We start from the raw sequence: 54,023 nt of genomic DNA on the forward strand, positions 1-54,023 counted from the left end.
CACGTTGCGGCAGATGATCGGCTGGCGGAAGATCACCCCGCCCAGGATGTTGCGGATCGTCCCGTTCGGGCTGCGCCACATCTGCTTGAGGCCGAACTCCTCGACGCGCCCCTCGTCGGGCGTGATCGTCGCGCATTTGACCGCCACGCCGACCTCCTTCGTCTTCTCGGCCGCCTCGACCGTGATCCGGTCGTCGGTCTCGTCCCGCTTCTGGATCGAGAGGTCGTAGTACAGAAGGTCGACGTCAAGGTAGGGCAGGATCAGCTTCGTCTTGATGAACTCCCAGATGATGCGGGTCATCTCGTCGCCGTCCATCTCGACGATCGGGTTGTCGACTTTGATCTTCGTCATGCGGGAAGGCTCCAGAAGAGTGGCATGGGGCCGGACCTACGCGTGTCGGACCGGAATTTGAAGTGTGCGAGCGGCACCGTCCGAAAATGTACCTCAATCGCCCGAAGTGCGCCCCGTTCTCGTCCAACTTTAAGGTTAAAGAGGCGTTCACGCTTGTTGTGTGTAACCAGGACCTACATTCATGAAGTACGATTTCGACATATTTTCTGTTGTTTCCGCCGATATGCGCAAACGATACGCCTCGCTTGCCGCAATGTTCGGCATCCAGGACCTTCTCGACCGGGAACTGGCGATCTTCCGCGATCCTGCGGCGACCAACGCACTTCTTGGCGCGTCCCAGTGCGTCCGCGACTGCTTCGTGGCGGCCGGTTTTGCGCTGAATGCCTTCGATACGGGTGTGGAAGCCGGGCTCTACTTCCCCGACAGTGCGCCGCGCCGCAACATGGTCCTGTCGCGGCTGAAGGGGATCGTCGCCGCGCTTCCGGACGATGCAGACTGGAACGGCTTCGACATGGACGCCTTCTTCGCGGCCGCCGAGACGGCACGGCCCACGTCCGGCAATGCGCGCATCTTCGCGAGGATGACGGTCTCGACCCCGGTGCGGAGCGAGGAGATCGTCGTCGCTGCCCCGCCGATGTCGGACTTCGTCTTCGGGGGAGCCCGCAACGCCGCCTGAGCCTGACCTCACTCATCGAGATGGCGGCGGGCCCGACGGGGTCCGCCGCTTTCATTCCGATGCGCCGAGTTCTGCCGTGCCGTAGCGAGGCCCGACCGTCAGGCCAGCGTCACACCGGCGCCGGCCATCTGGGACTTCATGGCGTCGAGTGACCCCTCGAGGTCGATCGCGCGGCACAGGGTTTCGACGACCGTCACCCTGAACCCCAGCCGTGCCGCGTCCAGCGCCGAGTAGGCGACACAGTAGTCGGTCGCGAGACCCACCAGCGCCACGGCGCCGACGCCGCGTGCCCTGAGATAACCTTCGAGACCCGTCGGCGTTGTCCGGTCGTTCTCGAAGAAGGCCGAATAGCTGTCGATCTCGCGCCGGAAGCCCTTGCGAAGGATCATGTCGGCGCTGCGGGTGTCGAGCTTCGGATGAAAGGCCGCGCCGTCGCTGCCGATCAGGCAATGGTCCGGCCACAGCACCTGCGTGCCGTAGGGCATCTCGGTCGTCGAGAACGGGGCGGCGCCGTCATGTTGGCTTGCGAACGAAAGGTGGTCGGCGGGATGCCAGTCCTGGGTGAAGACGCGGACCTGAAACTCGGGGACAAGCGCGTTGATCGGTGCGACGATCTCGTCCCCGCCCCCGACGGCAAGCGCCCCGCCGGGACAGAAGTCGTTCTGCACGTCGATGACGAGGATCGCTTCGTTCGCCTTCCTCATTGTCCGGTCTCCGTTGGTCCTGCCCAGACTACGGGTTGTACGGCGCTTCGCAACGGCGTATCTGCCGCGCCCATGCTGACTGTTGCCGCCTTCTATCGCTTCACGCCCTTCGAGGATCCGGGGTCGATGCGTGCGCCCCTATTGGCGGCGGCGCGGGACGGAGGGGTGCGAGGCACGATCCTCCTCGCGGCTGAAGGCGTCAACGGCACGATCGCCGGACCGCGCGAGGGCGTGGATGCGGTGCTGGCGCATCTGAAGGCGTTTCCGGGGTGCGCCGACCTGTCGTGGAAGGAAAGCCACGCGTCCCAGATGCCATTCGGCCGCATGAAGGTGCGCGTGAAACGCGAGATCGTCAGCCTGGGCCGTCCCGAGGCCAATCCGTCGCACGCTGTGGGAACCCATGTTCCGGCGCGGGAGTGGAACGACCTCATCGCGCGCGACGATGTGGTCGTGATCGACACCCGCAACGACTACGAGGTCGCGATCGGCACGTTCCGTGGCGCGGTCGATCCGGGCACCCGCAGCTTCGGAGAGTTTCCGGACTGGTGGGTGAAGAACGGCGACAGGATGCGCGACCGGAAGATCGCCATGTTCTGCACCGGGGGCATCCGCTGCGAGAAGGCGTCGAGCTATCTTCTGTCGCAAGGCGTGGAAGAGGTCTTTCACCTCGACGGCGGCATCCTGAAATACCTGGAAGAGGTCCAGGAGTCCGACAGCCTGTGGGATGGCGCCTGCTTCGTCTTCGACGGTCGCGTCTCGGTCGCACATGGTCTGGTCGAGGGCGATCACAGCCTCTGTCATGCCTGCGGCGTCCCGCTGACACCGGCCGAGACGCTCCATCCCCATTTCGAGGCGGGCGTGAGCTGTCACAGGTGCATGGACAGCTATGACGACGATGACCGTGCGCGGTTCAGGGAACGGCAACGGCAGGTCACGCTGGCAGAGACGCGCGGGCTTCGGCACATGGGATCCGACGGGCCTTAGCGGTTGCCCTTCGAGCAGGGCTCGTCCATCTTCCGACCATCGTACAAGACTTCATTTCGATGGCAGAGCCGGCGACACATCATTGCGGAAATTGCGGCGCCGAGCTTCCTCGTCGGCTTCGTCATGCGAAGATGTTCACCTGCACGCCTTGCGGCACGACCAGCGTCCTGCGCGACGAGGCGTGGGAGCTGGCGGGCACCGGCGGCGTCATGCAGGACGCGCCTTCGCTCGTGCGGATCGGGGAACAGGTCGAGGTCGAGGGGTTGACGCTGATGCCGGTCGGTCACGCCCGGTTCGGCTATGGCCGTGGCTGGTGGGACGAGTTCTGGTGTCTCGACGGCGAGGGGGAGGGTCACTGGCTGTCCGCAGACGAGGGCGACTATGCGCTCGAACGGCCTCTTGCGCCCGGCGACTGGCCCTCGGGTTTTCGCCCTTCGCTTGGCGCGACGGTCACGATCCGGGGCGAGACATTCCGCGTGACCGAGGCGGAAACGGCAGTCTGCCTCGCGGTTCGCGGCGAATTTCCCGAAGAGCTGGAGATCGACGAGGCGCATCTCTATTTCGATCTCGCCGGACCGGGCGGCCAGATCGCGACCTTCGAAAAATGGGAGGGTGGCGAGGCCTGGACCTTCGGCGTCTGGCTCGATCCCTGGGACCTGCGGGCGGCATGACGAGCACGCTCCAGAAGCTGAACTGCACGCAATGCGGCGCCGGGTTGGACGTTCTCGGCGGAGGGCGTGTGTTGACGCACGTCTGTTCCTATTGTGGCGCCGAGCTGGATGCTCAGGACGACTACAAGGTCGTCGCGCAGTTCCGCGACATGCCAAGGCCCCGGACGCCCTTCGATCTGGGAATGAACGGGACGCTCTGGGGCGTCGACTTCACTGTCATCGGGACCATTGCCTGGCAGGAATACCACGCCGGTCGCACATGGTCCTGGGTCGATCACCAAGTCTACTCGCCCACGCACGGTTACGCCTGGCTGTCGGTCGAGGACGGGCACGTCACCTTCACGCGAAAGACGCGCGATATCCCCCGGCCCGCCCTCGTGTCGGCCCGGCAGATCGAGACGTCCGAGACGCGCCCCTCGGTCCGGCTGGGAGGCGAACGTTTCCTCTACTATGCCTCGGGCCGTGCCAAACCGACCTTCATCGAAGGCGAGTTCAACTTCCGTCCGTCACTGGACGACACCGCCGACTACGTCACGCTTCTGGGCGAGACGCAGATGCTCGATATCCTCGCCTCGGGCTCGGAGGTCGAGTATGAGCTGACGCACCTGCCCGACCAGACCGACTTGCTGACAAGCTTCGGCGTCGATGCGGCACGCATGCCGAAGCCAGGGCGTCGGCACCCCCTCGATGTCCGCGAGCGGCCGCCGATCCAGCTCTTCCTGCGCAACCTGGCCATTGGCGCGGCAGCGGTGTCGATTGCGCTGGCGTTCCTGGTGTCGCTGCGCGGCGAAACCGTCGCCGTCAGCGGCAAGGTGCCCGTGTCGGTCGAAGTGGAACTGCCGTTCACCGTCACCTCCGCCGAGGCCCTCACCGAGATCACCATCTGGTCCAACGCAAACAACAGCTGGGCCTGGTTCGAGGCCGAGCTTGTCGACGACGCAGAGGCACCCGTGGCGGCTTTCGAGCGCGGCGTGGAATACTACAGCGGAAGCGACTGGTCCGAAGGCTCACAGAAGGCCCGGACCCGCCTGAGGCTCGAGGAAGGCAACTACACCCTTTCGCTCGCCATGTCCGAGGCTGACGTGGACTGGACGGGCGGCGTCGAGGCCTCGCAGATGGAGGCTTCCGTCCGGACCGGAGTAGCCAACCCCTGGTGGCTGGTGGCGGCCGGCGTCCTCTTCGGAGCGATCGGCGCGGGATTCCTGGCGCAGAGCAAACTGTCGCAGTCCGGCAGGTGGGCCGGCAGCGACTGGGATGACGACTGATGCTTGTCAGGATCGTCCTTGTCGTTCTGGTCGTCGGGATCATCGGCGCTGCGGGGGTCATGGCCCTCGGCGGGGTCTGGGGAGAATCCAACAATGTCATCTCGACCCGCACCGGCTCGCCCGGCGGCGGATACTACGTGGGCAGCGGCGGCGTGAAATAAGGAGACTGAGATGCTAGATGCAATCAACCCGGCGGAGGTGGTGGCGACCATCTTCTACGTCATCCTCGGGCTTGTCCTTCTGGGCCTGAGCTGGAAGGCGATAGAATTCTTCACGCCCTTCTCTCTGAGAAAAGAGATCGAGGACGACCAGAACATGGCCATTGCGGTCCTTATCGGGTCGCTGTTCATCTCGGTCTCGATCCTGATCGGAGCGGTGATCCTCTCCTGATGGCCGAGCCTTCGTCCCGCGACGGCCAGGCCTTGTGGCTTCTGGCCGCGACCTTCGCGGTCGCGGTGGCAGGGCTTGTCTACGAGCTGATCGCGGGTGCGGTGTCGTCGTATCTTCTGGGCGACAGCGTCACGCAGTTCTCGCTGGTCATCGGGATCTTCATGTCCTCGATGGGGCTTGGCGCCTGGGCGTCGCGCTTCGTGACCAATGCCGAGGCAGGCTTCACCCTGAGCCAGGTTCTTCTGGGTCTGGTCGGCGGCTTCTCGGCTCCGATCCTGTTCCTGTCCTATGGATGGCTCGAAGGGCTTCAGGGCATCCTCTTCGCCATCGTCATCGCTATCGGAGCGCTGTCGGGGCTGGAGATTCCGCTCATCACGCGCATCCTCCAGGCCCGCCGGGCGATGGACCATACGCTGTCGAGCGTGCTGACGGCGGACTATGCGGGCGCCCTGGTCGCGGCCGTGCTCTTCCCGCTCGTGATCGTGCCGCAACTCGGGTTGATGGCGGCGAGCCTGACCTTCGGGATGCTGAACCTCCTCGTGGCGGGCGTGTCGGTCTGGCTTTTCCGCGACCGGATCGGCTGGGGCCTGCGCGGGCTTTGGGCGGCGGGTCTCGTCGCCTGTGTCGCGGGGCTGGTGCAGACGGACAGGCTCGTGTCGCTGTCCGACGCGGCCTTCTTCGAGGACGACGTGATCCTCGCCGAGGAAACGCCTTATCAGCGCATCGTCGTCACCCGCTGGCAGGACCGCTACCGTCTGTTCCTGAACGGGTCGATCCAGTTCGATACCCGCGACGAGTACCGCTACCACGAGGCGCTGATCCATCCTGCCATGAGCCGGGTCGGGCGGCCCTCCGAGGTCCTGATCCTTGGCGGCGGAGACGGAATGGCCGCGCGCGAGATCCTGCGCTGGCCGGGCGTGGAGCGGGTGACGCTCGTCGATCTCGACCCCCGCGTGACGCAGTTGTTTCGCGATAGTCCCGAGTTGGGGTCGCTGAACGGGCGGTCCCTGTCCGACCCGCGTGTGACGGTAGTGAACGAGGATGCCTGGACCTTCGTGCGCGCGACGGATCGAAGCTGGGATGTGATCGTACTGGACCTGCCGGATCCGCGCGACTTCGCGGTGTCAAAGCTCTACAGCCGCGAGTTCTACGCGCCCTTGACGCGGCGGCTGAACGCCGGCGGGCTGGTGGTGACGCAGGCGGGATCGCCGCTTTTCGCGCGTGAGGCGTTCTGGTCGGTGGCGCGCACGCTGGCCGAGACGCCGAACCCGGACATTCCGGGCGAAGGGCTGCACGTCACGCCCTTCCATGTCTACGTGCCAAGCTTCGGCGACTGGGGCTTCCTGCTGGCGTCGACGGGCCGCCTGCCTGCGGAGACGGCGGAGTTGCCGGAGGGGCTGCGGTTCTATGACACTGCCGAGTGGCCGGCCATGACGCAGTTCGGAAAGGACAGCGGCCCGGTCGAAGCGCTTCCGAACAGCATCCTGTCGCACCCTCTCGTCGGCTACTACGAGGACGGCTGGCGCACCTGGATGAACTGAGCGTGGATCAGCCCGTGCGGCGGGGGATGGGCTCGACGGCGCCGAGGCCGCCGACGGTTCCGGCGGCGACCTTCACCGCTTCGCGCGCAGCCCGTTCGGGGTCGGAGGTCTCGACGAGCCAAGCCAGGAAGGCCCCGGCAAAACTGTCTCCGGCCCCGGCGGAGTCGATGGGCGTCGAGGGGGCGGCGTCGATGTGGAGGGACTTGCTCGGCTCTGCGAGATAGACGCCCTTCGCGCCCTGCTTCACCGCGACGATTTCCGCGCCGAGGTCGATGAAGCGGTCGGCGATGTCCCGTGGCTCTGTCAGACCCCAGAGGAGGCCCATCTCGTCGTCCGACGGAAAGATGATGGCGGCCCGCTGGGCCACGCGCAGGATCGCTTCGGACGCCGCCTCCCGTGGCCAGAGCGCGGGACGGAAGTTCACATCGAGCGACACGCGAACTCCAGCCTCCCGCGCCACGTCGACCGCGCGGAAGACGGCGGCGCGCATCGTCGCGCTGATCGCCATCGAGATACCCGAGACGTGGAGGATCCTTGCCGCCCGGATAAGGGTCTCGGGCAGGTCTTCAGGCGTGAACAGGCTCGCCGCCGAGCCACGGCGGGCGTAGGTGAAGCGTCGCCCGGCCGGATCGGGGTCGATGAAGCACACGCCGGTCGGATCGCCCGACCGCACACGGACGCCAGAGCGGTCCACGCCCTCGCGGTCCCAGAGCGCCAGCATGGCCTGCCCGAACATGTCATCGCCGACGGCCGAGATGTACCCGGTCCGCGCCTTCTGTCGCGCGGCGGCGATCATGGCGGTCGACGTGTCGCCGCCGAAGCCCTGAACGAAAGCGGGCCGTGCGTCGATCGGCTGCGGCAGGCGCACCATCTCGATCAGCGGCTCGCCGATTGCGAGGATGTCCGGGACCGCATCGGTCATGCGCGTGTCCTTCAGAGCCGCTTCAGGTGTCCAGGTTCTCGACCGACAGCGCGTTCTGCTGGATGAACTCGCGCCGGGGTTCCACCACGTCGCCCATCAGCTTGGTGAACAGATCGTCGGCCTCGGCGAGGTCGTCGACCTTGACCTGAAGCAGCGTCCGGGCCTCGGGGTCCAGCGTCGTTTCCCACAACTGGCTCGGGTTCATCTCGCCCAGGCCCTTGTACCGCTGAAGGGTCAGGCCCTTCTCCCCTTCCTCGAGAATCGTATCGAGCAGGGACAGGGGACCGTGGACCAGGTTTTCGCGGTCGCGCCGGACAAGTTTGGCGGGCAAGGCATAGGTCTCGGTAAGCGCTTTCGTGAAGCTCCCGAGCCTCCGGGCCTCGCCGGACCGGAGGATGGGTCCGTCCAGCGTCCGCACCTCTTCGACCCCACGAAGCGAGCGGGCAAGGCGGATGCCGTGATCCTGGGTGATCCGGCCTTGCCAGCCGCGCTCGTACTCGACCGCGACCAGGTCGAGACGAGTGGCGATCGCTTGTGCCGTCCCTTGAAGGTCGCTGTCGACCTGCCCGCTGCGGAACGCCCCGGCGATGGCCGACTGCTCCAGGATCGACGCCGGGTAATGCGTCGGGAAGGACTGGATCACGCGCTTCACCTGCCGCGCCTCCTCGACCACACGCAGAAGGTCCTGACCCGAGATCTCCTCGCCGGAGCCCAGTTTCAGGATCGCGCCGTCAACGCCCATCTCGATCAGGTAGTCGTCGAGAGCGGCCTGGTCCTTGAGATAGACCTCGGACTTGCCGCGGCTGACCTTGTAGAGCGGCGGCTGCGCGATGTAGAGGAAGCCCCCGTCGATGACCTGTGGCATCTGACGGAAGAAGAAGGTCAGCAGCAGGGTGCGGATGTGCGCCCCGTCGACGTCGGCATCCGTCATGATGACGATCTTGTGGTACCGCAGCTTCGAGATGTCGAACTCGTCGCGGCCGATGCCGGTGCCGAGCGCGGTGATCAGCGTGCCGATCTCCTGAGAGGACAGCATCCGGTCGAAGCGCGCGCGTTCGACGTTCAGGATCTTGCCGCGCAGTGGAAGAACGGCCTGGTTGAGACGAGCGCGACCCTGCTTCGCGGATCCCCCGGCGCTGTCGCCCTCGACGAGGAAGATCTCGCGCTTCTCGGGCTCCTTCTCCTGGCAGTCGGCCAGCTTTCCGGGCAGCGACGCGATATCCAGTGCGGACTTCTTGCGGGTCATCTCGCGCGCCTTGCGGGCTGCCTCGCGGGCCAGCGCAGCCTCGATGATCTTCGAGACGATTACCTTGGCGGGTCCGGGGTTCTCTTCGAACCACTCCGACAGCTTCTCGTTCATCAGACCCTCGACCGCGGGCCGGACTTCCGAGGAGACAAGCTTGTCCTTGGTCTGGGAACTGAACTTGGGATCCGGGACCTTCACCGACAGAACGCAGGTCAGACCTTCGCGCGCGTCGTCGCCGGTGAAGCTGATCTTCTCGCGCCGTGCCGCTCCGGACTGGCCGGCATAGTGGTTGAGCGTGCGGGTCAGAGCCCCGCGGAATCCGGCGAGGTGCGTACCGCCATCGCGCTGAGGAATGTTGTTCGTGAACGGAAGGACGTTCTCGTGATATCCGTCGTTCCACCACATCGCGACTTCGACGGTGATCCCGTCGCGTTCGCCGATGATGAAGATCGGCTCCTCGATCAGCGGCGACTTCGAGCGGTCGAGGTAGCGGACGAACTCGCGCACACCCCCGTCATAGAAGAACTCGCTCTCCATCGGCTCGCCGTGACGCTCGTCGCGAAGCTTGATGCGGACGCCCGAGTTGAGGAAGGCAAGCTCACGCAGGCGGTTTTCCAGCGTCTTGTAGACGTAGTCGAGGTTCGAGAAGGTCTTCGTCGAGGCGAGGAAGCGGACCTCGGTGCCCTTGCGGCCGTTGGCATCGCCGACGACGCGCAGATGCTCGACGGTGAAGCCACCCTCGAAGCGGGCATAGTGTTCCTTGCCGTTCCGCCAGATCCGCAGCTCCAGCCATTCCGACAATGCGTTCACGACCGAAACGCCGACGCCGTGCAGGCCGCCCGACACCTTGTAGCTGTTCTGGTCGAACTTCCCGCCCGCGTGGAGCTGGGTCATGATGACCTCGGCCGCCGAGACGCCTTCCTCGGCGTGCACATCGACCGGAATGCCGCGACCGTTGTCCGAGACGGAAACGCTGTCGTCGGCGTGGACCGTGACGGTTACATGGTCTGCGTGACCCGCCAGCGCCTCGTCGATACCGTTGTCGACGCACTCGTAGACCATATGGTGGAGGCCCGAGCCGTCGTCGGTGTCGCCGATATACATGCCGGGGCGCTTCCGAACCGCCTCCAACCCTCTGAGAACCTTGATGGAATCGGCGCCATATTCTTCCCGCGCCGGTGCGGCCTCTGCCATGCCGTTCGTTCCTTGTGTTTTTCCTTGTAAATATAGTCGTTTTGACCGGCATTGTCACGCGCGGGCCACAAGATTTGGTAGGGATGGCCGAGAGTCACGCAGGCGTGTCCGCAGCGCCTCGTCGGGCCTGCTAGGGTGATGCGATGAGACGCCTCCTTCCCCTTGCATTCCTGCCCGCAGCGGCCTTCGCCGACGACGCTGTGATCGAGGGCGCGACGGCGGCAAGGACCGGCGGAACGTGGACCTTCGAGGTGACTCTGTCCCACGGCGACACGGGGTGGGACGACTATGCGGACGGCTGGCGCATCGTGACCGGGGACGGCATCGAACTGGGAACGAGGGTGCTTCTGCACCCGCACGTCGACGAGCAGCCATTCACCCGGTCGCTTTCCGGTGTCACGATTCCGGACGGGCTCGCGACGGTCTATGTCGAGGCGCGTACGACGCGGGAAGGCTGGGGTGAGGCCCGGCATCCCGTCGCGCTGAAGTGACACCCGTATGCCTTTTCGTCATGTCCTCCCTGTGCAGGGCGCAGGGCCTGCGCTAAGCCTCGGCCATGAGCAAGACGATCTTCATCCTGAACGGTCCCAACCTGAACCTTCTGGGCAAGCGCCAGCCCGAGATCTACGGGTCCGACACGCTGGACGACGTGCGGCGACTTTGCGCGGCCGCCGCCGAGCCACATGGGCTCTCGGTCGATCTGCGGCAGTCGAACCACGAGGGCGGGATCGTCGACTTCATCCACGAGGCGCGCGAGGCGGCGGTCGGGATCGTCATAAATCCGGGCGCCTATACGCATACCTCCGTCGCGATACTGGACGCGCTGCACACCTTCGAAGGTCCGGTGATCGAGGTTCACATCTCGAACGTCCACAAGCGCGAAAGCTTCCGTCACCATTCCTACGTCTCGCTGCGCGCCGACGCCGTAATCGCGGGCTGCGGCATCCAGGGATACATCTTCGGAGTGGAGCGGATCGCGCGGCTTCTGGCCTGATCGGCGCAGGGCGTCTCAGCCCTGGTTCACCCGTTCGACATAAGCGCGCAGATCCTCGGCCTCGTGGCGCGCATCGCGCAGACCTTCCATCGCCGCCCGCAGCTCGGCTTCGGTCTGGCTCAGCTTGTTGGTCAGCTCGGCCTCGCGCTGTTGGAAATACGAGATGGTCTGGTCGCGCTCTTCCTCGGCCTGGTGAAGTTCCTGCGCCATGCGGTCGAGGTCGTCCATGTCCGAGCGAGTGACGCGCGTGATCCGAGAGATCACCCAATGGGTGAACCATCCGGCAAGGAAGGCCATGAAAAGAATCCCGGCCGTCGCCGCGATGAACTCGGGACCATTCATTCCGTCGTCTCCTCTGCCTCGTCCGTCGTTTCCGCTTCGTCCGCCCCCGCGCTGTCTTCGGCGGGGATCTCTGGCTCGTCCGGCTCGTTAGGGTCGATCAGCCGGAACTCGATCCGGCGGTTGGCTTCGCGTCCGGCCTCGGTATCGTTGTCGGCGATCGGCTGGTCTTCCCCGTAGCCTCGCGCGCGCAGGTTCGACGTCAGGACCCGCCGCGCCATGATGGCGTTCAGCACAGCGTCGGCGCGAGCCTGGCTGAGTTGCTGGTTCATCGTCTCGCGGCCCTGGCTGTCGGTAAACCCCCCGATCTCGATCGGCGTGTCCCGGCAATCGCGGAGGATGTCTGCGATGGCGTCGACGGTTGCGACGGCATCGCGGTCGATTTCGGACGATGACGGCTCGAAGGTGATCTTCCGCTTGTTCCCCGCCGCTTGGATCATCTGGATGCACTCTTCGGGGGTCGGCAGGGCAGCAAGCGGGTCAAGCTCTTCGGAATAGGCCACGTCAAGGCTGTAGGTCGCCCCCTCGGGCAGCCGGTCCGACAGGATCCGCGCCATGTCCGCCTGCGCGTTCGTCCGTCCCGTCTTGCCCGAGATCCGCAGCGTCTTCTCGGTCACGGTCAGGGTGCCGTTGTGGAGGTAGCGGAACGCGTCGAGCGCGGCGAGGACGCGGTTCGGCCAGCCAGCTGGCACGTCGTCATCGATGCGGGTCGCAAGCTGGACCTTCGACGCGCCAAAGCGCGCCGCGGCGAAGTTCTGGACCGAGGCCCGGCTCTGGTCGTCGGCGAGCCGCCCGCGCATCTGAAGCTGGCCTTCCGGCGAGAGGGTCGCCGAGAACTCGGCAGGGGCGGAGGCGCCTTCGGCCTGCTGCTCGGGCGGTTCGGGAAGGAAGGCCGACAGCGAGAAGACCGGGGGAAGGGCGGCGTCAAGGTCCGCCGCCGCATCGTCGAATTCGCTCTGCGGCGTGCCTTGCGTTCCGACCAGCGAGACATCGGCGTTCGAGATCGTCAACGTTCCAGACCCAAGCGTCTGCACCGCGCGAATGCCCGCGACGGCGGCTTCGCTCCACCGCGTGGACGGCGTTCCCAGTCCCAGGACGCAGTCGACGGTGCCGGTCAGACCCGCCTCGGCGGCAGCGGCGAGGATGGCGTTCCGGCCTTCCTCCGAATTCGCGGTACAGGCATCGAAACGGGCGCCCGCCTCGTCGATCAGGAACCGCAGCGTATAGGGCGCGACGACGGGGCGCGGCGCCGAAATGTGCAGGACGAGGTCCAGCCCGGCGGGCGCCTCGCGGTTGAGCTGCCGTTCCAGGTTGGTCTTGTCTTCGGGCGTCCGCGCAACGGCGGTGATCGCGACGCTTGCTGGCGTGATCGACACCTTCGACCGCGGCAGATTGTCCAGCGCCTCGATTCCGAAGGACAGGGCTTCCTCCCATCCCGGCGGCGGTGCGAAATCGGCGCTTTCCAGAAGGTCGGCCACATTTGCCCCGCCCCCCATGGCGCGCACCCGCTCGACGATCGTCTCCGGGCTCGATTCAAGCGGGACGAGACCGATCAGGGAAATGCCATCGTCGTTCTTCAAGACCTCGATCGAGAAGTCGGGCGGCCGGATCGCGGCAGCAGCGGCGACCTGCATCCGGTCGATCAGTCGGGACGCGTCGACCACGCTGCCGGCCGAGGAAAGCGCCGCGAACCGCGTCGCCTCGTCCGGGGCAATGCCGGCCAAGGTGACCTGAAGACCATCGACGTCCACCTCGGTCCAGTCGTGCCCTGATTGCGACAGCACAAGGCTGACATCCGTCAGGGCCTCGGCCTCGATCAGGCTTCGGGCCCAAAACGCGACGCCGACGCAGCCCGCCGCAGCGATGCAGATCGCCACCATGTGGGGGATCGCACGCGTGCGCAGTTTGGGCCGTTTGTCAGTCATGGCGCCTAGTTAAGCCTCTCGAGACAGGGGCGCAATCAAAGCGCTAACGCTGCGGCGAGAAACAGCACGGGGATCAGCCCGGCGTCTCGGTTGGCGCGGAACAGCCTCAGGCATCGCGCCGGATCGTCGATGTTCAGGCGGCCGAGCTGCCAGGCGAGGTGCCAGCCGAAAGCCCAGACGCCGCAGAGAGCGACCGTCAGGGTAAGCACGTCGGTCGCGGGGGCGAGGGCGAGGATCACGCCTGCGGCCATCAGGCTCACGGCAGCCACCAGAAAGCGGCGCAGCCAGCGCGGCGAATCCTCTCCGAAGAGACGCGCGGTCGATTTCACTCCGATCAGGGCGTCGTCCTCCTTGTCCTGGTGCGCGTAGATCGTGTCGTAGAACAGCGTCCAGGCGATGCCAGCGAGGTAGAGGGCGAGGGCGGGCCACTGAAGGTCGCCCGTCACCGCCGCCCAGGCCAAAAGCGCGCCCCAGTTGAACGCGAGCCCGAGGAAGACTTGCGGCCACCAGGTGAATCTCTTGGCGAAGGGATAGACACAGACGATGGCGAGCGACGCGATGCCGAGGAGGATCGCCGTGCCGTTGAAGGTGAGTAGGATCGCGAAGGCGAGAAGCGCCTGGATAACCATCCACGCCAGCGCCTGCCGCACCGTGACCTGCCCGGAGGGGATCGGCCGGGACCGCGTCCGCTCGACCCGCCCATCGAAGTCGCGGTCGGTGATGTCGTTCCAGGTGCAGCCCGCGCCCCGCATCAGCCACGCCCCCAGACCGCAACCGATCCCGATCCAGAGGTCGCCCGTCGTCAAGCGGTCGAGCATGACGCAGGCCAGCGCCAGCGACCACCAGCAGGGCAAAAGGAGAAGCCACGTCCCGATCGGGCGATCCGCGCGCGACAGCCGCAGGTACGGCCGCGACCAAGCCGGAGCAAGTCGGTCGACCCAGTTGCCCACGACGGCATCCGCGACCTGTCCGATCTCTGGCGTCTCTCGGGTGCCGGTCATATGGTCCCTTCATGGCGGGCAGCGCGAAAATCCGGCTCTATGTAGAGCACCCATTGGGAGAGGGGCAATCGGTTCCGCTGTCGCGGGACCAGGCGCACTATCTCTTCGGCGTGATGCGGCTGGCGACGGGCGACGCCGTCGCTCTCTTCAACGGGCGGGACGGCGAATGGGCGGCGCAGGTCGTGGACGCGGGCAAGAAAGGCGGGACGCTGGAGTGTTCCGCGTCGGTGCGTCCGCAGGGCGCGCCTCCGGACGTCTGGCTTCTGTTCGCCCCGATCAAGAAGGCCAGGACCGACTTCATCGTCGAGAAGGCCGTCGAGATGGGCGTCGCGCGGATCTGTCCCGTGCAGACGGAGTTCACCAACTCCGAGAGGGTGCGACGCGACCGGCTTCAGGCCCACGCCACCGAGGCGGCGGAACAATGCGGCGCGACCTGGGTGCCCGAGGTGTCCGAGATCGACCGGCTCGACAGGGTCTTGGCGTCCTGGCAGCCGGGTCGGAACCTGATGTTCTGCGACGAGGGGCTGGCGGGATCGGGCGCTGCACTTTCAGGGGCGGGTGGAGCCTGGGCCGTGCTCATCGGGCCAGAGGGCGGGTTCTCGGACTCGGAAAGATCGAGGCTGAATGGGCTCGATTTTGCCCACGCCGTCTCTCTCGGGCCCCGCATCCTGAGGGCGGACACCGCGGCGGTCGCGGCTTTGACCCTCTGGCAAACGACCCTCGGCGACTGGTGATCTAGGGCCGGGGGTTCCGCTGCTTCTGGCGCGTGTCCCTCAGTGTCTCGACCATGATGGCGGTCAGAAGTCCGAACATCAGAAGTCCGTTCGCCGCCGCCATGCCGCCCAGCAGACGCCACTCAACCGGCAGGAGGATGTCGCCGAAGCCGAGTGTCGTGAAGGCGACGAGCGAGAAATAGATCGACTCCTCGAATGAGGTGAAAACGTGCAGCGCGTGGAGCGCCAGCGCCCAGACCCACACCGAAAGGGTCATCATCCCGAGCGTCCAGATCAGCGCCAGCGTCAGCACGACGATCAGCTTCGGCCCGTGCGGTGGCCGCACTGCCCAGGGGTGAAGCCGGAGCAACACCTGTTCCAGCCCCCACCACGACACCGCGGCAAGCACGACCGTGAGAAAGATGATGAGGCTTCCAAGGACCAGTTGCGTCAGCATGGGCGGCATCTTCGCAGGGCCGCGGCCCGCGTCAACCGACTGGACAGCCGGGGCAGCGGACCTTATCTCGACCCGACCATGTCAAAGCCCAAGGACAACCCCAACTTCAAGGTCGTCGCCGACAATCGTCGCGCGCGCTACGACTATGCCATCGACGACGACCTGGAATGCGGCATCATTCTCATGGGGTCCGAGGTGAAGTCCTTGCGCACCGGGCAGTCGAACATCGCGGAAAGCTATGCTGCGGTCGAAAGTGGCGAGCTTTGGCTGATCAATAGCTACATTGCGCCATACGACCAGGCGATGTTCGGCCACGAGGATCGGCGGCGGCGCAAGCTGCTGGTATCCCGAAAGCAGCTTGCGACCCTATGGAACGCGACGCAGCGGAAGGGGATGACGCTTGTGCCTCTTCTCCTTTATTTCAACGACCGCGGTATGGCCAAGCTGAAGCTGGGCATCGCCAAGGGCAAGAAGACGCACGACAAGCGCGAGACCGAGGCAAAGCGGGACTGGAACCGCCAGAAGCAACGTCTGCTGAAAGATCACGGCTGAATCCGATAACGAATTGTTCCGTTGTTTCCTGTCGAACCCTCGACTAATGGAAATTACCGCTCTGCGGAGGCAGGCTGAGAGGTTGGTATGACGTACAGTGCCGGCAATCTTAAGTGGGGCGAACCCACCCTTGGTCAACCGAGCGGCCAGATCACCTGGTCCGCCGACGTGTTCGACGATCTGTTGATCGCAAACGGGACATCCGAGCCTCAATTCAGTGACGCGCTCCAAGCCGCCTTCGATGCTTGGGAAAGCGTCGCCTCGGTCGACTTCCAGATGGTATCGACGGGCGCTGACGTGAACCTCTTCGTCAACGACATCGGCGGGGCTGCAGGCGAGGCCTATTATACCTACGTGGATCGCGGAACGATCGACGTCATCCAGGGCGGGACGATCAGCTTCAGTTCGGATCTGGTGTGGTCGCCCTATGGCGACGACGACGGAGTCGACTTCTATGCCGTGGCGCTGCACGAAATCGGACACATGATCGGTCTCAATCATGTCAGCGACCGGACCGAGATCATGAACCCCGTGATCTATGCCGACGACCTTGGCGACGGCGATATCGCGGGTGCGCAGTTCCTGTATGGGCGTGACCCCGGAGATTCAGCCTCTGAAGCCCCGAACGATGGCAGTGGCGGCGGCGGGATCAGTGCCGAGACGGGTGGCGGTGACGGCGGCGGTGGCGGCGGCATGCTCGGCATGCTTGCCGCTCTTCTCGCGCTCGTCTTCGGCATCTTCTCGGGCGGCGGCGCTATCGCGGCTGCGGGTCAGCTTCCCGACGAGGACGACGACGGCGATGATGACGACCGGGGGACGGGCGAGGTGTTCACAAGCGAGCCTGAACTCTTGTTCCTTCCCCTGATCTTCGTCGAAGAAGGCAATATGGCCCAACTCGACGCTGAAGACGAGGACGAGGACGACTGGCTGATCTGATCAGTCGAAAATCCCTGACACCCGACCCAGAAGCATGAACGCGCGCGCGGTGCGGGTTTCGGCCAGCGCCGCGATCTCCTGATCCGACAGGTCTTCCGCGATGTTCGTGAAGGTCTTGTCGAAGGCGCGCAGGAAATGGTGGGCGGCATCGCGAAAAATGGTGTCCTGCCGCATCCGCGACGAACTTAGCGCGAGCGACGACCGATCCCTGATCCCGCCCAGGCCTGCGATGGCGGGCCCGCGCTCGCCGCCGGCGAAGCGACGCCAGATCTCCGGCCGAGACCTGTCTGGAACAAGGTCGTCCATGTAGATCCCGTCCTGACTGAGAAGCGTCAGTACATCCTGGCTCGCCCGGATCAGGGTCGACACTCGCCGGTCGGTCAGCGCACGCCGCAGGGCGGCAAAGCCTTCACGGTCCTCTGCGGTCTCGGGAAAGTTCATCGCGGTGACGATGTCCTCGGTCGAAACAGAGATCTCGGCGGCACCCGGCGGCGTGGTGAGGGCGAGACCGGGCTGCTCCTCTTCGGCGCGCGCGGGCGGCGCCGGAGGTGTGCTGGTCGGACGTTGGGTGGACGTACCGGAGGGACGAGCGGACGCAAAGCTCGCCAGCACGTCCTCGGCGCGCTTCTGTCCCTTAACGATCTCGTCGATCTTCCGCTCGACGTTCGGCCCCATGGCGGTCGCGGCCATCTGCGCCTGGCTGATATAGATTTGGCGCATCGCATCCATCGACGCCTGAAGCCGTTCGCTTTCCTCGCGGATGATGCGGGCGCTCTTCAGCGCGATCGAACCGATCCAGATCAGTGCGATAGGCAGACCCACGACCATAAGGAGGACAAGAAACCGCAAAGGACCGAGCGACGACCCGGTGCCGAGGCCGACCACGAACAGGAACAGAAGGCACAGCGCCAGCCAGAGGCCGGTCACCACGATCGCCACCTTGTCGGCCGGGTCCAGCCCGCCGCCAGTGTTCATGCGACTGTAGATTCCCAGGTCGACGGGAGGTTCGGGACGGTTGCCGGACATGGGTCCTCAGACGAATTCGATCTTCAGGATCTCATAGCTCTTTTCGCCACCGGGCGTACGAACCTCGACGCTGTCTCCTTCGTCCTTGCCGATCAGCGCACGGGCAAGCGGCGACCTGACGTTCAACCGACCGTTCTCGATGTCCGCCTCGGGCTCGCCGACGATCTGGTAGGTCCGCTCCTCGTCGGAATCCTCGTCCACGAGGGTCACCGTAGCACCGAACTTGACGGTTCCGGACAGAGAGGCGGGGTCGATGACCTCGGCCAGCGACAAGACGCCCTCGAGCTCCTTCACGCGGCCCTCGATGAAGCTCTGCTTCTCGCGTGCGGCGTGATATTCGGCGTTCTCGGACAGGTCGCCGTGCTCGCGCGCCTCGGCGATGGCCCGGATCACCGCAGGGCGCTCGACGGACTTCAGCTTCTTCAATTCATCGTTCAGCGCGGTGTGCCCCGCGCGGGTCAGCGGTATCTTGTCCATGAAGGTTCCTTGGACTCTCGGGGTTGCCTCGGACGGTCAGAACCGGGCTTTAGTCACAGGTAGGACCAGACAAGTCAATCCCGGGTTGACCCCTGTGTGACACGGCGTTTCGTTTGACCTTTCGCCGCGAAGGACGGTAGGCAGGAACCCGTTGATCCAACCGCGAGGGGACCCGTCGGAATGTCCAGAATCGAGCGCGAAAGCATGGAATACGACGTCGTCATCGTGGGCGCCGGGCCGGCCGGCCTGTCGGCGGCGATCCGGCTGAAGCAACTCGATGCCGACCTGAGCGTCGTGGTGCTGGAAAAGGGATCCGAAGTCGGTGCGCACATCCTGTCAGGTGCCGTACTGGACCCGTCCGGCCTGAACCGCCTCTTCCCCGACTGGAAGGAGAGGGGCGCCCCGGTCAAGGTCGAGGTCAAGAAGGACAGGTTCTACGTTCTCGGCGAGGGGGGGAAGCTGCGCATCCCCAATTTCCTGATGCCGCCGCTGATGAACAATCACGGCAACTACATCGTCTCCATGGGCAACGTATGCCGCTGGTTGGCCGAACAGGCCGAGGCGCTTGGCGTCGAGATTTTCCCGGGAATGTCCTGCTCCGAACTCGTCTACGGCGAGAACGGCGAAGTCAGGGGTGTCGTCGCCGGTGTCTTCGGGCTTGAGCCGGACGGCAGCTATGGCGAGGGCACCGAGCCGGGGATGGAGCTTCTCGGCAAGTACGTCTTCCTGTCGGAAGGCGTGAGGGGGTCGCTCTCGAAGGAAGTCATCGCGAAGTATGGCCTGGCGTCGAAATCGGACTTCCAGAAGTTCGGTCTGGGCATGAAGGAGATCTGGGAGGTCCGGCCCGAGAACCACGACGAGGGTCTCGTCCTCCACACCATGGGGTGGCCCCTTGGCTGGAAGCAGTCAGGCGGTTCCTTCATGTACCACCTCGACAACAACCAGGTCTACGTCGGCTACATCGTCGACCTGAATTACAAGAACCCGTACCTCTACCCCTACATGGAATTCCAGCGCTTCAAGCATCATCCGGACATCGCGAAGGTGCTGGAAGGCGGCAAGCGCGTGGCCTACGGCGCGCGCGCCGTCACGAAGGGCGGCTTCCAGTCGATCCCCCGTTCCGCCTTCCCTGGCGGTGCAATCCTGGGCTGTGCCTCGGGGCTGGTGAACCTGCCGCGCATCAAGGGCAACCACAATGCGATGCACTCGGGCATCGAGGCGGCGGAGGCGGCGGTGACGGCCATTCGTGCCGGGCGCTCGAGTGACGTGCTGACCGACTATGACCATACCCTTCGTTCAGGCGTGATCGGCAAGGACTTGCGCCGCGTCCGAAACGTCGCCCCCCTCAACGCGAAGTATGGACCTCTGGGCGGCCTCGCACTCGGCGGGTTCGACATGTGGTTCCAGACAGTCTTCGGCGGCGCGAGCCTGTTTGGCACCCTCAGGCATGGCAAGACCGACGCCGAGGCGACCGAACCGGCCGAAATGCACAAGCCGATCGACTATCCCAAGCCGGACGGCAAGCTCTCCTTCGACCGGCTGACCAACGTCAGCTTCTCGTTTACCAACCACGAGGAAAGCCAGCCCTCGCACCTGAAGCTGAAGGATCCCTCGATCCCGGTGAAGGTCAATCTGCCGAAGTATGCCGGCCCGTCGGAGCGGTATTGCCCGGCGGGCGTCTACGAGTTCGTGGGGGAAGGCGCGGAAACGCGGTTCCAGATCAATTTCCAGAACTGCGTTCACTGCAAGACCTGCGACATCAAGGACCCGGTCCAGAACATCGTGTGGACGGTGCCTCAGGGTGGAGACGGGCCGAACTATCCGAACATGTGAGCGGTCACGTTGTCGCCCGGAAGGTAACACTTCCGTCAAGCCATGCGCCCGCGAAGGTCCGCCGCATTGCGTCACGTCCGGGGCGGCACTAGGCTCTCCGGCGAAACAGCAGGGATACCGGCATGGCGATGGCCCGCATCACGATGACACTCGCACTTCTTGCAACGCTTTCGGCGCCCGTCGCCGTGGCTCAGGACGCGGGTGGATACCTGGCGGCGCGCTCGGCGATGCTGTCGAGCGACTTCGACGAGGCGGCGGACTACTATGCCCGCGCCATCGTGCGCGACCCCTCGAACGTCCCTCTGCTCGAGAACGCGGCGACGGCCTACCTCGGCCTTGGCGACCTTGACCGCGCGGCCCAGATCGCGCGTCGTGCCTTCGAGGCGAAGTCCGAGAACCAACTCGTCGGTCTCATGCTGATCGGCGACCTGGCGCGGCGCGACGACTGGAAGGGCATCGTGTCCGGCATCGACGGGGGCATGAAGGTCGGACCGCTTTTCGACGGTCTCGCAAAAGCCTGGGCCCTGGTCGGCGACGGACAGATGACCGAGGCCCTGACCGCCTTCGACGGGGTCGCCTCGAACGAAGGCGTCGAGGCCTTCGGGCTCTACCACAAGGCGCTTGCCCTCGCGTCGGTCGGTGACTTCGAAGGCGCGGCCGAACTCTTCTCGGGCGAGAGCGGACGCACCATCCGCGTGACCCGCAGGGGCGTCGTCGCCTATGCCGAGGTTCTGAGCCAGCTTGAACGGAACCAGGACGCGCTCGATCTGATCGAGGAAAGCTTCGGCACCTCGCTCGATCCCTATCTCGAAACGATGCGAGACCGCCTCGCAGCCGGCGAGACTTTGGCCTTCGATGCCGTCCGCACGCCTGTCGACGGACTTGCCGAGGTGTACTTCTCGATTGCCAGCGCGCTGCGCAGCGAGGCGCAGGAAGACTATACCCTGATCTATACGCGCATGGCGCTAGCTCTGCGTCCCGATCACATGGACGCTTTGCTGATGACGGCAGAGCTTCTGGAGTCACTTGGCCGCTTCGACCTCGCGACCCAGGTCTACGATACCGTACCGCGCGAAGACCCCGCGTTCCACTCCGCCGAATTGGGCCGCGCCGAGGCGTTAAGGCAGGCCGGCCGCGAGGATGCCGCGATCGAGGTTCTGCGCCAGCTCGCCAAGAGCCACTCGGAGCTGCCGCTCGTCCACGTCACGCTCGGCGACACGCTGCGGGGCATGGATCGTTTCGCCGAGGCCATCGGCCCCTACTCGGATGCCATCGCCCTGATCGAGAAGCCCGAAGAGCAGCACTGGATCATCTTTTTTGCGCGCGGCATCTCGTACGAGCGGACCGATGAGTGGGAAAAGGCCGAGGCCGATTTCCGCAAGGCGCTTGAGTTGCGGCCGGAGCAGCCGCAGGTGATGAACTATCTGGGCTATTCTTATCTCGAGAAGGACGAAAATTACGAAGAGGCGCTGGAACTGATCGAGCGGGCCGTCGCCCTGCGACCGGACTCGGGTTACATCATCGACTCCCTCGGTTGGGGCCTCTACCGCCTCGGCCGCTACGAGGAGGCGGTCGGCCATATGGAGAAGGCCGTCGAGCGCATGGCCATCGATCCCATCGTCAACGACCACCTTGGCGACGTCTACTGGGCTGTCGGCCGCAAGCGCGAGGCGCAGTTCCAGTGGCAGCGCGCGCTGTCCTTCACCTCGGAGGATAACGACACGGGTGACGTGGACGCCGACCGCATCAGGCGCAAGCTCGAGGTCGGCCTCGACAAGGTGCTCGAGGAGGAAGGCGCGGCGCCCTTGCAGAAGGTCGCGAATGACGGTTGAGGTTTTCGCGCCCGCGAAGATCAACCTGACGCTTCATGTCATCGGTCGGCGGACCGACGGATATCACCTTCTGGACAGTCTGGTCGTCTTCGCCCGGGACGTGGGCGATGTCATTCACGTCGAGGCCGCAGACCGCCTGGAACTGACGGTCGAAGGTCCGTTTCGCAAAGGCGTGCCGACCGACGAGACCAACCTCGTGGTTCGTGCCGCACGTCATCTGCAAAGCTTGCGGGCGGTCCAGGCTGGCGCGCGTCTGCGGCTCGAGAAGACCCTCCCGCATGGTGCAGGTATCGGGGGAGGCTCGGCGGATGCTGCGGCTGCCCTGAAGGCGCTGGCTCTCCTCTGGAAGGTCCCGCCACCGACACCGGCGGAAACCCTGAATCTCGGCGCCGATGTACCGGCCTGCATGGCCGGGCCGGCTCCCATGAGGATGAGGGGCATCGGAGAGCGTCTGGACCCTGTGCCGCCGCTGCCGCCGCTTTGGCTCGTCCTGGTCAATCCCGGTCGGCACGTATCGACGCCAAGGGTGTTCTCGTTGTTGGGCAGTATTCGCGGGGCCGACGCCCTCTCGATGGACGAGATGAGGATGGGTTGGGACTTCGAGGCGTTTCATGCGTGGCTGTCCGGTCAGGGAAACGACCTGACAGCCTGCGCGACGGAAGAGGTCGCCGAGATAGGGCATGTCCTCGAGGCGCTGCGATCTTCACCAGGCTGCCGGAAAGCCGACATGTCGGGTTCGGGCAGCACATGCTGGGGCCTGTTCAAGTCGGCTGCTGCCGCACACAGGGCCGCCGAGACGCTGGCTCACGACTATCCGCAGTGGTGGGTCAGGATGACCGCGATCAACTGATCCGGGCGACGACGTAGTCGGCCAAGTCCGCCATCAAGTCGCGAAGCTCGTGTTCAGGCAGCACCTCAAGTGCGGATTTCGCCTGGGCCGACCACGCCAGCGCCTCGCTTCGCGTGTCCTCCAGAGTCCCGTGGCGCCGGATCAGGTCCATCGCTTGCGCCAGATCGCCGTCCCGCTGGTCGCCCTTCTCTATGGTCCGTTTCCAGAACGACCGCTCCTCTGGGTCGCTTCTGGCAACAGCCTTGATGACCGGCAGCGTCAGCTTGCGTTCGCGGAAATCATCGCCCAGGTTCTTGCCCGTCAGCGCCACGTCGCCTTCGTAGTCGAGAAGATCGTCCGCCATCTGGAACGCGATACCAAGAGCATCGCCGTACGTCCGGAGCGCCGAAACCTGCGCTTCTTCCACTCCTGCTATGACACCGCCGACCTCGCTCGCGGCGGCGAACAGGGCGGCCGTCTTTCCACGCACGACCTTCAGATAGATGTCTTCCGTGGTCGAAAGGTTCGCGGCCGCGGTCAGTTGGAGAACCTCGCCTTCAGCGATCGTCGCAGCGGCGTCGGACAGGATGTCGAGGACGCGCAGAGAACCCGTCTCGACCATCAGCTTGAAGGACCGCGCGAAGAGGTAGTCGCCGACGAGAACCGAGGATTTGTTGTCCCACAGAAGGTTCGCCGTTGGCCTGCCCCGCCGCTGGCGGCTTTCGTCGACGACATCGTCATGCAGAAGTGTCGCCGTGTGGATGAACTCGACGGTCGCGGCAAGCCTGTGGTGGTTCTCGCCCTCATAGCCGCAGAGCCGCGCCGAGGCGAGCGTCAGCATCGGACGCACCCGCTTGCCGCCTGCATTGACGAGGTGCGCGGTGACCTCGGGAATGCGCGGTGCGGTCTCGGAGGCCATCCGTTCGCGGATCAGCCGATCGACCGCCGCGAGATCGTCCTGGAGGACGGCAGCCAGCCTTTCGTGCGGCTTGGAGGACGTCTCGGTGTCCAGGCTCATCAAAAGCGCATCAGACCGCTCGACAACACGGGCGACCTGTCCTTATTTCCATCCCATGAGAGAGCTCTTGCGCACCACGGATCCGACAGTGATCGCCTTCGTCACGGCCCTTCTCGACGGCGAGGGTATAGACTGCTTTCAGATGGACGTCCATATGAGTGTCCTTGAGGGGTCGCTTGGAATCCTTCCGCGCAGGTTGATGGTCAGGGACTCCGACCACTTCCGCGCGTCGGCGGTCCTGAGGGACAACGACGTGGAGACGGGCATGTGATCGCGCAGACCGATCGGTTCCTGGGCGGCCGCCTGTCCGTGTTTCAACCCGTCAGCGGGTACCGCGCAGGTGCCGATCCCGTGTTTTTGGCCGCGGCTGTCTCCGCCAGACCAGGGCAATCGATTCTGGACCTCGGCTGCGGAGCAGGGGTGGCCATGCTGTGTCTCCTCTCGCGCGTGGAAGGCCTGAGCGTGACCGGCGTCGAGAACGATGCGGCATCGGTCGGACTGGCGCGGGCAAATCTTGACGCCAACGGCTTCGACGCGCGCGTGCTCGAGGCCGATGCGTTCTTTCCAACTCCGGAACTGGCATCGGCGTCTTTCGATCATGTGATGACCAATCCGCCGTTCTTCGACCGCAGAAATGGCAGCGAAGCCTGGGACCCTCATCGCGAGGCCGGCAGGGGAGAAACGGCGCCACTTGCCCTTTGGCTCGACGCGGCGCTGCGGCGGGTGAAGCCAGGCGGCTACATTACGGTCGTTCACCGGGCCGACCGGCTGGCCGATTGTCTCGCGCCCCTCCAGGGCCGCGCGGGCGACGTTGTGGTCCAGCCGCTTGCCGCACGCGCTGCCCGCCCGGCGCGGCTTGTCATCGTGCAGGCGAAGAAGGGCGCTCGGGGCGCGCTGCGGCTGAACGCTCCACTCGTGCTGCACGACGGCGCTGTCCACGAGGCGGATGGGGAAAGTTATTCGCTGGCCGCGCAGGCCATCCTGCGTGAGGGCGCGGCGCTACCGCTGAAGAATTAAGCTCGGATTAGGGAAATCGGACCAGCCTGGGGAGCGGGACGTGACACGAATCGCGTTTCGTGTTGCACTTGATATGTCGAAAACCCAACAGGAGGACGACGATGAGCCTGAACGCCCATATTCAGGAACTCCGCAAGAAACACCAACATCTCTCTGATGAAGTCGAAATGGCGCAGCGAACGCCGTCATTCGATGACCTTCAGATCACTGCTCTCAAGAGGCAGAAGCTCAAGATCAAAGAGGAAATCGAGCGTCTCAGCGACAACTGAACGCAGTACGGCAGACCCGCTTGGCGGCCGTGCCCTGTGCTTTGCACACGGGCAACTCGTGGACCGGCGGTTGTCGTGACTGACGAAATGAAAAGGGCCGGTTCCTGGGAACCGGCCCGATCTTTGACGACGGAACACCGCCTCAGACGAAGAACTGTGCGCCGTTGGCCGAAATGGTCGAGCCGTTGATGAAGCCCGAGTCCTCGGACGCGAGGAAGCACACGATCCGGGCGATTTCCTCCGGCGTGCCGAGACGGCCGGCGGGGATGCCCGAGATGATCTTGTCGCGGACGCTCTGGTCGATCGCCATCACCATCTCGGTCGCGATATAGCCGGGACAGATCGCGTTCGCCGTGATGCCCGCCCGCGCGCCTTCCTGAGCGAGCGACTTGACGATGCCAAGGTCGCCCGCCTTCGTCGCGGCATAGTTCACCTGGCCCGCCTGACCTTTCTGTCCGTTGATCGACGAGATCACGATGACCCGGCCGAACTTTCGATCGCGCATCCCCGGCCAGACCGGGTGGACGGTGTTGAAGACTCCCGTGAGGTTGGTGTCGATGACCTCTTTCCACTGCTCGGGCGTCATTCGGTGAAACATCGCATCCTTGGTGATGCCGGCGTTCGCCACGACGATGTCGATCGGGCCGAGGTCGGCCTCGACCTGCGCGATGCCCGCCTTCGACGCGTCATAGTCGGCGACGTTCCACTTGTACGTCTTGATGCCGGTCTCGTCGGTAAAGGCGCGGGCCTTCTCGTCGTTGCCCGCATAGGTCGCGGCAACCTCATAGCCTTCGGCTTTCAGAGCCTTGGAAATAGCTTCACCGATGCCACGCGAGCCCCCGGTGATCAGTGCAACACGGGCCATAGTCGTCCTCCTCCAGATTATGCAAGAATGTTACGCGGCGGATGGCGGAGGCGCAACAATTGTGCGCCGCCGCTTCTGCGTCAGTCGCGCTCGACGCACATCGCAACGCCCATGCCGCCGCCGATGCAAAGCGTGGCCAGGCCCTTCTTCGCGTCACGGCGCTTCATTTCATAGAGCAGGGTATTCAGGACTCGCGCACCCGATGCGCCGATCGGGTGACCGATGGCGATGGCGCCGCCGTTGACGTTCACGATCTCGGGGTCCCAGCCCATGTCCTTGTTCACCGCGCAGGCCTGCGCCGCGAAGGCCTCGTTCGCCTCCACGAGGTCAAGGTCCGAGACCTTCCAGCCGGCTTTTTCCAGCGCCCGGCGCGAGGCCGGAATGGGGCCTGTACCCATGATCGACGGATCGAGACCGGCGGTGGCGTAGGAGGCGATGCGTGCAAGAGGCTCGATCCCGCGCTTCTCGGCGTTCTGGGCACTCATCAGCAGGACGCCCGCCGCACCATCGTTGATGCCGGAGGCGTTTCCGGCCGTGACCGATCCGTCCTTCGCGAACGCGGGGCGAAGCTTCTGCATCGACTCGAGCGTCGCGCCGTGGCGGATGTACTCGTCCTTGTCGACGACGATGTCGCCTTTCCGCGTCTTGACGGTGAAGCCCAGTATTTCGTCATCGAAGCGGCCGGCCTTCTGCGCGGCCTCGGCCTTGTTCTGGCTGGCAAGCGCGAATTCGTCCTGCTGCTCGCGGCTGATCTGCCACTGCTGCGCGACGTTCTCGGCGGTCTGGCCCATGTGATAGCCGTTGAAGGCGTCCCAGAGGCCGTCCTTTATCATCGTGTCGATCAGCTTCAGGTCGCCCATCTTCTGTCCCTGCCGGATGGACTGGGCGTGGGGGCTCATCGACATGTTTTCCTGGCCGCCCGCGCAGATGATGTCGGCGTCTCCAAGCTGGATGTGCTGGGCGCCGAGCGCCACCGCGCGAAGGCCCGAACCGCAGACCTGGTTGATGCCCCAGGCCGCGGCCTCCTTCGGCAGGCCGGCGAGGATATGCGCCTGGCGCGGCGGATTCTGCCCCTGCGCGGCCGTCAGGACTTGTCCCAGGATCGTCTCGGAAACCTCGTCCTTCGAGATCCCCGCTCGCTCCACCAGCGCCTCCAGCATGGCCGCCCCCAGTTCGTGCGCGGGCGTGTTGGCGAAGGCCCCGTTGAAGCTGCCGACAGCGGTTCGGGCGGCGGATGCAATGACGACGTTGGTCATGTAGGGATCTCCTGCTGGTCTGATGAGACTCGGATGCGATGTCGAGGCCGACAGTATTTGCTCCCCCCGGTCGCTGCAACCGACAGGTGCCTCCACGGAAAGTCAGCCGTCCCTGCGGCGTGCTTCGGCCAGCGCCTCGCGCAGGACGGAGCGGTCTCCGATATGGTTCGCGAGGAGCAGGATCAACCGGGCATTGAGGGCGACGCTCTCGTCGTCGGAGAGGCCTTCGTGCGCCGCGATCAGCTCGGCGTAGAAGCCATCCGGATCGGGAATGTTCGCGACGGTGTTAAGTGGCATCACGTCCTCCCGCAGGCGCGGGCCAGCGCCGCTTCAATGTCTCGGGCGGTCGCGCGCGCCCACCGAGCCGCAACGTGTTGGTCCGGCCGGATCAGGTAGACTGCTCCCGACGCCGCTCCAAGATACCGGTCCGACAGCGCACCCGTCGGGTCGTCCGTCGACGTCAGCGCAATCCGTTCCACGCCCTCGACCTCCGGCGCTTCGGCATCGATGCAAAGCAACGTGAAACCGCCACCGAGACGCCGAAGCAGGGTTTCGCCCGCGAGGGGGGCATCGGGACAGGGGCTTCCCGGTCGCGTCCGCGCTGGCCCGCCAGGCAGCGCATCCTCGCCGTTCAGCGGCAGGCCATCGTAGGTGCAGGGCACCGAGAGGCGTCCGGAATTGACCAGAGGACGCGCGAAGGCGTGACGCTCGGCAAGATCGAGCACGGCATTTCGGAAGACGTGGCTGATCCGGGACTTGGGCGAGATGAAATCGGTCGAGCGCGTGGATTTGAGGATGTTCTCGTCGGCGGCATGCCGCCTCTCATCGTCGTAACTGTCGATAAGGGCATCCGGCGCCTCGCCGCGGATCACGGACGCCAGCTTCCAGCCCAGGTTGTCGACATCCTGGATCCCCGAGTTCGCACCTCGCGCGCCGAAGGGGCTGACCTGGTGTGCGCTGTCGCCGGCGAAGATCACGCGGCCATGCCGGAATTTCTTCATGCGGCGGCACTGGAAGGTATAGATCGACGACCAAACGATCTCGTAGGTCACGCCGGGCAGCATCGCGTCGAGACGGGCGCGGATGTTCTCTTCCTTCAACTCCTTGACGCGGTCCACCTCCCAGCCGATCTGGAAGTCGACGCGCCAGATGCCGTCGGGCTGCTTGTGAAGCAGGGTCGAGGCTCCTGACCTGAACCAGGGCTCGAACCAGAACCAGCGTTCGGTTGGGAAATCTCCGTCCATGCGGATGTCGGCGATCAGGAAACTGTCCTCGAAGACGCGGCCCTCGAAGTCGAGGCCCATCATGCCCCGCAAGGGAGATCCCGCGCCGTCACAGCCGATCAGCCAGTCGGCCTGAAGGCGATAGGGTCCGTCCGGCGTGTCGACGTCCAGCGTCACGCCGTCATCGCGCGCTTCGACCGCTGTCACGCGGTTGCGCCCCCTGATCTCGATCGGCGCGCCCTCGGCCTGAGCCTGACGCACCCTCTCCACGAGGGTCTTCTCGAAGAACGGCTGCGGCAGGTTGATGAAGGCCGGAAAGCGGTGGCCTTCCTCGGGCAGAAGGTTGAACTCGAACACCTGGCGGTCGTCGTGAAAGACCTTCCCGACGTTCCAGACGACCCCCTTCTCCAGCAGAGCCTCGCCACATCCCCATCTGTCGCAGATTTCGAGGGTGCGCTTGGAAAAGCAGATCGCGCGGCTTCCCTGTCCGACGCCCTCGTGGTCGTCGAGGACGAGCACGGGAACCCCTCGCAGCCCTAGGTCAAGCGCCATCGCGATGCCGACCGGGCCGCCTCCCATGACGATGACCGGGTGACGGACCGGTGTCGCCGCGTCCTGATCCTGCGACCGCGCATAGGGATAAAGCCGAAAGGCCAGCCGGTAGCGGTCCTTCATCTCGCGACCGACGCTCGCCGTCACTCTTGAAGCGCCTCCCACATCTCGCGGTCGCGTTCGGCGGTCCAGATGCGAGGCGTGTCGATATCGCGGGCCTCGTCATAGGCGCGGGCGACGTTGAACGGCAGGCAGTGCTCGTAGATGGCATAATCGCCGAACTTCGGGTCGCACTCCGCCCGGCAAGCCGCCATCGCGTCCTTCAGAGAGCCGCCGCGCAGCGCCACCTTGGCCACCGCGTTGTAGGTCGAGGTCACGAAGTCGGCCGTCGAGTCGAGCGCGGCGTCGACCATCTTCCGGCCCAGAAGAGCGTCGCCTCGACCCGGCGCGATGGCATCGAGGTTCCAGCGGCGGATGTTATCCAGTGTCCCCGTCCAATCGTGGAAGTGACCGTCGCCGCAGTAGCAGGCCGAGTGGTATTCGACGATGTCGCCCGTGAACATGACGTTCTGGTCCGGGACGTAGGCCACGATATCGCCTGCCGTATGCGCCCGACCTGGCTGCATCAGGTCTACGCGCCGGTTGCCCAGATAGACACTCATCCGTCCTTGGAACGTCGTCGTGGGCCAGGTCAGGCCGGGGATCTCCTCATGGCCTTCGAAGAGCCGGGGGAAGCGGGCGAACTCGCTGTCCCAGTCCTCCTGCCCGCGTTCCACAACCATCGAGCGCGCCTTCTCGGACATGATGATCTGTCCCGCATCGAAGGCCGAAGCGCCGAGAACGCGGACCGCGTGGTAGTGCGTCAGGACGATGTGCGAGACGGGCTTGTCGGTCACGCCCCGGATGCAGTCGATCACCTGCCGGGCAAGGCGCGGCGTCGCCTGCGCCTCGATCACCATCACGCTCTCGTCTCCGACGATCACGCCCGAGTTCGGATCGCCCTCGGCGGTAAAGGCGTACAGGCCATCGCCGATCTCGGTGAAGCTCACGGTCTTGTCGCCGGTGTCGCCCTGCGATGCGAAGGCTCTTGTCATGTCGTCTCCTCTTTCGCCCAGTCCGGCAGCGGAACGGCAGGGCGGACGGTTCCTGTGCAGTCTCCGAAGCCGACGCGGTGCCCGCGCCCCTTCGTGTGTCCGTTGAAGGTAACGGTATCGCCGTCCTCCAGGAAGGTTCGCGCCTGTCCGTCGAAGTCGAGCGGCTCCTTGCCGCCCCACGAAAGCTCCAGCATCGAGCCACGGGAATCGGAGTCCGCGCCCGAGATCGTGCCAGATCCCAGCAGGTCACCCACTCTCATCGGACATCCGGACGAGGCATGATGTGCAAGCTGCTGCGCGGCGGAATAGTACATCTCGCGGTAGTTCGTCCGCGTGACCGTCCGTTCGGCGCCATCTTGGGTCGCGAGCTTCACCTCCAGATCGATGTCGTAGAGCCCAGGCTTCGTCTCGCGCAAATAGGGAAGAAGGGGCCTGTCTCGCGTCGGCGTCTTGGCCCGGAACGGCTCGAGCGCCGAGCGCGTCACGATCCAGGGGCTGATCGTCGTCGCGGCGGCCTTGGACTGGAACGGGCCGAGAGGCTGGTATTCCCAGGCCTGGATGTCGCGTGCGGACCAGTCGTTCAGGAGGACATAGCCGAAGATCATCTCGTCGGCATCCGCGACGGAGATCATGCCAGACGACGGACGGCCCACGACCGCGCCCAACTCGAGTTCAAAATCGAAACGGTGCGACGGCTGGAACACGGGAAGGTCGAAGCCCTCTCCCTTTACCTGGCCCCAAGGTCGCGTCACGGGAGTGCCGGACACCACGACCGACGAGGCTCGGCCGTTGTAGCCGATCGGGAGCGACAGCCAGTTCTCGGGCAGCGCCTTGTCGGCGCCGCGGAACATGGTGCCCACGTTCGTGGCGTGATGCCGCCCTGCATAGAAGTCGGTGTACTCGGTCACGCGGAAGGGCAAGCGCATTGCGACAGCGTCGCGCCGGTACAGCGGGTCGCGCATCTGGTCCTGTGCGCCGGCACCTTCGGATAAAAGTCCCGTTAACGTGTTTCGCACGCGAAACCACACGCCAGGGCCAGCCTCCATGAAGGCGTTGAGCGCGGAACCCTGGAAGCCGGCGGCGGGCAGCATCGACATCGCTTCCATCGCGCCGAGGTCGAGAACCAGATCGCCGATCGCCACACCGCAGCGCGCGCCTCGTCCGTCGTCGAAGACGCCGTACGGCAGATTGTTCAGCGGAAAGTCACCCTCGGGCGCGTTCGCGCTCTCGATCCAGCTTCGTAGAAGGCTCATGCGGCCACCCCTTCATCTCTTACAAAATACGCATCTTCCGCCACGAAGCGGTCTCCCTTGCAGACCGTCACTTCTTTCCCGGAGTGCCGTCGAACTTCTTCTCGAGGTCCGACCAGCAGTCGATGTAGTCGTCCTGCAAGGGTGCCTCTGTCGCCGCGAAGGGCGTGAGGTGCTGGGGAAAACGCGTCTCGAACATGAAGGACATGGTATTGTCGAGTTTGTGCGGGGCAAGCTCGGCGTTCGACGCCTTCTCGAACGCCTCGCGGTCCGGGCCATGCGGCAGCATCATGTTGTGGAGCGACATGCCCCCCGGAACGAAGCCCTGCGGCTTTGCGTCGTACTGGCCGTAAATGTTGCCCATCAGCTCGGACATGACGTTCTTGTGATACCAGGGCGGACGGAAGGTGTCCTCGGCCACCAGCCAGCGCTCGCGGAAGAGAACGAAGTCGATGTTGGCCGTGCCCTCGACGCCGGAGGGCGCGGTGAGCACCGTAAAGATCGAGGGATCGGGATGATCGAAGAGGATCGCGCCGACCGGGCAATAGGTCGTCAGGTCGTACTTCACCGGAGCGTAGTTGCCGTGCCAGGCCACGACATCGAGGGGCGAGTGCCCGATGTGGGTCTCGTGGAAATGCCCGCCCCACTTCACCGTGACAGTGGACGGCGTTTCGCGGTCCTCGAATGCGGCGACCGGCGTCTTGAAGTCGCGACGGTTGGCCATGCAGTTCGCCCCAATCGGCCCGCGCCCCGGAAGCTGGAATTTCTGACCGTAGTTCTCGCATACGAACCCGCGCGCCGGACCGTCCAGCACCTCGACGCGGTAGACGAGGCCGCGCGGGATCACTGCGATCTCCTGGGGGGCAAGGTCGATGACGCCGAGCTCGGTGCAGAACCGAAGCCGGCCCTCTTGCGGCACGATCAGAAGCTCGCTGTCGGCAGAGTAGAAATAGGCGTCCACCATGCTGTCGGTGACGAGGTAGATATGCGCTGCCATGCCGACCTGGGTGTTGACGTCCCCGGCCGTGGTCATCGTGCGCATGCCGGTCAGCCACGTTAGACCCTCTGAATGGGGCACCGGGTTCCAGCGATATTGTCCAAGCGAGACGATGTCCGGATCGACCAGCGGGGCGGATTTCCAGTAGGGTAGGGCGATCTTTCGGAAGCGGTGCGTGTGCTTGACCGAGGGCCGGATACGGTAGCACCAGGTCCGTTCGTTCTGATGCGACGGCGCGGTGAAGGCGGTGCCGGAAAGCTGCTCGCCATAGAGACCGTACTCGCACTTCTGCGGCGAGTTCATCCCTTGCGGCAACGCACCCGGCAGGGCCTCGGTTTCGAAATCGTTGCCGAAGCCGGGCATATAGCCGTCGTGCGTGCCGGTGCGGTCGGGGGCACGGACCATTCCGGCGGGAAGCTCGTGTCGAGTCATGGGCGATCTCCTTGCCTCGATAATCGTTGCATTTGCAACGAAGTCAACTCTATGGTCCCCGACATGGAGGATCTCCCGCCTTTCGACCTGTCGCGCTTCACGCCTTACCGGCTGGCGGTCGCGGCGCAGAAGACCAGCGAGGAACTGGCGCGGCAGTACCGCGCACGCTTTGGCATCTCGATCCCGGAGTGGAGGGTTCTCGTTCATCTCGCCCAGGCCGGCGACGTCTCCGTCCGCGATATCGAGGCCCGCGTGGCGATGGAGCGACCGAAGGTCAGCCGTGCGGCAAGCCGACTGGAAGAGGCGGGTTACATCCGAAAGACGCCGAACGCCGTGGACCGCCGGCTTGTTCGCCTTTCGTTGACTGCGCAGGGGCATGAATTGATGCAGGAGCTTCTTCCCCTGGCGCAAGCCTATCAGGACGACATCGAGAACAGGCTGGGAGCGGTCCTCGACGGGTTCGAAAAAGGCATAGATCGACTCCTCGGCCGTGACTGACGGCTTCGACCTTCATTTCGGCGCATCGGGTCGCTAGTGTCTGGACACATTCCGGGGATTCCATGCACCTCACACTGAAACTTGCCATCGGCAGTGTCCTGGTCGGATGCCTTGTCCTCGGTCTCAAGACCCTCGCGTGGTGGATCACGGGGTCGGTGGCGCTTCTGTCCGATGCGTTGGAAAGCATCGTCAACCTCGCGACAGCCTTCGCCGCCCTCGTGGCGGTTCGGATCGCGGCTCGTCCGGCCGACGCGAACCACCCGTTCGGTCACCACAAGGCGGAGTTCTTCAGCGCCGTTCTGGAAGGCGTGATGATCATCGTCGCGGCGCTGTTCATCTTCCGCGAGGCGTACCACGGGTTCATGGCCCCCCGCGTTCTGGACGCGCCGATCGAGGGTCTTCTCGTCAACATCGGCGCGACGGTCCTGAACGGCATCTGGGCGACGGTCCTCGTCCGGCGTGGACGACTGCTGAAGTCGCCCGCGCTGGTTGCGGACGGGCGGCATCTGTGGACCGACGTTGTCACTTCCTCCGGGGTGGCTGTCGGCGTCCTCCTGGCCTTCGTGACGGGCTGGTGGATCCTCGACCCGCTGATGGCGGCGCTTGTCGCGGTCAACATCCTGTGGTCGGGCTGGCGGGTGGTGAAGGAGTCGCTGAGCGGACTCATGGACGAGGCGGTGCCCGAGAAGACGCTCACCCGCATCCGCGACATCATCTCGACCGAGGCCGCCGGCGCCGTCGAGGCGCACGACCTCAAGACGCGCCACGCCGGCAGCGCAACCTTCGCGGAGTTCCATTTGGTCGTGCCGGGAGAGATGACCGTCTACGACGCGCACGAGATCTGCGACAGGGTCGAGGCAGCTCTGCGAAAGGCCGTGCCGGACATCCGCGTGAATATCCACGTCGAACCCGAGCACAAGTCGAAGCACAGCGGCATCGTCGTGATCGACTAGGACTTCCGGAAGATCCGCGTCGCCTGAAACATTTTCTCGAGATCCGCGATCCGGTCCTTGGCCTTTTCCCACCTGCGGCTCTGCACCTCGGCGATCAGCGCCTCGACGATCAGGTTCACGGCGATGGTCGAATCCCAGCTCGACGGCACTTCGACCATCGCGTTCACGACGTGCGTGGCGATCCGCGAGATCGGCGACCCCCACTGGTCGGTGAAGAGGACGATGGTCGCCTCGCGGTCCTGCGCGAGGCTGGCGAGCTTCATCAGCTCGCCTTCGTAGCGGCGGATGTCGAACAGGATCAGGACGGATCGGCGGTCCATGTCGAGAAGGTACTGCGGCCAGACGTTTGCCGACTGGGACAACAGGGTCACGCCGGGCCGGATGATCTGGAGGTGGTTGAAGAAGTAGTCGGCATTCGACCGCGTGATCCTGCCGCCCGACAGATAGATGGGGCGCCGGGGGTCGGCGAGAAGCTTGGCGATGGCGTCGAAGGTCGCGGGGTCGAGCCGATCGATTGTGTGGTTCAGGTTGTCGAAAACGGCCTTGGCGAAGTCGCGGAAGGCCTCGGAATCGGTTCGGCCCTCGGGCCAGCCTTCGCGCTTGAGGATGGGTTGCTTGATCTGGGCCGACGCTTCGTCCCTCAAGGCCTCCTGTAGTTCGGGGAAGCCGTCGAACCCGAGCTTTCGCGCGAGACGAATGACCGTGGGGGTTGATACACTGGCCGCTTCGGCCAGCCTCGTGATGGATTGGAGACCGGCGACCGGGTAGTCGCGCAGAAGCGCGTCGGTCAGTTGCCGCTCGGCCGGCGTCAGCACGGCGGTCTGGTCCTGGATCAGTTCCTTGACGATCGGTTTGCGGGTCACGCGATCAGCCTGCTGTAGCAATCGCTTCAGGGTAGCGCTGGGGCGTAGCGACGTCTACGAAAGTTTCTTGACAGGTGAATCGGGCCTGTAACTAATGTTTCCCGTGACCAAATCAGCCGCTTCCAAGATTCTGGGTACCGAGGACGGACCCGTTGCCCAGGTCGTGAACCCGGGCGGTCGAGGTGAGGTCTGCATCGTGTGCGAACATGCGAGCCCGCGCGTTCCCGCCAGCCTCGGCAACCTTGGACTGAGCGACGTCGACCGACTGTCGCACGCGGTCTGGGATCCCGGTGCCGAAGCCTTGGCGCGGCGTTTGTCCGCGCTGCTCGACGCGCCGCTTGTGCTGTCGCGGGTGTCGCGGCTGGTGCATGACTGCAATCGCCCGCCCGAGGCGCTGGACGCCTGCCCGTCGCGAACCGAACGGATCGAGATCCCGGGCAACCGCGACCTGACGGCGTCCGAACGCGCGGCACGGGTCCACGAGGTCTATGAACCGTTCCATGCAGAGGTGGAGCGCGTCCTTGACGGCTTCGCCTCGCTGCCCGCTCTCGTAACCGTCCACAGCTTCACACCCTCCTGGAATGGTGAGCCTCGCTCGACCGAAATCGGCCTCCTGCACGATGCCGATGCGTCGCTTGCGACCGCCATGCTGGCAGCCGCGGGACCGACGCCGAAGGTGGAGTTGAACATGCCCTATTCGGCGGCGGACGGCGTTACGCATACGCTAAGGAAACACGGGACCGCTCGAAGCCTCTCAAATGTCATGGTCGAGGTCCGCAACGATCTTCTGACAGAGGAGGCTGCGGTTGCGCGCATCGCGGATGCCCTGACCCTGATGCTGACCACGGCCTTCGCCCACGGGAATGCCGCATGAGGGCGCTTCAGACCTATGTCCGCGTCATCGACCGCGTGAACCGCTGGATCGGTCGCATCGTCATGTACGGCATCTTCGTGATGATGGGGATCCTGCTCTGGTCCACGTTTTCGAAGGTCGGCAGCGATCTGGGCTTCGACATCAACCCGTCGGTCTGGACGCTCGAGATGGCGCAGTTCGCCATGGTCGCGTATTACGTCCTCGGCGGTCCCTATTCGATCCAGCTTGGGTCGAACGTGCGGATGGACCTTCTGTACGGAGAATGGACCGATCGGCGGAAAGCCGAGGTCGACGCCATCACCGTGCTCTTTCTGATCGTTTACCTCGTCTTCCTGCTCTGGGGCGGTTGGGACAGCCTGATGTATTCCTTCCAGTACGGCGGCGAGCGCAGCCCGACCGCCTGGCGTCCCTATCTCTGGCCTATCAAGACGATCATGGTCGTCGGCATCCTGCTGATGCTTCTTCAGGCCGTCAGCGAGTTGTTCAAGGATATCCTCCGCCTGAAGGGCGTCGCGGTGGAGGCCGGCGCCTGATGCCCTATGAAGCCATCGCCCTGCTGATGTTCGCGTCGATGATGCTGATGCTGCTGACCGGCCAGCGCGTCTTCGGCGCCATCGGCTTTGTCGCAGTCATCGCGGCCTTCTTCCTGTGGGGCGACCGGGGCGGTTATGATCTGGGCTTTGCGCAGGCGATGAAGCTGATGAAATGGTATCCGCTTCTGACGCTGCCGATGTTCATTTTCATGGGCTATGTGTTGTCGGAAAGCCGGATCGCCGACGACCTATACCGCATGTTCCACGTATGGATGGGGGGACTGTCCGGCGGGCTTGCCGTCGGCACCATCGGACTGATGGTCCTCATCTCGGCGATGAACGGACTTTCGGTCGCGGGCATGGCGATCGGTGCGACCATCGCGCTTCCGGAGCTTCTCAAGCGTAACTACGACAAGAGGATGGTCACAGGAGTGATCCAGGCGGGCTCTTCCCTGGGAATCCTCGTGCCGCCTTCGGTGGTGCTGGTGCTTTATGCCATGATCGCGCGGCAGCCGGTGGGGCAGCTCTGGCTCGCGGGGGTGCTGCCCGGGCTGATGATGGCGGGCATGTTCATAGCCTACATCGTCATCCGCTGCGCCATCACCCCGTCGCTCGGACCGGTCCTGCCGCCCGAGGAGCGCAATGTGCCCCGCGCCGAGAAACTGCGGCTTTTGTCGGCGGGACTTCTGCCGATCGGCATTTTCCTTGCGATGATGGTGCCCTTCATCAACGGTTGGACCTCGCTTGTCGAAAGCTCGGCCGTGGGTGCTCTGGCGGCCTTCCTCGCCGCTGTTCTGAAGGGCCGGATGACGCGGCAGGTTTTCCAGACGAGCGTGCGCAACACGCTTGGCATCACCTGCATGTTCATGTGGATCATCCTCGCGGCCCTGGCCTTCGGCGCGGTGTTCGACGGCCTCGGCGCGGTAAAGGCCATCGAGTCGCTCTTCACCGAGAAGCTGGGACTGAGTCCGTGGATGATCCTGATCCTGATGCAGCTTTCGTTCATCCTGATGGGGACGTTCCTGGACGATACAGCGATGCTCGTGATCGTCGCGCCGCTTTACGTGCCGCTTGTCGCGGCCCTCGGCTTCGACTTGATCTGGTACGGCGTCCTTTACACGATCACGACGCAGATCGCCTACATGACCCCGCCCTTCGGATATAACCTGTTCCTGATGCGCGCCATGGCTCCGCCCGAGATTTCGATCCGGGACATCTACGCCTCGGTCACGCCCTTCGTTCTGGTGATGATCCTGGCGCTGACGGTGGTGATGATCTTCCCGCAGATCGCGCTGTGGCTGCCGGGGCAGGTGTACGGAAACTGAATCGAACGAAAAGACACGGCGGGCCAAACCGCCGGAGAACAAACGCAATGACAGAGAGGAAGACGACCATGACCACGAGACGCAAGTTCCTTACGACGGCTGCCGCCGGTGCAGCCGCGGCGCCCTTGGCCGCGCCTGCCCTGGCGCAGTCGACCATCACCTGGCGGCTTCAGACCTATGCCGGTCCGGCGCTCGCCGAGCACGTCCTCGACCCGGCTATCGCGATGTTCAACCAGATCGCGGGCGACCGGATGCAGATCGAGACCTTCTATGCCGACCAGCTTGTGCCCACGGGAGAGCTGTTCCAGGCGATGCAGCGCGGCACCATCGACGCCGTGCAGTCGGACGACGACTCGATGGCCTCGCCGACCGAGGTGACGGTCTTCGGCGGCTATTTCCCCTTCGGCTCGCGCTACTCTCTCGACGTGCCCGTCCTCTTCAGCCGGTACGGTCTGAAGGAGATCTGGGAGGCAGAGTACGCCAAAGTCGGCATCAAGCACATCAGCGCCGGAGCCTGGGATCCCTGCCACTTCGCAACGAAGGACCCGATCCGCAGCCTGGCCGACCTGAACGGCAAGCGCGTCTTCACCTTCCCGACCGCCGGCCGCTTCCTTACCCAGTTCGGTGTCGTGCCGGTCACCCTGCCGTGGGAGGACATCGAGGTCGCGGTGCAGACCGGCGAGTTGGACGGCATCGCCTGGTCGGGGATCACCGAGGACTACACCGTAGGCTGGGCCGACGTGACCAACTACTTCCTGACCAACAACATCTCCGGCGCCTGGATCGGCCACTTCTTCGCCAACAACGACAGGTGGGAAGAGCTGCCGGACGACCTGAAGACGCTGTTCACCGTTTGCTGCGACCAGTCGCACTATTACCGGCAGTACTGGTATTGGGGCGGTGAGGCCGACCTGCGCGTCAACGGCACCAAGATGGAGCTGACAACGATTCCCGACGAAGAGTGGGATACGGTCGAGCAGGCCGCGCAAGTGTTCTGGGACGAGATCGCGGCAGAGTCCGAGACCAAGGCGAAGGTCGTGGAGATCTTCAAGAAGTACAATGCCGACATGCAGGCGGCTGGACGGCCCTACCGCTACGGCAAGGCCTGACACCGCGGCGCGTTCCGACAAGGGACGCGGGCTTGGCAAGACGGGATGCCCCGGGTAACGCCCGGGGCATCCCTGCGCCGGAAGAGAGGACGAGACGGACATGACCACGCAACTCAGCTTCGACGGACTGAAGGAGCTTGCCACCAAGCTCGAGATCGACACCGTCCTCGTCTGCCTGATCGACATGCAGGGTCGGCTGATGGGCAAGCGGTTCCACGTCAACAACTTCATCGAGAGCGGTTACGAGGAAACGCACTGCTGCAACTACCTGCTGGCCACCGACCTCGAGATGGCGACGCCGGACGGCTTCGCCTCGACAAGCTGGGAGAAGGGCTATGGCGACTACGTCATGAAGCCCGATCTGAAGACCCTGCGCCGTCTTCCGTGGCTGGAAGGCACGGCGATGGTGCTGTGCGACCTGATCGACCACCACACCCATGAACCCGTGCCGCACGCGCCCCGTCAGGTCCTGAAGGCGCAGATCGAACGCGCGGCCGCTTTGGGTCTGACGCCGATGATGGCGACCGAGCTTGAGTTCTTCCTGTTCGAGAAGACCTACGACGACATTCGCAAGTCCGGGTTCCGTGATCTAGAGCCGCTGGCCGGATACAACGCCGACTACAACATCCAGCTCACCACGAAGGAAGAGCATGTGATGCGCCCGATCCGCAACATGCTGGTCGCCGCGGGGGTCCCGGTCGAGAACACCAAGGGCGAGGCAGAGGCAGGGCAGGAAGAGCTGAACATCCGCTATGCCGATGCGCTTCTGGCCGCCGATCATCACACCATCGCGAAGCAGGCGATCAAGGACATCGCGTACAGCAAGGGGGCCTCGGCGACGTTCCTGGCGAAGTGGCATCACAAACGGGTCGGCAGCGCCGCGCATATTCACCAGTCGCTGTTCAGGGGTGTCGACAACGCCTTCCACGACAAGGACGCCGCCCAGACGATGTCCGCGACGATGCGGTCCTACGTCGCCGGTCTTCTGAAGTATTCGGCGGACACCACCTATTTTCTCGCGCCCTACGTCAACAGTTACAAGCGGTTCATCCCGGGCACCTTCGCGCCCACCAAGGTCGCCTGGTCGATCGACAACCGCACCGCCGGCTATCGCCTGGTCGGCGAGGGAACCAAGGGCGTCCGAATCGAGTGCCGCATCCCCGGCTCGGACATGAACCCCTACCTCGCATGCGCGGCACAGCTTGCCGCCGGTCTCGCCGGCATCGAAGAAGGACTGACCCTGGACGACCCCGTGACCGGCGACGTCTACAACATGGCGGACGTTCCCTCGATCCCGCACAAGCTCTCGGATGCGACCGAGGCGCTGCGCGGCTCGACGATGCTGCGGGCCGCCATGGGGGACTGGGTGGTCGACCACTATGTCCGCGCCGCCGAGGTCGAACAGGAGGCCTTCGATGCGGTCGTGACCGACTATGAAGTGCGGCGGGGGTTCGAACGCGCGTGATCACCGGCATCGACCATATCGTGCTGACCGTCCGCGACGTCGAGGCGAGCGTCGCTTTCTACGGGCGAGTTCTCGGAATGGAGGCGGTGACCTTCGGCGAGGGTCGGCGGGCGCTGGTGGCGGGCGATCAGAAGATCAACCTTCACAGTCTGGGGATGGAGACGCGCAACCACGCCGCAATCGGTGCTGGTGATGTGTGCCTTCTGACGGACCTCACTCCCGACGCCGTGATCGCGAGACTGACCGCCGAGGGTGTGGCCATCGACTCGGGTCCCGTACCGCGCGCAGGCGCGCGAGGCCCCATCACCTCGGTCTATTTCACCGACCCCGACGGACATCTGATCGAGGTTGCAAGCTACGGAGGTCAACCATGACCAAGACCATCGACCTGATCTCGCCGATCGACGGCTCGGTGTACCTGACACGAGAGGTTCTGTCGCGCGAGGCCGCCGTCGACGCCGCCGCCCGCGCGCGACGCGCGCAAGAAAAATGGGCGCGCGTTCCTCTGGAGGAGCGCATCCGGCTTGTGCTCAAGGCCAACGACATCGTGGGTCAGACGACGGACCGCATGGCGTTGGAACTGGCGCACCAGATGGGGCGTCCGATCCGCTATGGCGGCGAATTCGGCGGCTTCAGCGAGCGCGTGACGTACATGGCGTCCATCGCGGAGGAGAGCCTGAAGCCCGAAGTCGTCGAGGACTCGGACACGTTCCTGCGGATGATCAAGCGCGAAGCCCAAGGCGTCGTCATGGTCATCGCGCCTTGGAACTACCCCTACATGACCGCGATCAACACGATTGCGCCTGCGCTGATGGCGGGTAATGCCGTGATCCTGAAGCACGCGGCGCAGACGCTTCAGGTCGGGGAACGTCTGGCCGAAGCCTTCCACGAGGCCGGCGTGCCGAAGGACGTTATGCAGAACCTCGTGCTCGATCACGACACGGCGGCGGCGCTGATCGAGGGACGGCACGTCAACTTCGTCAACTTCACCGGCAGCGTGAACGGTGGAAAGGCGATGGAGCGTGCGGCGGCAGGCACCTTCGTTCCGGTCTCGACCGAGCTTGGCGGCAAGGATCCGGGCTATGTCCGCGCTGACGCCGACCTGGACCGCGCGGTCGACGTGCTGATGGACGGCGCGATGTTCAACGCGGGGCAGTGCTGCTGCGGGATCGAACGCATCTATGTCGCCGAAAGCCTCTACGACGCCTTTGTCGAGAAGGCTGTCGCCTGGGCCTCGGCGCAGACGCTGGGCAACCCGCTCGACCCGGAGACGACGCTTGGACCCATGGCCAACGTCCGCTTTGCGGTCGAGGCGCGGGCACAGGTCGAGGAGGCCTTGGCCGACGGCGCGACGCAGCATGTGGCGACGATGCCCGCAGACGATGGCGCAGCCTACATGACGCCGCAGGTGCTGACCGGCGTGACCCACGACATGCGCGTGATGCGGGACGAGACCTTCGGGCCGGTGGTTGGGATCATGCCCGTCGACGACGACCAGACCGCGATCCGGCTGATGAACGACTGCGCTTACGGGCTGACCGCCTCGATCTGGACGCAGGACGCGGACGCCGCCGAGCGCATCGGGGATCGGCTTGAGACCGGCACGGTCTTCATGAACCGCTGCGACTACCTGGACCCGGCGCTGTGCTGGACCGGCTGCAAGGACACCGGGCGCGGGCAGGGGTTGTCGAAGCTCGCCTATCAGGCTCTGACGCGGCCGAAATCTTATCACCTTCGGAAGAACTGACATGACCCTTACAGGCAACTGGTCCTATCCCACCTCGATCCGCTTCGGTGCGGGCCGCATCGCCGAACTCGGCGGCGCCTGCATGGCAGCCGGGATCCGCAGGCCTCTTCTCGTCACCGACCGGGGTCTCGCGTCGATGGACATCACCGCCCGCGCACTCGACCTCCTCGCAGAGGAGGGCCTCGGCCGCGCGATCTTATCGGAAGTCGACCCAAACCCGACCGACCTCAACGTCAGCGAGGGCCTGCGTGTCTACCGTTCGGGCGGATACGACGGCGTCATCGCGTTCGGCGGCGGCTCGGGCCTCGACCTCGGCAAGACCATCGCCTTCATGGCGGGCCAGACGCGCCCCCTGTGGGACTTCGAGGACATCGGCGATTGGTGGACCCGCGCCGATCCTGCGGGCATCACGCCGATCGTCGCCGTTCCCACCACGGCCGGAACCGGATCCGAAGTCGGGCGTGCGGGCGTCATCACGAATTCGGCGACGCGCGAGAAGAAGATCATCTTCCACCCGAAGATGCTGCCCTCGGTCGTTATCTGCGACCCGGAGCTGACCGTGGGAATGCCAAAGCACATCACCGCAGGCACGGGGCTTGACGCCTTCGCGCATTGTGTCGAAGCCTATTCGTCGCCCTTCTACCATCCGATGAGTCAGGGCATCGCGTTGGAGGGTATGCGGCTGGTGAAGGACTGGCTGCCGCTGGCCTACGCCGACGGGACGGACATCGAAGCGCGGTCGCACATGATGAGTGCCGCTGCCATGGGTGCCGTCGCCTTCCAGAAGGGCCTCGGCGCGATCCACGCGCTGAGCCACCCCATCGGCGCGGTCCACCATACGCACCACGGCACCACGAACGCCGTCTGCATGCCCGCAGTCCTGCGCTTCAATGCGGACGCCATCCGCGAGCGCTTCGACCGTGCCGCGGCCTATCTGGGGATCGACGGCGGCTTCGACGGCTTCCGCGATTTCGTCGACGAGTTCAACGACAGCCTCGGCATTCCGAAGCGGCTCTCGGGCCTCGGGGTCACGGACCCGGACATCGACGTCCTGACCGATGCTGCGCTGCGTGATCCAAGCGTCGGCGGCAATCCCGTCGAGATGACTCGCGACACTACGCGAGCGCTCTTCGAACAGGTGCTCTGACCCTTCCGCCTGCTTGCTCCTGCCGGACGGTCTGCCTAAGCAGGGGCAAAGCGAGAGGATCGGCATGGGCAAGGCACACGGCGGACGGGTTCTGGTGGAGAGCCTGCGGGCACTAGGAGCGCGACACGGCTTCGGCGTGCCGGGCGAATCCTATCTCTCGGTCCTCGACGGGATGCACGACACCAAGGGCGCCTTCGACTTCGTGCTCTGCCGGAACGAAGGCGGCGCAGGGTTCATGGCCTCGGCGTATGGCAAGCTGACCGGAACGCCGGGCCTCTGCTTCGTCACGCGCGGGCCCGGAGCCACCAACGCCTCCATCGGCGTGCATACCGCAATGCAGGACAGCGCGCCGATGATACTTTTCGTCGGCCAGATCGACACGCGCACCCGCGACCGCGAGGTGTTTCAGGAGGTCGACTACCGCCAGTTCTTCGGCCCGATCGCCAAGTGGGCGACCGAGATCGAACATATCGAGCGCATTCCCGAGATCGTGTCGCGGGCCTGGACGACGGCGCTGTCAGGCCGGCCCGGACCTGTCGTGGTGGCGCTGCCCGAGAACGTGCTGAACGCCGAGACCGACGTGCCGCCGCTGTCGCGCGCCGCAGCCATCCCGAAACCATTCGCCTCGGCCGAAGACATCAAGGCGGTCCATGCGGCGCTCGACCGAGCCGAAAGGCCGGTCCTTCTGATCGGCGGTGGCGGCTGGACCTCCGAGGGCGGCGCAGCGCTGACACAGTTTGCCGAAGCCTCGGACATCCCAGTCGTCGCCGCCTTCCGCTATCAGGACATCTACGACAACAGCCGCGCGACCTATGCGGGCGAGGCGGGGGTGGGGATGCTGCCGCAGGTCCGCAGGACGCTGGAGAATGCCGACCTCATCCTCGCCATCGGCGTCCGCTTCGGCGAGATGACGACCGACAACTATACCCTCTTCGATCTGCCCGACATGTTGCAGACGCTGATCCACGTTCACATGTCTGCAGGCGAGATCGGGAAAATCTACCAGCCCGACATCGCGATCCTGTCCTGCCCCAATGCTTTCGCGACTGCACTTGCCGACGTGCCGGTGAAGGGACCGTGGAGCGACTGGCGCAGTGCCGCGCGCGCAGGATACGAGGCGAGCTTCGACCTGCCGCCGCAGCCCGGTCCTGTCGACATGGTTGAGGTCATGCGACACCTTCAGGAGGTGCTGGACGACGACGCGATCCTCACGAACGGCGCTGGCAACTTCTCTATCTGGAACAACAAGTACTTCCGCTACGGCACGGGTAATCGGCTTCTGGCGCCTCAATCCGGGGCCATGGGCTATGGCCTCCCCGCTGCAATAGCGGCGAAGGTCGTCCATCCGAAGCGCACGGTCGTCTGCTTCGCGGGCGACGGAGACTTCCAGATGAATTGCCCCGAGCTTGGCACCGCGATGCAGGCGGGCGCGCAGCCGGTCGTCCTGATCCTGAACAACGGCAGCTACGGCACGATCCGGATGCACCAGGAAAAGCACTTTCCGCGACGTGTGTCGGGCACGGAATTGCAGAACCCTGACTTCGCCGCGATGGCCCGCGCCTATGGCTTCCACGGCGAGAGGGTCGAGCGGACCGAGGACTTTGCCGACGCTTTCGAGCGTGCGCTGGCCTCCCCTTCGGGAGCGGTTCTCGACCTCGTCACGGGCATCGAGGCGCTGACGCCCCGGCAGACTTTGACCCAGATACGCGCCGCCTCCGAACCGTAACCCTTCCTTAACCGCGTTTCGGCAAATCCTCGTGGAAACGTCGCTGCGTCCGGCGGCGCAATTTCGGGGGATGGCCAATGGCCGCGCTGCAACTCACGGATGTCGTCACGGGCAACTCGCTCGGGTTGGACTATGGTTTCTCGGACATCCTTGCCACGACCATTGATGGACGCCGCGTTCTCTACGCTCTCTCGCGGACCGAAGCGACGCTTGTCGAAGTCGGTATCGGAGCGGACGGGCATCTCGGCATCGCGAACACGCTCGCGCTTTCCGGCACTTTCGCTGCTGGCAGCGATCCGGTCCTTGGACTTGTCGACCCTGCTGGCTCCGGCCAACTGCTTCTTATGGCGGGTTTGCCGGCGAGCACGGGTCAAAGCGTGGAACTGAGCTATCTGGGTGCGCTCGGCGACCAGGCGCCTCTCTCGGTCACCGGCCTTCTTGCCGCGCCGACCGGTCTCGATCTCTCCGGGGCTGCGGGCTTGGTTTCCGGAAGGCTGGGGTCAGGCGGTCTCGACCTGTTCACGGATTTCGGGAACGGACTCGTCTGGTCGGCGTCTCTCGAGGACACCGCAGATCGCGCCTTGGGCGACGTTGCCGCTGCGGTGGCCTTCGAACATGACGGAGCGGTCCTCGTCGCGACGGTATCGGCCACTGAAAACGGCCTTAACCTTGTCGCCATAACGCCCGGCGGGATGGGATACGTCGCAGTCATGGGAGCCTCCGAGGGACTGCCCATTGGCAGACCCTCCGACGTCGAGGTCATCCAGAGGCTCGATGAAACGCTTCTGGTCGTGTCGGGCCGCACCAGTTCTTCGCTCAGCGTCGTGAGCCTGGGTCCCGCCGGGGCGCCGATCCTGTCGGATCACATCCTCGACGCACCCTGGACGCGGTTCCAGGGGGCCGAGGCGGTGGCCACGGCGACCTACGGCGACTTCGCCTTCGTCGCGGCTGGCGGAAGCGAAGGCGGCGTGTCGCTCTTCACCGTCCTTCCTGGCGGGCGGATGGTTCACCTGTCGTCTGTCGCCGACGCAGACCAGATGCCGCTCTACCGCGTCTCGGCGCTGGAAGCGCAAGTGGCGTACAATCGGATCGACATATTTGCGGTCTCGGCGATCGAGGCCGGCATCGCGCGGCTCTCTTATGACCTGTCCGGTTTCGGCGCGGTGGTGCTTCCTCCGGCGGTGTGGCCATGGGGACCGCAAAGGCCGATCAGTTGATCGGATCCGCCAAAGCGGATGTTCTGTCTGGCGTGGGCGGCGACGACATTCTGTTCGACGGCGCGGGCGAAGACATCCTGAACGGAGGCACGGGCGCCGACCTCTTCGTTCTTCACAACGACGGCCAAGCGGACACGATCCTGGATTTCGAGCGCGGCGTCGACCGGCTGGATCTGTCGGCATGGGACATGCTCTACGCAGCCTCGCAGCTTTCCGTGTCGCCGACGGCGGACGGAGCGATCCTGACGCACGGGTCGGAGACCCTGATCCTTCACACGTCGGACGGACAGCCCCTCGGTGCGGCGGACTTCTCCGACGCCGACATCCTCAACGTCGACCGTCCGCCGCTTTTGGCAATAGGACAGCTTCTCTGGGGCGGCGACCTCGGCGATGTGCTCAATGGTGGCGCGGGGCCGGACACGATGCATGGAGCAGGAGGCGACGACAGCCTCTGGGGCGGTTTCGGCGCTGACGTGCTGAACGGAGGCGCCGGCCACGACGCGCTGGACGGTGGCGGCGGACATGACGCCCTTTCAGGCCAGAGCGGCGACGATCTCCTGATCGGCGGACTCGACGACGATCTGATCTTCGGCGACGGCGGCAACGACGTGATCTACGGCGACGGGATCCTCTGATCCCTTAAGCGATGCCGTCGCCGTCGAGGATGCTGTCCCAGAGCGACGCAAAATCCCCCATGTCACCGCCGTCGAGAATGGCCTGGGCGTCCCCGGGCGGGGTCCAGGACGGAAAAAGCAGTGCTAGCATGGCAAGGCCGATGTCGCCGCCGATCAGGAAATCGTCGCCGGTTCCTCCAGACAGCGCATCGTCGCCGCCGCCACCTTCGACCAGATCGAAGCCGTCCGATCCAAAGAGATCGTCGTTGCCAAGGCCACCGCGAATGGCGTCGTTGCCCGAACCGCCATCCACGGTGTCGGTCCCGAAGCCCGCGGACAGGCCGTTACCGGCGTCATTGCCCCTGATGATGTCGTTGCCGCTGCCGGTCAGCCCGTTCTCGATCACCGTGCCGCGTGCGATTCCGATGTTGCCGTCGAGACCGGAGAGGTCGGAATGCGCCTCGGGTCTCAGGTCCATGACCTGGTGCGCGCCCTCGCCCGAGAAGTCGAGCGTATCCTCACCGCCGGTGTCGTAGATCGTGAAGGTGACGTTGCTTGCCATGTCGAGCACGTCGTCGAGATGTGTGCCGCTGTTGCCATTGCGACCCAGACGGTGTCGCCGGTATTTGCCTGCGCAACGCCGTATAGGGATTGGATGGCGATGATGTCGGCGATCTGGGGCGAGGTGACGAAGGCATAGGTGGCGTCGACATACGTGTTCTCGCTCTGGTCGAAGTAGGACATCACCGAGGCTTGCCAGCTGTCGTTCTGGTAGTCGGTCTGGACGCCCCATGTCGCGCTGCCGTTGTAGTCGCCGGCGTGTCCCAGACCGAGAGCATGTCCGATCTCGTGCAGGTAGGTCTGGAAGTAATAGTAGTCGAGCCGGGCCTGGCCGCCGGCCCAGGTGCTGTTGATGTTCACGAAGGACGACTGGATGACGTGGTTGAAGACGGACGACGTCGAATAGGCCCCCGCCGCATTGTCGTTGAAGGTGATCTGAGCTGTCGCACCGGCGGTTCGCGCGGAAATGCGATAGTCGCCCGGCGAAGCGTCGGCGAAGGAGCCGGCCTGGATGTAGTGAATTCCGCTGTAGGTCGCCTGATAGGTGAGCCCGCTGTTCCGTCCTTCGGCATCGTCGTTCTCGGCCAGAAGGGCGCCTGAGGCGTTATAGAGACGCAAATAGGGGTCGGCAGTTCCGGATGCGCTTTCCGAGGCGAGCGCGATGTTCACCGCCTGGCCTGCTGTCAGGTAGACCGCGACCGAATCCCGGTCCGCCCCGGACGACAAAGTGCCCGTGAAATCCTGCCCGACGGACATGGTGTAGGTCGTCGTCCGCCCCGCTTCGGCGTCAGCGCCTTCCGTGAGCACGGCGGTTGGCGGGGCGACCTGACCGGCTTCCACGAAGTTGATACCGGACACGTAGGACCACGATTCAAGCGCGGCCCAGGCCATTTCTTGCCCGTTTGCAGTGAGCTGGCTTGTGTTGACGACGAGATAGTTGCCGGGCGAGACGTCGAAGGCGCGGGTATTTCCGTTCCAGAACCCGCCCGTCAGCTGCGCTGCGATCTGGTCATAGGTGTAGATCGGAAGTTCCGCACCGGTATCGACGGCGGCCTCGAGCGTCTGGTCGGGGACAGCATAGGCGCAATCGGAAAGCCACGGCTGAAAGTCGGCACACAGTTGGCACACGTCGCGTCTCCGCCTGAAATCGGTGACTGGCTACTCGCGCAGCACAGGCCGCAAACCGATACGTCCGCCCGCATCCCCCGGGCAGAAGCGAATCTAAGAGAGACAGATTTCGAAGTTCTTACCTGCGGCGCCCAATCATTACTGAGGCCGAATAGGTCTAGCGTCAGAGCTACTTGCGGACGAGAGTGTCTCCGGGCTCGATACGTGGGGACAGTTCGATCTTCTGTCCCGGCGGCAGGGCGGCGTCCGCTGTCCGCTCCGCGATGATACGGGCCGCTTCGCGCCCGATCTCGCGCCGTCCCGAATCCATGGTGGCCAGACGGCGCGCGAAGCCCGCCAGAAACTCCGAGCCGTTGAATCCGGCGAGGCCCACCTGGCCAGGAACGTCGATTCCGTTGTCGAGGCAGTGAAGCATTCCGCCGGCCGCGATCATGTCGTTCGAGTAGTAGAGGAAGTCGAGCTCAGGCGTTCGGGCCAACATCCGGGCGGTCATCTCGCGTCCCTTCAGAAGAGACGAGCCGCCGTCGTAGAAGTCCTGATCCTGAACTTCGATGCCTTCCTTGGCCAGCGCCTCGGTGAAGCCTTCGAAGCGTTTGCGGGCTCGGTGGTCCATGGGCATCTTCGACCCGAGAAAGCCGATGTTGCGATAGCCGTTCCGCACGATGAACCGCGCCATTTCTCGCCCTGCCCGGCGGTGGCTGATGCCGACAACGGCGTCGATCGGCTCGCCATCGGTGTCCATGATCTCGACCACCGGGATCCCGGACGAGCGCAGCATGCTGCGCGACGCATCCGAATGTTCGAGACCCGCGAGGATGATGCCTGATGGTCGCCAAGACAGCATCTCGAACAGGACTTCCTCTTCCTTCTCGGGAGAGTAGTTGGTGACGCCGAAGACGGCCTGAAGCGGCGTTCCGTCCAGAACTTCCTGGATGCCGGTCAGAACGTCGGGAAATACCATGTTCGACAGCGAGGGCACGATCACGGCGACGAGGTTCACGCGGCTCGACGCCAGGGCGCCGGCGATCTTGTTCGGGACGTAGCCTAGCTCTTTAGCGGCCTTCAGGACCTTTTCACGCGTCGCGTCTGACACGTCGCCCCGGTTTCTCAGGACGCGGCTGACCGTCATTTCCGACACGCCCGAGGCAAGCGACACGTCCTTGAGCGTCAGCGGCCGCTGAGCAGGCTCCATGTTCTTCTTGATCGGGACGACCTTGTGCTCGTCGTTGTCCATACTCACCCTGCCTGGTTCCACGTTAGCGCTGCCGCCGGTCGGCGCAAGCGGCTTGATCCGAGCGCCGGAACACGACAAAAGACAGCAGCGGCCCCGTAGCTCAGAGGATAGAGCGACCGCCTCCTAAGCGGTAGGTCGATGGTTCGACTCCATCCGGGGCCGCCAGCAATTTCTGTATGCAGATCAGATTGCTTCGGTTAACAGACGCTGGGGTCGCTTACGATATTCTGAGCGAGGACTTCGGATTATGGGGATCGACGTGCGGTCTGTCCGCGAAAATTATTTGAAGAGACATACAGACGCGCTGATCAAGGACATTGGGTTCGCCAGGGCTTGCGAGGTTTCCGGCAAGTCAAAGGCGACACTTGGGCGCTATGCCTCGCTGCATGACGAGAACGCGGATCGCTTCATGCCGGTCAACGTCCTTCTGGAGCTGGAGCGTGTGGCAAGCGTGCCGTACGTCACGAAAGCGCTGGCCGAGCTTCAGCATATCCGGCTGGAGTACGAAAATCCGCGCGACGATTCCGCGGGGTTGACCTCGGACGTCATCCGCCTGTCGCAGCGCTTTGCGATCCTGATGGCGGAGTACAACAACTCGATTTCCGATGGCGTGATCTCGCTGAACGAGACGCGACGCCTTCTCGATGAGACGAACGCCCTTCAACAGGTCCTGATGGAGATGAAGCTTCACCTTCAGAACGCGGCCGGTTGAGGCCGTTTCGCCAAGCCATGTGAGATCCCCCGGCCGGCTGCTGGGGTCGCAATCCTCCGACCGAGGGAGCCTTGCCGCTCAGGGATGAGCGAGCGACCCGGCGCCGCCGATCTAGTTGGCGGCTGACGTCTGGCTAATGGGAAAAACTCGCGTTTCGGCTCAATTATGCGGTTTGGGTCGATATCTTCAGATGACCCGTATCGCGTTCTGGTCGATTGCCAGGACATAGCCTTGGCGGGCCACGGTCCGGACCAGAAGCTCGGACACCATCTGGTTGCCGAGAGCGTCGCGCAGACGCTTGATGCGCGTGGCTCCCGACGCCTCCTCGCAGTCCTCTGGCCGCTTACCCGAAATCACCGCCTCGATCTCGGCGCCGGACATGACGTCGCCGTCCATGCGCGCCTCGGCGAGAACCGCGATGGTCTCGACCGCGGCCCCTGTCAGGGTGAAGACCATGTCGTTGATGAGCACGAGGTTTTCTTCGCGATTGACGGTCAGGGACGAAACCTGGATGCCCTGCCGCTCGATCGCTCCGATCCTGCGGTTCAGAAGGATGATCGTGACCACGAAGACGAGGCACGCGATCAGAAGGCCCGTGGCGAAAAGCATCAGGACGAAGATGATGACCCGGTAGCCGGACAGCACTTCGGAGAAAGCCGTGCCGGACTGTGCAAGGATCTCGAGAAGCTTGATTTCGGCAAAGGACGTAAGGTCGGCGTTTTCGACAAAGAGACGGTCAACGCGGGAGTTGAACGCGTTCGCATCCGGCAGGCTGAGGAACAGAAACGCTCCTGCCGCCACGAGGATCAGGACAACTGCGGCGATGCCGTAGCTGACGATCCGGGTTCCGACTGCCTTGGTCTCAGAAACGGAGGAAATATCCGCCGGCATCCTGCTTCCTGCTTTCAAGTCCGCTTTCATCGAAAACCGACTGGACCGAAAGAAGTTGCCAGCCGGCTGCCTGAAGGCGGCCCGACACGGTCGCCGACACCGAGTCTGACATGGTGCAGGGGTCAGAGTCGATCTTCATAACGCCGTAGTGCAGGCGATAAGGGGACTCCTGCTTGGCCTTGTAGTCGGCGAAGCATTCAGCCCCGGCCGGAGAGGCCAGAAGCAGGGCGATCAGAAGAGCGGGGGAAAAGAGGCGGGAGGTACTGGTCATGCTTGCACGATGGGTTCGCCCGACGTGAAAATCAATATCGGTCAGCGCAGACGGGAGTGATATCGCATAACAGGTCGGCGATATTGTTCTGCACGGCGCATCGACCCCACCTTCCCCTCATCGAAACGCGGCGCATGGCCGCCAGAACACGACAGGGGGAACGAAGATGAACCGACTAGCCCACATGGCCGTCACGGCCGTCACAGCCCTGGGGATCGCCACAGCCCCCCTGCCGGCTGCAGCCGAGACCAACGACGTTGCGAAGACCATCGCTGGTCTCGTGGCGCTGGGCATCGTCGCCAAGGTCATCGACGACCATGACGACCGCAAGGATCGCGAGCAGGCTCTTGTCGAGAAGCGCTCGCCTCGCGAAGAGTCGCGATGGCCGCAGTTCGGACGCGACGACCGCGTTCTGGACAACCGCGGCAGGTGGGTCGAAGGCGACCTGCGGCGCTATGACCGCCGTGCGCAACCCCAGCCTGGCTGGAAGCGGAACACGCCGCTCCCCGAGCGCTGCCTCTACGTCCTCGACCGCGAGGGGCCCGGCAACCGTCTCGTCTACAGCCAGAACTGTCTGGGCCGACACTTCAAGTGGGCAAGCCGCCTTCCCAGGGACTGCCGCCAGTACGTCCGCACCCGCAACGACGTGGTGCCGGTCTACAGCGTGCTGTGCCTGGAACGCGACGGCTGGCGCGTCTCGCGGCGCTAGGCTGCGCGACACAAACCCGGATACCGGCGCGGGCATCCCGCACATCTCCATCTCTGCGCCGGTGGGCCAGGGTTCCCCGCCCTGGCCCGCAGTTTCACGAGTGGTGGGGTCACCGAGTGCCATATTCACGAGTGGTGGGGTCACCGAGTACAATAACGAGTAACAGGGTTACCGCGGCGGCCGGAGCGATCCGGTCGCCGCATTTTGTTACGGGACTTGATCCGTGCGCCCGGCTCGGCCATCACGTCGGGCATGAACGTCCGACCCGACTTCTCCGAGGAAGAGTCCTGCTTCGCCGCAGGGGCCCGTGTCGTGGCGGGCGTGGACGAGGCTGGACGCGGTCCGCTGGCAGGACCCGTGACAGCGGCGGCCGTCATCCTGGAACGAACCTGCGTGCCGGATGGGCTGAACGATTCCAAGAAGTTACCTGCGCGGGAGCGGGAGAGGCTTTACGATATCCTCGTCGCCACCGCCGTCGTCTCGGTCGCTCATGCCTCGGTCGAGGAAATCGACCGGCTGAACATCCTGCGTGCCGCGCACCTCGCCATGGAGCGGGCGGTGGCCGGACTTGGGCTGACGCCCTGTCACGCGCTGGTGGACGGCAACCTCATCCCGAGACAACTGTGCTGCCCCGCGACGGCGGTGGTGAAGGGCGACGGGCGCAGTCTGTCGGTTGCAGCCGCCTCGATCGTCGCGAAGGTGGTGCGCGATCGGCTCATGGTGGATTTGGCGCAACAGCACCCCGGGTATGGCTGGGAGCGCAATGCCGGCTACCCGACGAAGGCGCATCGGGACGCACTCGACCGGTTAGGGCTGACCCCACACCATAGGCGTTCGTTCAAGCCGGTCTACAACATCTTGTGACAAGCCGAAATCTTAAGTCACTGATTCAAAAAAGAATTTGACGGCGAATCCCGTCTGACTCATCTTTGCCGCAACAAGGCGACGCGTCGCAAAGACGCTCGGGACAGAGGCAGAGATGACCACCAGAACGCGGAAAGAGGCGGCGCGCCTGCCGCTCGACACCATTCTCGAAGGCGACTGCATCGAGGTGATGCGCGGTCTTCCCGAGGCCTCGGTCGACCTGATCTTCGCCGATCCTCCCTACAACCTGCAACTCAAGGGCGAGCTGCACCGCCCCGACAATTCGCGTGTCGACGCCGTCGACGACGCGTGGGACCAGTTCGGATCCTTCGCCGCCTACGACCAGTTTACACGAGACTGGCTGGCCGTTGCGCGACGGCTGTTGAAGCCGAACGGTGCCATATGGGTGATCGGCTCGTATCACAACGTCTTCAGGCTGGGCGCCGAGCTTCAGAACCAGGGGTTCTGGATCCTCAACGACGTGGTCTGGCGGAAGTCTAACCCGATGCCGAACTTCCGGGGCAAGCGGCTGACGAACGCGCACGAGACGCTGATCTGGGCGAGCCGGGACGAGGGGTCGAAGTACACCTTCAACTACGAGGCGCTGAAGGCGTTGAACGAGGGCATCCAGATGCGCTCGGACTGGGTGCTGCCGATCTGCACGGGGCATGAGCGGCTGAAGGACGCCAAGGGCGACAAGGCCCATCCGACGCAGAAGCCGGAGTCTTTGCTTCATCGTGTTCTGCTCGGC

Annotated in this window: 59 protein-coding genes and 1 tRNA gene (2 of these 60 only partly in view); 36 read left to right on the forward strand and 24 right to left on the reverse strand. The window is 64.7% G+C overall.

Going from position 1 to position 54,023, the window contains the following annotated elements:
- Nucleotides 1–351 carry the start of an NADP-dependent isocitrate dehydrogenase gene (locus C8D95_RS11300; protein ID WP_109759284.1) on the reverse strand. The gene continues 870 nt to the left of window position 1, outside the view, so 351 of the gene's 1,221 nt are visible here — the first part of the coding sequence; its start codon is at nucleotides 349–351; the stop codon falls past the left edge of the window.
- A gap of 181 nt (nucleotides 352–532) precedes the next feature.
- On the opposite strand from C8D95_RS11300, the gene C8D95_RS11305 reads away from it, so the two are divergent.
- On the forward strand, nucleotides 533–1,027 hold the full coding sequence (locus C8D95_RS11305; RefSeq protein WP_109759285.1) for a hypothetical protein: 495 nt from the start codon (nucleotides 533–535) through the stop codon (nucleotides 1,025–1,027).
- Nucleotides 1,028–1,125: 98 nt separating this feature from the next.
- Here the strand turns inward: C8D95_RS11305 and pncA are convergent, their stop codons facing one another.
- Entirely contained in the window at nucleotides 1,126–1,731 is a 606-nt protein-coding gene (pncA, locus tag C8D95_RS11310; RefSeq protein ID WP_109759286.1) for a bifunctional nicotinamidase/pyrazinamidase, read from the reverse strand.
- A gap of 72 nt (nucleotides 1,732–1,803) precedes the next feature.
- Between pncA and trhO the strand changes: the two genes are divergently transcribed.
- The 6 genes from trhO (at nucleotide 1,804) to C8D95_RS11335 (ending at nucleotide 6,582) form a co-directional block, all read left to right on the forward strand.
- Nucleotides 1,804–2,715 carry an oxygen-dependent tRNA uridine(34) hydroxylase TrhO gene (gene trhO / locus C8D95_RS11315; protein WP_109759287.1) on the forward strand — a complete coding sequence of 304 codons (912 nt, stop codon included), beginning with the start codon at nucleotides 1,804–1,806 and terminating at the stop codon, nucleotides 2,713–2,715.
- 131 nt (nucleotides 2,716–2,846) lie between these two features.
- Nucleotides 2,847–3,386, forward strand: a complete 540-nt coding sequence (locus C8D95_RS11320) for a DUF4178 domain-containing protein (RefSeq protein ID WP_164721523.1) — start codon at nucleotides 2,847–2,849, stop codon at nucleotides 3,384–3,386.
- Nucleotides 3,383–4,651, forward strand: a complete 1,269-nt coding sequence (locus C8D95_RS11325) for a DUF4178 domain-containing protein (protein ID WP_164721524.1) — start codon at nucleotides 3,383–3,385, stop codon at nucleotides 4,649–4,651. Before C8D95_RS11320 ends, C8D95_RS11325 begins: the two co-directional genes overlap by 4 nt.
- The gene (locus C8D95_RS22025) at nucleotides 4,651–4,812 is read left to right on the forward strand and encodes a hypothetical protein (protein WP_164721525.1); all 162 of its coding nucleotides are present in this window, start codon (nucleotides 4,651–4,653) and stop codon (nucleotides 4,810–4,812) included. The genes C8D95_RS11325 and C8D95_RS22025 overlap by 1 nt, the downstream gene beginning before the upstream one ends.
- Before the next feature lie 10 nt (nucleotides 4,813–4,822).
- Nucleotides 4,823–5,041, forward strand: coding sequence for a DUF350 domain-containing protein (locus C8D95_RS11330; protein ID WP_109759290.1), 219 nt, complete (start codon nucleotides 4,823–4,825; stop codon nucleotides 5,039–5,041).
- Nucleotides 5,041–6,582 carry a polyamine aminopropyltransferase gene (locus tag C8D95_RS11335; protein ID WP_109759291.1) on the forward strand — a complete coding sequence of 514 codons (1,542 nt, stop codon included), beginning with the start codon at nucleotides 5,041–5,043 and terminating at the stop codon, nucleotides 6,580–6,582. The genes C8D95_RS11330 and C8D95_RS11335 overlap by 1 nt, the downstream gene beginning before the upstream one ends.
- 7 nt (nucleotides 6,583–6,589) lie before the next feature.
- Here C8D95_RS11335 and C8D95_RS11340 read toward each other — a convergent pair whose 3' ends face one another.
- Both C8D95_RS11340 and gyrB read right to left on the reverse strand, forming a co-directional pair.
- A complete protein-coding gene (locus tag C8D95_RS11340) occupies nucleotides 6,590–7,504 on the reverse strand; it encodes a sugar kinase (protein WP_109759292.1) in 915 nt (304 codons plus the stop codon).
- A gap of 22 nt (nucleotides 7,505–7,526) precedes the next feature.
- Nucleotides 7,527–9,944: a DNA topoisomerase (ATP-hydrolyzing) subunit B gene (gene gyrB, locus C8D95_RS11345; RefSeq protein ID WP_109759293.1), complete on the reverse strand. Its 2,418-nt coding sequence runs from the start codon at nucleotides 9,942–9,944 to the stop codon at nucleotides 7,527–7,529.
- Nucleotides 9,945–10,087: 143 nt separating this feature from the next.
- Between gyrB and C8D95_RS11350 the strand changes: the two genes are divergently transcribed.
- Both C8D95_RS11350 and aroQ read left to right on the forward strand, forming a co-directional pair.
- Nucleotides 10,088–10,435 carry a hypothetical protein gene (locus tag C8D95_RS11350; RefSeq protein ID WP_109759294.1) on the forward strand — a complete coding sequence of 116 codons (348 nt, stop codon included), beginning with the start codon at nucleotides 10,088–10,090 and terminating at the stop codon, nucleotides 10,433–10,435.
- Nucleotides 10,436–10,500: 65 nt separating this feature from the next.
- Entirely contained in the window at nucleotides 10,501–10,938 is a 438-nt protein-coding gene (gene aroQ / locus C8D95_RS11355; protein ID WP_109759295.1) for a type II 3-dehydroquinate dehydratase, read from the forward strand.
- A 15-nt stretch (nucleotides 10,939–10,953) separates the two neighbouring features.
- Here aroQ and C8D95_RS11360 read toward each other — a convergent pair whose 3' ends face one another.
- From C8D95_RS11360 to ubiA, 3 genes are read right to left on the reverse strand one after another with little or no spacing between them, the layout of a single operon-like run.
- Nucleotides 10,954–11,280, reverse strand: a complete 327-nt coding sequence (locus C8D95_RS11360) for an LXG domain-containing protein (RefSeq protein WP_109759296.1) — start codon at nucleotides 11,278–11,280, stop codon at nucleotides 10,954–10,956.
- Nucleotides 11,277–13,202: an OmpA family protein gene (locus tag C8D95_RS11365; RefSeq protein WP_241239756.1), complete on the reverse strand. Its 1,926-nt coding sequence runs from the start codon at nucleotides 13,200–13,202 to the stop codon at nucleotides 11,277–11,279. Before C8D95_RS11365 ends, C8D95_RS11360 begins: the two co-directional genes overlap by 4 nt.
- Before the next feature lie 35 nt (nucleotides 13,203–13,237).
- Complete coding sequence (ubiA, locus tag C8D95_RS11370) at nucleotides 13,238–14,203, reverse strand: 4-hydroxybenzoate octaprenyltransferase (RefSeq protein WP_109759298.1); 966 nt, start codon at nucleotides 14,201–14,203, stop codon at nucleotides 13,238–13,240.
- An 11-nt stretch (nucleotides 14,204–14,214) separates the two neighbouring features.
- Between ubiA and C8D95_RS11375 the strand changes: the two genes are divergently transcribed.
- A complete protein-coding gene (locus tag C8D95_RS11375) occupies nucleotides 14,215–14,937 on the forward strand; it encodes a 16S rRNA (uracil(1498)-N(3))-methyltransferase (RefSeq protein ID WP_109759299.1) in 723 nt (240 codons plus the stop codon).
- A 1-nt stretch (nucleotide 14,938) separates the two neighbouring features.
- On the opposite strand, the gene C8D95_RS11380 is transcribed toward C8D95_RS11375, so the two are convergent.
- Nucleotides 14,939–15,373, reverse strand: coding sequence for an ion channel (locus C8D95_RS11380; RefSeq protein WP_109759300.1), 435 nt, complete (start codon nucleotides 15,371–15,373; stop codon nucleotides 14,939–14,941).
- A gap of 78 nt (nucleotides 15,374–15,451) precedes the next feature.
- On the opposite strand from C8D95_RS11380, the gene smpB reads away from it, so the two are divergent.
- Both smpB and C8D95_RS11390 read left to right on the forward strand, forming a co-directional pair.
- Entirely contained in the window at nucleotides 15,452–15,925 is a 474-nt protein-coding gene (smpB, locus tag C8D95_RS11385; RefSeq protein ID WP_109759380.1) for an SsrA-binding protein SmpB, read from the forward strand.
- An 87-nt stretch (nucleotides 15,926–16,012) separates the two neighbouring features.
- Nucleotides 16,013–16,861 (forward strand): matrixin family metalloprotease, encoded by an 849-nt coding sequence (locus C8D95_RS11390; RefSeq protein WP_109759301.1) that lies wholly within the window; start codon nucleotides 16,013–16,015, stop codon nucleotides 16,859–16,861.
- Here the strand turns inward: C8D95_RS11390 and C8D95_RS11395 are convergent, their stop codons facing one another.
- The gene (locus C8D95_RS11395; RefSeq protein ID WP_241239757.1) at nucleotides 16,862–17,887 is read right to left on the reverse strand and encodes a hypothetical protein; all 1,026 of its coding nucleotides are present in this window, start codon (nucleotides 17,885–17,887) and stop codon (nucleotides 16,862–16,864) included.
- 6 nt (nucleotides 17,888–17,893) lie between these two features.
- A complete protein-coding gene (greA, locus tag C8D95_RS11400) occupies nucleotides 17,894–18,364 on the reverse strand; it encodes a transcription elongation factor GreA (RefSeq protein WP_109759302.1) in 471 nt (156 codons plus the stop codon).
- A 180-nt stretch (nucleotides 18,365–18,544) separates the two neighbouring features.
- Between greA and C8D95_RS11405 the strand changes: the two genes are divergently transcribed.
- From C8D95_RS11405 to C8D95_RS11415, 3 genes are all read left to right on the forward strand, one after another.
- Nucleotides 18,545–20,197, forward strand: a complete 1,653-nt coding sequence (locus C8D95_RS11405) for an electron transfer flavoprotein-ubiquinone oxidoreductase (protein WP_109759303.1) — start codon at nucleotides 18,545–18,547, stop codon at nucleotides 20,195–20,197.
- 122 nt (nucleotides 20,198–20,319) lie between these two features.
- Nucleotides 20,320–22,029 carry a tetratricopeptide repeat protein gene (locus C8D95_RS11410; protein WP_338143045.1) on the forward strand — a complete coding sequence of 570 codons (1,710 nt, stop codon included), beginning with the start codon at nucleotides 20,320–20,322 and terminating at the stop codon, nucleotides 22,027–22,029.
- On the forward strand, nucleotides 22,019–22,879 hold the full coding sequence (locus C8D95_RS11415; protein ID WP_109759304.1) for a 4-(cytidine 5'-diphospho)-2-C-methyl-D-erythritol kinase: 861 nt from the start codon (nucleotides 22,019–22,021) through the stop codon (nucleotides 22,877–22,879). The genes C8D95_RS11410 and C8D95_RS11415 overlap by 11 nt, the downstream gene beginning before the upstream one ends.
- On the opposite strand, the gene C8D95_RS11420 is transcribed toward C8D95_RS11415, so the two are convergent.
- Nucleotides 22,872–23,876, reverse strand: coding sequence for a polyprenyl synthetase family protein (locus C8D95_RS11420; RefSeq protein ID WP_109759305.1), 1,005 nt, complete (start codon nucleotides 23,874–23,876; stop codon nucleotides 22,872–22,874). The two genes, C8D95_RS11415 and C8D95_RS11420, sit on opposite strands and share 8 nt — an antisense overlap.
- 55 nt (nucleotides 23,877–23,931) lie before the next feature.
- On the opposite strand from C8D95_RS11420, the gene C8D95_RS11425 reads away from it, so the two are divergent.
- The 3 genes from C8D95_RS11425 (at nucleotide 23,932) to C8D95_RS11435 (ending at nucleotide 25,162) form a co-directional block, all read left to right on the forward strand.
- On the forward strand, nucleotides 23,932–24,147 hold the full coding sequence (locus C8D95_RS11425; protein ID WP_109759306.1) for a putative signal transducing protein: 216 nt from the start codon (nucleotides 23,932–23,934) through the stop codon (nucleotides 24,145–24,147).
- Complete coding sequence (locus C8D95_RS11430; protein WP_109759307.1) at nucleotides 24,144–24,893, forward strand: tRNA1(Val) (adenine(37)-N6)-methyltransferase; 750 nt, start codon at nucleotides 24,144–24,146, stop codon at nucleotides 24,891–24,893. Before C8D95_RS11425 ends, C8D95_RS11430 begins: the two co-directional genes overlap by 4 nt.
- Nucleotides 24,894–24,994: 101 nt before the next feature.
- On the forward strand, nucleotides 24,995–25,162 hold the full coding sequence (locus C8D95_RS11435; protein WP_109759308.1) for a YdcH family protein: 168 nt from the start codon (nucleotides 24,995–24,997) through the stop codon (nucleotides 25,160–25,162).
- 142 nt (nucleotides 25,163–25,304) lie between these two features.
- On the opposite strand, the gene phbB is transcribed toward C8D95_RS11435, so the two are convergent.
- The 7 genes from phbB to hmgA all read right to left on the reverse strand — a co-directional run bounded on the left by phbB (nucleotide 25,305) and on the right by hmgA (nucleotide 32,831).
- Nucleotides 25,305–26,027, reverse strand: coding sequence for an acetoacetyl-CoA reductase (gene phbB, locus C8D95_RS11440; protein WP_109759309.1), 723 nt, complete (start codon nucleotides 26,025–26,027; stop codon nucleotides 25,305–25,307).
- 80 nt (nucleotides 26,028–26,107) lie between these two features.
- Nucleotides 26,108–27,283 (reverse strand): acetyl-CoA C-acetyltransferase, encoded by a 1,176-nt coding sequence (locus tag C8D95_RS11445; RefSeq protein ID WP_109759310.1) that lies wholly within the window; start codon nucleotides 27,281–27,283, stop codon nucleotides 26,108–26,110.
- Nucleotides 27,284–27,385: 102 nt separating this feature from the next.
- Nucleotides 27,386–27,580 (reverse strand): DUF2783 domain-containing protein, encoded by a 195-nt coding sequence (locus tag C8D95_RS11450; protein ID WP_109759311.1) that lies wholly within the window; start codon nucleotides 27,578–27,580, stop codon nucleotides 27,386–27,388.
- Nucleotides 27,580–29,181: an FAD-dependent oxidoreductase gene (locus tag C8D95_RS11455; RefSeq protein ID WP_109759383.1), complete on the reverse strand. Its 1,602-nt coding sequence runs from the start codon at nucleotides 29,179–29,181 to the stop codon at nucleotides 27,580–27,582. Before C8D95_RS11455 ends, C8D95_RS11450 begins: the two co-directional genes overlap by 1 nt.
- 20 nt (nucleotides 29,182–29,201) lie before the next feature.
- Entirely contained in the window at nucleotides 29,202–30,152 is a 951-nt protein-coding gene (locus tag C8D95_RS11460; protein WP_109759312.1) for an MBL fold metallo-hydrolase, read from the reverse strand.
- The gene (fahA, locus tag C8D95_RS11465) at nucleotides 30,149–31,405 is read right to left on the reverse strand and encodes a fumarylacetoacetase (RefSeq protein ID WP_109759313.1); all 1,257 of its coding nucleotides are present in this window, start codon (nucleotides 31,403–31,405) and stop codon (nucleotides 30,149–30,151) included. Before fahA ends, C8D95_RS11460 begins: the two co-directional genes overlap by 4 nt.
- A gap of 67 nt (nucleotides 31,406–31,472) precedes the next feature.
- A complete protein-coding gene (hmgA, locus tag C8D95_RS11470; RefSeq protein WP_109759314.1) occupies nucleotides 31,473–32,831 on the reverse strand; it encodes a homogentisate 1,2-dioxygenase in 1,359 nt (452 codons plus the stop codon).
- Between the two features lie 51 nt (nucleotides 32,832–32,882).
- On the opposite strand from hmgA, the gene C8D95_RS11475 reads away from it, so the two are divergent.
- The gene (locus tag C8D95_RS11475) at nucleotides 32,883–33,329 is read left to right on the forward strand and encodes a MarR family winged helix-turn-helix transcriptional regulator (RefSeq protein WP_109759315.1); all 447 of its coding nucleotides are present in this window, start codon (nucleotides 32,883–32,885) and stop codon (nucleotides 33,327–33,329) included.
- Between the two features lie 62 nt (nucleotides 33,330–33,391).
- Nucleotides 33,392–34,282 (forward strand): cation diffusion facilitator family transporter, encoded by an 891-nt coding sequence (locus C8D95_RS11480; RefSeq protein WP_109759316.1) that lies wholly within the window; start codon nucleotides 33,392–33,394, stop codon nucleotides 34,280–34,282.
- On the opposite strand, the gene C8D95_RS11485 is transcribed toward C8D95_RS11480, so the two are convergent.
- Complete coding sequence (locus tag C8D95_RS11485) at nucleotides 34,279–35,145, reverse strand: MurR/RpiR family transcriptional regulator (protein ID WP_109759317.1); 867 nt, start codon at nucleotides 35,143–35,145, stop codon at nucleotides 34,279–34,281. The genes C8D95_RS11480 and C8D95_RS11485 overlap by 4 nt on opposite strands.
- A gap of 94 nt (nucleotides 35,146–35,239) precedes the next feature.
- Here C8D95_RS11485 and C8D95_RS11490 point away from each other — a divergent pair, with 94 nt between their 5' ends.
- From C8D95_RS11490 to C8D95_RS11540, 11 genes are all read left to right on the forward strand, one after another.
- Complete coding sequence (locus tag C8D95_RS11490) at nucleotides 35,240–36,019, forward strand: N-formylglutamate amidohydrolase (protein ID WP_109759318.1); 780 nt, start codon at nucleotides 35,240–35,242, stop codon at nucleotides 36,017–36,019.
- Entirely contained in the window at nucleotides 36,016–36,552 is a 537-nt protein-coding gene (locus C8D95_RS11495; RefSeq protein WP_109759319.1) for a TRAP transporter small permease subunit, read from the forward strand. Before C8D95_RS11490 ends, C8D95_RS11495 begins: the two co-directional genes overlap by 4 nt.
- Nucleotides 36,552–37,877 (forward strand): TRAP transporter large permease, encoded by a 1,326-nt coding sequence (locus C8D95_RS11500; protein ID WP_109759320.1) that lies wholly within the window; start codon nucleotides 36,552–36,554, stop codon nucleotides 37,875–37,877. The genes C8D95_RS11495 and C8D95_RS11500 overlap by 1 nt, the downstream gene beginning before the upstream one ends.
- A 68-nt stretch (nucleotides 37,878–37,945) precedes the next feature.
- On the forward strand, nucleotides 37,946–38,986 hold the full coding sequence (locus C8D95_RS11505) for a TRAP transporter substrate-binding protein (protein ID WP_109759321.1): 1,041 nt from the start codon (nucleotides 37,946–37,948) through the stop codon (nucleotides 38,984–38,986).
- A 100-nt stretch (nucleotides 38,987–39,086) separates the two neighbouring features.
- Complete coding sequence (locus C8D95_RS11510; RefSeq protein WP_109759322.1) at nucleotides 39,087–40,451, forward strand: glutamine synthetase family protein; 1,365 nt, start codon at nucleotides 39,087–39,089, stop codon at nucleotides 40,449–40,451.
- Nucleotides 40,448–40,825 carry a VOC family protein gene (locus C8D95_RS11515; RefSeq protein ID WP_109759323.1) on the forward strand — a complete coding sequence of 126 codons (378 nt, stop codon included), beginning with the start codon at nucleotides 40,448–40,450 and terminating at the stop codon, nucleotides 40,823–40,825. The genes C8D95_RS11510 and C8D95_RS11515 overlap by 4 nt, the downstream gene beginning before the upstream one ends.
- Nucleotides 40,822–42,198: an aldehyde dehydrogenase family protein gene (locus C8D95_RS11520; protein WP_109759324.1), complete on the forward strand. Its 1,377-nt coding sequence runs from the start codon at nucleotides 40,822–40,824 to the stop codon at nucleotides 42,196–42,198. The genes C8D95_RS11515 and C8D95_RS11520 overlap by 4 nt, the downstream gene beginning before the upstream one ends.
- Before the next feature lies 1 nt (nucleotide 42,199).
- Nucleotides 42,200–43,345: an iron-containing alcohol dehydrogenase gene (locus C8D95_RS11525; protein WP_109759325.1), complete on the forward strand. Its 1,146-nt coding sequence runs from the start codon at nucleotides 42,200–42,202 to the stop codon at nucleotides 43,343–43,345.
- Between the two features lie 64 nt (nucleotides 43,346–43,409).
- Nucleotides 43,410–45,071 (forward strand): thiamine pyrophosphate-dependent enzyme, encoded by a 1,662-nt coding sequence (locus C8D95_RS11530; protein ID WP_109759326.1) that lies wholly within the window; start codon nucleotides 43,410–43,412, stop codon nucleotides 45,069–45,071.
- 77 nt (nucleotides 45,072–45,148) lie between these two features.
- Entirely contained in the window at nucleotides 45,149–46,288 is a 1,140-nt protein-coding gene (locus tag C8D95_RS11535; RefSeq protein WP_109759327.1) for a hypothetical protein, read from the forward strand.
- Nucleotides 46,261–46,923 carry a calcium-binding protein gene (locus C8D95_RS11540; RefSeq protein ID WP_109759328.1) on the forward strand — a complete coding sequence of 221 codons (663 nt, stop codon included), beginning with the start codon at nucleotides 46,261–46,263 and terminating at the stop codon, nucleotides 46,921–46,923. Before C8D95_RS11535 ends, C8D95_RS11540 begins: the two co-directional genes overlap by 28 nt.
- A gap of 4 nt (nucleotides 46,924–46,927) precedes the next feature.
- Here C8D95_RS11540 and C8D95_RS11545 read toward each other — a convergent pair whose 3' ends face one another.
- The 3 genes from C8D95_RS11545 to C8D95_RS11555 form a co-directional block, all read right to left on the reverse strand.
- The gene (locus tag C8D95_RS11545; RefSeq protein ID WP_109759329.1) at nucleotides 46,928–47,464 is read right to left on the reverse strand and encodes a M10 family metallopeptidase C-terminal domain-containing protein; all 537 of its coding nucleotides are present in this window, start codon (nucleotides 47,462–47,464) and stop codon (nucleotides 46,928–46,930) included.
- Nucleotides 47,371–48,591 (reverse strand): M66 family metalloprotease, encoded by a 1,221-nt coding sequence (locus C8D95_RS11550; RefSeq protein WP_109759330.1) that lies wholly within the window; start codon nucleotides 48,589–48,591, stop codon nucleotides 47,371–47,373. Before C8D95_RS11550 ends, C8D95_RS11545 begins: the two co-directional genes overlap by 94 nt.
- A 169-nt stretch (nucleotides 48,592–48,760) precedes the next feature.
- On the reverse strand, nucleotides 48,761–49,825 hold the full coding sequence (locus tag C8D95_RS11555) for a LacI family DNA-binding transcriptional regulator (RefSeq protein ID WP_277601044.1): 1,065 nt from the start codon (nucleotides 49,823–49,825) through the stop codon (nucleotides 48,761–48,763).
- 89 nt (nucleotides 49,826–49,914) lie between these two features.
- Between C8D95_RS11555 and C8D95_RS11560 the strand changes: the two genes are divergently transcribed.
- Nucleotides 49,915–49,990 (forward strand) — tRNA-Arg (locus C8D95_RS11560).
- Nucleotides 49,991–50,072: 82 nt separating this feature from the next.
- Complete coding sequence (locus tag C8D95_RS11565) at nucleotides 50,073–50,537, forward strand: hypothetical protein (protein ID WP_109759331.1); 465 nt, start codon at nucleotides 50,073–50,075, stop codon at nucleotides 50,535–50,537.
- A 186-nt stretch (nucleotides 50,538–50,723) separates the two neighbouring features.
- On the opposite strand, the gene C8D95_RS11570 is transcribed toward C8D95_RS11565, so the two are convergent.
- Together C8D95_RS11570 and C8D95_RS11575 are read right to left on the reverse strand one after the other, a co-directional pair.
- Nucleotides 50,724–51,428, reverse strand: coding sequence for a winged helix-turn-helix domain-containing protein (locus tag C8D95_RS11570; protein ID WP_109759332.1), 705 nt, complete (start codon nucleotides 51,426–51,428; stop codon nucleotides 50,724–50,726).
- On the reverse strand, nucleotides 51,400–51,699 hold the full coding sequence (locus C8D95_RS11575; protein ID WP_109759333.1) for a hypothetical protein: 300 nt from the start codon (nucleotides 51,697–51,699) through the stop codon (nucleotides 51,400–51,402). The genes C8D95_RS11570 and C8D95_RS11575 overlap by 29 nt, the downstream gene beginning before the upstream one ends.
- 166 nt (nucleotides 51,700–51,865) lie before the next feature.
- On the opposite strand from C8D95_RS11575, the gene C8D95_RS11580 reads away from it, so the two are divergent.
- From C8D95_RS11580 to C8D95_RS11590, 3 genes are all read left to right on the forward strand, one after another.
- Complete coding sequence (locus tag C8D95_RS11580; RefSeq protein WP_126918444.1) at nucleotides 51,866–52,408, forward strand: hypothetical protein; 543 nt, start codon at nucleotides 51,866–51,868, stop codon at nucleotides 52,406–52,408.
- 252 nt (nucleotides 52,409–52,660) lie between these two features.
- Entirely contained in the window at nucleotides 52,661–53,272 is a 612-nt protein-coding gene (locus C8D95_RS11585; protein WP_109759385.1) for a ribonuclease HII, read from the forward strand.
- A 115-nt stretch (nucleotides 53,273–53,387) separates the two neighbouring features.
- Nucleotides 53,388–54,023: the 5' portion of a site-specific DNA-methyltransferase gene (locus C8D95_RS11590; protein WP_109759335.1), read on the forward strand. 459 nt of this gene lie beyond the right edge of the window; the window shows 636 of its 1,095 coding nt (coding positions 1–636); it begins with the start codon at nucleotides 53,388–53,390; the stop codon falls past the right edge of the window.

The organism is Silicimonas algicola (assembly GCF_003148765.1).
Taxonomy (GTDB): Bacteria; Pseudomonadota; Alphaproteobacteria; order Rhodobacterales; family Rhodobacteraceae; genus Silicimonas; species Silicimonas algicola.

Bases quoted from the DNA above. Each gene is read 5' to 3' on its own strand.
- C8D95_RS11505 (WP_109759321.1), top strand. From the start codon at position 37,946: ATGACCACGAGACGCAAGTTCCTTACGACGGCTGCCGCCGGTGCAGCC.
- C8D95_RS11570 (WP_109759332.1), bottom strand. From the start codon at position 51,428: ATGCCGGCGGATATTTCCTCCGTTTCTGAGACCAAGGCAGTCGGAACC.
- C8D95_RS11420 (WP_109759305.1), bottom strand. From the start codon at position 23,876: ATGAGCCTGGACACCGAGACGTCCTCCAAGCCGCACGAAAGGCTGGCT.
- C8D95_RS11425 (WP_109759306.1), top strand. From the start codon at position 23,932: ATGAGAGAGCTCTTGCGCACCACGGATCCGACAGTGATCGCCTTCGTC.
- C8D95_RS11495 (WP_109759319.1), top strand. From the start codon at position 36,016: ATGAGGGCGCTTCAGACCTATGTCCGCGTCATCGACCGCGTGAACCGC.
- C8D95_RS11565 (WP_109759331.1), top strand. From the start codon at position 50,073: ATGGGGATCGACGTGCGGTCTGTCCGCGAAAATTATTTGAAGAGACAT.
- gyrB (WP_109759293.1), bottom strand. From the start codon at position 9,944: ATGGCAGAGGCCGCACCGGCGCGGGAAGAATATGGCGCCGATTCCATC.
- C8D95_RS11395 (WP_241239757.1), bottom strand. From the start codon at position 17,887: ATGTCCGGCAACCGTCCCGAACCTCCCGTCGACCTGGGAATCTACAGT.
- C8D95_RS11390 (WP_109759301.1), top strand. From the start codon at position 16,013: ATGACGTACAGTGCCGGCAATCTTAAGTGGGGCGAACCCACCCTTGGT.
- C8D95_RS11415 (WP_109759304.1), top strand. From the start codon at position 22,019: ATGACGGTTGAGGTTTTCGCGCCCGCGAAGATCAACCTGACGCTTCAT.
- C8D95_RS11535 (WP_109759327.1), top strand. From the start codon at position 45,149: ATGGCCGCGCTGCAACTCACGGATGTCGTCACGGGCAACTCGCTCGGG.
- hmgA (WP_109759314.1), bottom strand. From the start codon at position 32,831: ATGACTCGACACGAGCTTCCCGCCGGAATGGTCCGTGCCCCCGACCGC.
- C8D95_RS11320 (WP_164721523.1), top strand. From the start codon at position 2,847: ATGTTCACCTGCACGCCTTGCGGCACGACCAGCGTCCTGCGCGACGAG.
- C8D95_RS11490 (WP_109759318.1), top strand. From the start codon at position 35,240: ATGTTTCCCGTGACCAAATCAGCCGCTTCCAAGATTCTGGGTACCGAG.
- C8D95_RS11555 (WP_277601044.1), bottom strand. From the start codon at position 49,825: ATGGACAACGACGAGCACAAGGTCGTCCCGATCAAGAAGAACATGGAG.
- C8D95_RS11455 (WP_109759383.1), bottom strand. From the start codon at position 29,181: ATGAAGGACCGCTACCGGCTGGCCTTTCGGCTTTATCCCTATGCGCGG.
- C8D95_RS11540 (WP_109759328.1), top strand. From the start codon at position 46,261: ATGGGGACCGCAAAGGCCGATCAGTTGATCGGATCCGCCAAAGCGGAT.
- C8D95_RS11580 (WP_126918444.1), top strand. From the start codon at position 51,866: ATGAACCGACTAGCCCACATGGCCGTCACGGCCGTCACAGCCCTGGGG.
- C8D95_RS11525 (WP_109759325.1), top strand. From the start codon at position 42,200: ATGACCCTTACAGGCAACTGGTCCTATCCCACCTCGATCCGCTTCGGT.
- ubiA (WP_109759298.1), bottom strand. From the start codon at position 14,203: ATGACCGGCACCCGAGAGACGCCAGAGATCGGACAGGTCGCGGATGCC.
- C8D95_RS11530 (WP_109759326.1), top strand. From the start codon at position 43,410: ATGGGCAAGGCACACGGCGGACGGGTTCTGGTGGAGAGCCTGCGGGCA.
- C8D95_RS11360 (WP_109759296.1), bottom strand. From the start codon at position 11,280: ATGAATGGTCCCGAGTTCATCGCGGCGACGGCCGGGATTCTTTTCATG.
- C8D95_RS11435 (WP_109759308.1), top strand. From the start codon at position 24,995: ATGAGCCTGAACGCCCATATTCAGGAACTCCGCAAGAAACACCAACAT.
- C8D95_RS11335 (WP_109759291.1), top strand. From the start codon at position 5,041: ATGGCCGAGCCTTCGTCCCGCGACGGCCAGGCCTTGTGGCTTCTGGCC.
- aroQ (WP_109759295.1), top strand. From the start codon at position 10,501: ATGAGCAAGACGATCTTCATCCTGAACGGTCCCAACCTGAACCTTCTG.
- C8D95_RS11365 (WP_241239756.1), bottom strand. From the start codon at position 13,202: ATGACTGACAAACGGCCCAAACTGCGCACGCGTGCGATCCCCCACATG.
- C8D95_RS11450 (WP_109759311.1), bottom strand. From the start codon at position 27,580: ATGCCACTTAACACCGTCGCGAACATTCCCGATCCGGATGGCTTCTAC.
- C8D95_RS11410 (WP_338143045.1), top strand. From the start codon at position 20,320: ATGGCGATGGCCCGCATCACGATGACACTCGCACTTCTTGCAACGCTT.
- C8D95_RS11380 (WP_109759300.1), bottom strand. From the start codon at position 15,373: ATGCTGACGCAACTGGTCCTTGGAAGCCTCATCATCTTTCTCACGGTC.
- C8D95_RS11325 (WP_164721524.1), top strand. From the start codon at position 3,383: ATGACGAGCACGCTCCAGAAGCTGAACTGCACGCAATGCGGCGCCGGG.
- C8D95_RS11330 (WP_109759290.1), top strand. From the start codon at position 4,823: ATGCTAGATGCAATCAACCCGGCGGAGGTGGTGGCGACCATCTTCTAC.
- C8D95_RS11520 (WP_109759324.1), top strand. From the start codon at position 40,822: ATGACCAAGACCATCGACCTGATCTCGCCGATCGACGGCTCGGTGTAC.
- C8D95_RS11510 (WP_109759322.1), top strand. From the start codon at position 39,087: ATGACCACGCAACTCAGCTTCGACGGACTGAAGGAGCTTGCCACCAAG.
- greA (WP_109759302.1), bottom strand. From the start codon at position 18,364: ATGGACAAGATACCGCTGACCCGCGCGGGGCACACCGCGCTGAACGAT.
- C8D95_RS11340 (WP_109759292.1), bottom strand. From the start codon at position 7,504: ATGACCGATGCGGTCCCGGACATCCTCGCAATCGGCGAGCCGCTGATC.
- C8D95_RS11480 (WP_109759316.1), top strand. From the start codon at position 33,392: ATGCACCTCACACTGAAACTTGCCATCGGCAGTGTCCTGGTCGGATGC.
- phbB (WP_109759309.1), bottom strand. From the start codon at position 26,027: ATGGCCCGTGTTGCACTGATCACCGGGGGCTCGCGTGGCATCGGTGAA.
- C8D95_RS11500 (WP_109759320.1), top strand. From the start codon at position 36,552: ATGCCCTATGAAGCCATCGCCCTGCTGATGTTCGCGTCGATGATGCTG.
- C8D95_RS11475 (WP_109759315.1), top strand. From the start codon at position 32,883: ATGGTCCCCGACATGGAGGATCTCCCGCCTTTCGACCTGTCGCGCTTC.
- smpB (WP_109759380.1), top strand. From the start codon at position 15,452: ATGTCAAAGCCCAAGGACAACCCCAACTTCAAGGTCGTCGCCGACAAT.
- C8D95_RS11350 (WP_109759294.1), top strand. From the start codon at position 10,088: ATGAGACGCCTCCTTCCCCTTGCATTCCTGCCCGCAGCGGCCTTCGCC.
- C8D95_RS11445 (WP_109759310.1), bottom strand. From the start codon at position 27,283: ATGACCAACGTCGTCATTGCATCCGCCGCCCGAACCGCTGTCGGCAGC.
- fahA (WP_109759313.1), bottom strand. From the start codon at position 31,405: ATGAGCCTTCTACGAAGCTGGATCGAGAGCGCGAACGCGCCCGAGGGT.
- C8D95_RS11460 (WP_109759312.1), bottom strand. From the start codon at position 30,152: ATGACAAGAGCCTTCGCATCGCAGGGCGACACCGGCGACAAGACCGTG.
- C8D95_RS11575 (WP_109759333.1), bottom strand. From the start codon at position 51,699: ATGACCAGTACCTCCCGCCTCTTTTCCCCCGCTCTTCTGATCGCCCTG.
- pncA (WP_109759286.1), bottom strand. From the start codon at position 1,731: ATGAGGAAGGCGAACGAAGCGATCCTCGTCATCGACGTGCAGAACGAC.
- C8D95_RS22025 (WP_164721525.1), top strand. From the start codon at position 4,651: ATGCTTGTCAGGATCGTCCTTGTCGTTCTGGTCGTCGGGATCATCGGC.
- C8D95_RS11305 (WP_109759285.1), top strand. From the start codon at position 533: ATGAAGTACGATTTCGACATATTTTCTGTTGTTTCCGCCGATATGCGC.
- C8D95_RS11405 (WP_109759303.1), top strand. From the start codon at position 18,545: ATGTCCAGAATCGAGCGCGAAAGCATGGAATACGACGTCGTCATCGTG.
- C8D95_RS11545 (WP_109759329.1), bottom strand. From the start codon at position 47,464: ATGGCAAGCAACGTCACCTTCACGATCTACGACACCGGCGGTGAGGAT.
- C8D95_RS11375 (WP_109759299.1), top strand. From the start codon at position 14,215: ATGGCGGGCAGCGCGAAAATCCGGCTCTATGTAGAGCACCCATTGGGA.
- trhO (WP_109759287.1), top strand. From the start codon at position 1,804: ATGCTGACTGTTGCCGCCTTCTATCGCTTCACGCCCTTCGAGGATCCG.
- C8D95_RS11585 (WP_109759385.1), top strand. From the start codon at position 52,661: ATGAACGTCCGACCCGACTTCTCCGAGGAAGAGTCCTGCTTCGCCGCA.